At 64.5% G+C, this 57,335-nt stretch carries 53 protein-coding genes (2 of these 53 cut by a window edge); 18 read left to right on the top strand and 35 right to left on the bottom strand.

The genetic code is table 11. The features are described from left to right. Nucleotides 1-515, top strand: partial view of a LysR substrate-binding domain-containing protein gene (locus C8K18_RS04410; RefSeq protein ID WP_006051768.1) — the 3' portion only. The gene continues 418 nt to the left of window position 1, outside the view; only the last 515 of its 933 coding nucleotides appear in the window; its start codon lies beyond the left edge, outside the window; it ends in the stop codon at nt 513-515. Between the two features lie 79 nt (nt 516-594). Here C8K18_RS04410 and C8K18_RS04405 read toward each other — a convergent pair whose 3' ends face one another. Together C8K18_RS04405 and C8K18_RS04400 are read right to left on the bottom strand one after the other, a co-directional pair. Beyond that, nucleotides 595-2,001 carry an 8-oxoguanine deaminase gene (locus C8K18_RS04405; RefSeq protein ID WP_107706750.1) on the bottom strand — a complete coding sequence of 469 codons (1,407 nt, stop codon included), beginning with the start codon at nt 1,999-2,001 and terminating at the stop codon, nt 595-597. Nucleotides 2,002-2,173: 172 nt separating this feature from the next. Next, the gene (locus C8K18_RS04400; protein WP_161966571.1) at nt 2,174-2,431 is read right to left on the bottom strand and encodes a hypothetical protein; all 258 of its coding nucleotides are present in this window, start codon (nt 2,429-2,431) and stop codon (nt 2,174-2,176) included. Nucleotides 2,432-2,549: 118 nt separating this feature from the next. Here C8K18_RS04400 and uraH point away from each other — a divergent pair, with 118 nt between their 5' ends. Together uraH and C8K18_RS04390 are read left to right on the top strand one after the other, a co-directional pair. Then, the gene (gene uraH, locus C8K18_RS04395; RefSeq protein WP_006051770.1) at nt 2,550-2,903 is read left to right on the top strand and encodes a hydroxyisourate hydrolase; all 354 of its coding nucleotides are present in this window, start codon (nt 2,550-2,552) and stop codon (nt 2,901-2,903) included. Nucleotides 2,904-3,084: 181 nt separating this feature from the next. Further along, nucleotides 3,085-4,278 carry a urate hydroxylase PuuD gene (locus tag C8K18_RS04390; RefSeq protein ID WP_006051771.1) on the top strand — a complete coding sequence of 398 codons (1,194 nt, stop codon included), beginning with the start codon at nt 3,085-3,087 and terminating at the stop codon, nt 4,276-4,278. 377 nt (nt 4,279-4,655) lie between these two features. Here C8K18_RS04390 and C8K18_RS04385 read toward each other — a convergent pair whose 3' ends face one another. The 11 genes from C8K18_RS04385 to C8K18_RS04330 all read right to left on the bottom strand — a co-directional run bounded on the left by C8K18_RS04385 (nt 4,656) and on the right by C8K18_RS04330 (nt 15,226). After that, nucleotides 4,656-5,168 carry an ureidoglycolate lyase gene (locus C8K18_RS04385; protein ID WP_107706748.1) on the bottom strand — a complete coding sequence of 171 codons (513 nt, stop codon included), beginning with the start codon at nt 5,166-5,168 and terminating at the stop codon, nt 4,656-4,658. Further along, entirely contained in the window at nt 5,165-6,178 is a 1,014-nt protein-coding gene (alc, locus tag C8K18_RS04380) for an allantoicase (RefSeq protein WP_006051773.1), read from the bottom strand. Before alc ends, C8K18_RS04385 begins: the two co-directional genes overlap by 4 nt. 73 nt (nt 6,179-6,251) lie before the next feature. Continuing rightward, nucleotides 6,252-6,773: a 2-oxo-4-hydroxy-4-carboxy-5-ureidoimidazoline decarboxylase gene (gene uraD / locus C8K18_RS04375; RefSeq protein ID WP_107706747.1), complete on the bottom strand. Its 522-nt coding sequence runs from the start codon at nt 6,771-6,773 to the stop codon at nt 6,252-6,254. Beyond that, nucleotides 6,770-7,720: an allantoinase PuuE gene (puuE, locus tag C8K18_RS04370; RefSeq protein ID WP_107706746.1), complete on the bottom strand. Its 951-nt coding sequence runs from the start codon at nt 7,718-7,720 to the stop codon at nt 6,770-6,772. The genes uraD and puuE overlap by 4 nt, the downstream gene beginning before the upstream one ends. Nucleotides 7,721-7,960: 240 nt before the next feature. Then, nucleotides 7,961-8,788, bottom strand: coding sequence for an aspartate/glutamate racemase family protein (locus C8K18_RS04365; protein WP_107706745.1), 828 nt, complete (start codon nt 8,786-8,788; stop codon nt 7,961-7,963). Nucleotides 8,789-8,848: 60 nt separating this feature from the next. Then, nucleotides 8,849-10,330: an NCS1 family nucleobase:cation symporter-1 gene (locus tag C8K18_RS04360; RefSeq protein ID WP_006051777.1), complete on the bottom strand. Its 1,482-nt coding sequence runs from the start codon at nt 10,328-10,330 to the stop codon at nt 8,849-8,851. Between the two features lie 355 nt (nt 10,331-10,685). Further along, nucleotides 10,686-11,537 carry a GntR family transcriptional regulator gene (locus C8K18_RS04355; RefSeq protein ID WP_107706744.1) on the bottom strand — a complete coding sequence of 284 codons (852 nt, stop codon included), beginning with the start codon at nt 11,535-11,537 and terminating at the stop codon, nt 10,686-10,688. A gap of 311 nt (nt 11,538-11,848) precedes the next feature. Beyond that, nucleotides 11,849-12,775 carry a muramoyltetrapeptide carboxypeptidase gene (gene ldcA, locus C8K18_RS04350; RefSeq protein ID WP_053858191.1) on the bottom strand — a complete coding sequence of 309 codons (927 nt, stop codon included), beginning with the start codon at nt 12,773-12,775 and terminating at the stop codon, nt 11,849-11,851. A 154-nt stretch (nt 12,776-12,929) separates the two neighbouring features. Next, a complete protein-coding gene (gene tadA, locus C8K18_RS04345) occupies nt 12,930-13,466 on the bottom strand; it encodes a tRNA adenosine(34) deaminase TadA (RefSeq protein WP_244231002.1) in 537 nt (178 codons plus the stop codon). A 449-nt stretch (nt 13,467-13,915) separates the two neighbouring features. Next, a complete protein-coding gene (locus C8K18_RS04335; RefSeq protein ID WP_006051782.1) occupies nt 13,916-14,362 on the bottom strand; it encodes a DnaJ family domain-containing protein in 447 nt (148 codons plus the stop codon). A 258-nt stretch (nt 14,363-14,620) separates the two neighbouring features. Next, nucleotides 14,621-15,226: a 2'-5' RNA ligase family protein gene (locus tag C8K18_RS04330; RefSeq protein ID WP_053858194.1), complete on the bottom strand. Its 606-nt coding sequence runs from the start codon at nt 15,224-15,226 to the stop codon at nt 14,621-14,623. A 234-nt stretch (nt 15,227-15,460) separates the two neighbouring features. Here C8K18_RS04330 and chrA point away from each other — a divergent pair, with 234 nt between their 5' ends. Beyond that, on the top strand, nt 15,461-16,789 hold the full coding sequence (gene chrA / locus C8K18_RS04325; RefSeq protein ID WP_107706741.1) for a chromate efflux transporter: 1,329 nt from the start codon (nt 15,461-15,463) through the stop codon (nt 16,787-16,789). A gap of 224 nt (nt 16,790-17,013) precedes the next feature. Here the strand turns inward: chrA and C8K18_RS04320 are convergent, their stop codons facing one another. Further along, on the bottom strand, nt 17,014-17,874 hold the full coding sequence (locus C8K18_RS04320; protein WP_107706740.1) for a class I SAM-dependent methyltransferase: 861 nt from the start codon (nt 17,872-17,874) through the stop codon (nt 17,014-17,016). A gap of 291 nt (nt 17,875-18,165) precedes the next feature. On the opposite strand from C8K18_RS04320, the gene C8K18_RS04315 reads away from it, so the two are divergent. Next, complete coding sequence (locus C8K18_RS04315) at nt 18,166-18,678, top strand: low affinity iron permease family protein (RefSeq protein WP_107706739.1); 513 nt, start codon at nt 18,166-18,168, stop codon at nt 18,676-18,678. Nucleotides 18,679-19,101: 423 nt separating this feature from the next. Continuing rightward, entirely contained in the window at nt 19,102-19,944 is an 843-nt protein-coding gene (locus C8K18_RS04310) for a DMT family transporter (RefSeq protein WP_107706738.1), read from the top strand. Nucleotides 19,945-19,999: 55 nt separating this feature from the next. Here the strand turns inward: C8K18_RS04310 and C8K18_RS04305 are convergent, their stop codons facing one another. From C8K18_RS04305 to C8K18_RS04280, 6 genes are all read right to left on the bottom strand, one after another. Beyond that, the gene (locus tag C8K18_RS04305) at nt 20,000-20,617 is read right to left on the bottom strand and encodes a hypothetical protein (RefSeq protein ID WP_006051789.1); all 618 of its coding nucleotides are present in this window, start codon (nt 20,615-20,617) and stop codon (nt 20,000-20,002) included. A 114-nt stretch (nt 20,618-20,731) separates the two neighbouring features. Then, nucleotides 20,732-21,523 (bottom strand): molybdopterin-dependent oxidoreductase, encoded by a 792-nt coding sequence (locus C8K18_RS04300; protein ID WP_006051790.1) that lies wholly within the window; start codon nt 21,521-21,523, stop codon nt 20,732-20,734. 2 nt (nt 21,524-21,525) lie between these two features. Next, entirely contained in the window at nt 21,526-22,134 is a 609-nt protein-coding gene (locus C8K18_RS04295; protein ID WP_258196054.1) for a cytochrome b/b6 domain-containing protein, read from the bottom strand. Between the two features lie 107 nt (nt 22,135-22,241). Beyond that, on the bottom strand, nt 22,242-24,368 hold the full coding sequence (locus C8K18_RS04290; RefSeq protein WP_107706825.1) for a protein-L-isoaspartate(D-aspartate) O-methyltransferase: 2,127 nt from the start codon (nt 24,366-24,368) through the stop codon (nt 22,242-22,244). Nucleotides 24,369-24,384: 16 nt separating this feature from the next. Then, the gene (locus C8K18_RS33610) at nt 24,385-24,714 is read right to left on the bottom strand and encodes a four-helix bundle copper-binding protein (protein WP_082367054.1); all 330 of its coding nucleotides are present in this window, start codon (nt 24,712-24,714) and stop codon (nt 24,385-24,387) included. A 203-nt stretch (nt 24,715-24,917) separates the two neighbouring features. Further along, on the bottom strand, nt 24,918-25,712 hold the full coding sequence (locus tag C8K18_RS04280; RefSeq protein ID WP_107706737.1) for an OBAP family protein: 795 nt from the start codon (nt 25,710-25,712) through the stop codon (nt 24,918-24,920). A 412-nt stretch (nt 25,713-26,124) separates the two neighbouring features. Here C8K18_RS04280 and C8K18_RS04275 point away from each other — a divergent pair, with 412 nt between their 5' ends. Beyond that, nucleotides 26,125-27,339, top strand: a complete 1,215-nt coding sequence (locus C8K18_RS04275; protein ID WP_181324808.1) for a hypothetical protein — start codon at nt 26,125-26,127, stop codon at nt 27,337-27,339. 28 nt (nt 27,340-27,367) lie between these two features. Then, nucleotides 27,368-29,998, top strand: a complete 2,631-nt coding sequence (locus tag C8K18_RS04270) for a response regulator (RefSeq protein ID WP_107706736.1) — start codon at nt 27,368-27,370, stop codon at nt 29,996-29,998. A 33-nt stretch (nt 29,999-30,031) separates the two neighbouring features. Here C8K18_RS04270 and C8K18_RS04265 read toward each other — a convergent pair whose 3' ends face one another. Then, nucleotides 30,032-31,225: a hybrid sensor histidine kinase/response regulator gene (locus tag C8K18_RS04265; protein ID WP_044021885.1), complete on the bottom strand. Its 1,194-nt coding sequence runs from the start codon at nt 31,223-31,225 to the stop codon at nt 30,032-30,034. Between the two features lie 445 nt (nt 31,226-31,670). Between C8K18_RS04265 and C8K18_RS04260 the strand changes: the two genes are divergently transcribed. The 8 genes from C8K18_RS04260 (at nt 31,671) to C8K18_RS04225 (ending at nt 43,757) form a co-directional block, all read left to right on the top strand. Beyond that, nucleotides 31,671-32,918, top strand: a complete 1,248-nt coding sequence (locus tag C8K18_RS04260; protein WP_053858205.1) for an MFS transporter — start codon at nt 31,671-31,673, stop codon at nt 32,916-32,918. 389 nt (nt 32,919-33,307) lie between these two features. Beyond that, a complete protein-coding gene (locus C8K18_RS04255) occupies nt 33,308-34,294 on the top strand; it encodes a TetR/AcrR family transcriptional regulator (RefSeq protein WP_107706735.1) in 987 nt (328 codons plus the stop codon). Nucleotides 34,295-34,424: 130 nt separating this feature from the next. Then, nucleotides 34,425-36,923 carry an acyl-CoA dehydrogenase gene (locus C8K18_RS04250; protein WP_107706734.1) on the top strand — a complete coding sequence of 833 codons (2,499 nt, stop codon included), beginning with the start codon at nt 34,425-34,427 and terminating at the stop codon, nt 36,921-36,923. A gap of 116 nt (nt 36,924-37,039) precedes the next feature. After that, the gene (locus tag C8K18_RS04245) at nt 37,040-38,482 is read left to right on the top strand and encodes a 3-oxoacyl-ACP reductase (protein WP_107706733.1); all 1,443 of its coding nucleotides are present in this window, start codon (nt 37,040-37,042) and stop codon (nt 38,480-38,482) included. A gap of 2 nt (nt 38,483-38,484) precedes the next feature. Continuing rightward, nucleotides 38,485-39,420 (top strand): MaoC/PaaZ C-terminal domain-containing protein, encoded by a 936-nt coding sequence (locus tag C8K18_RS04240; protein WP_053858209.1) that lies wholly within the window; start codon nt 38,485-38,487, stop codon nt 39,418-39,420. A 103-nt stretch (nt 39,421-39,523) separates the two neighbouring features. Then, entirely contained in the window at nt 39,524-40,825 is a 1,302-nt protein-coding gene (locus C8K18_RS04235; protein WP_107706732.1) for an acetyl-CoA C-acetyltransferase, read from the top strand. Nucleotides 40,826-40,905: 80 nt separating this feature from the next. After that, entirely contained in the window at nt 40,906-42,684 is a 1,779-nt protein-coding gene (locus C8K18_RS04230; protein WP_107706731.1) for an AMP-binding protein, read from the top strand. Nucleotides 42,685-42,776: 92 nt separating this feature from the next. Then, a complete protein-coding gene (locus tag C8K18_RS04225; RefSeq protein WP_374710142.1) occupies nt 42,777-43,757 on the top strand; it encodes a DUF1571 domain-containing protein in 981 nt (326 codons plus the stop codon). A gap of 18 nt (nt 43,758-43,775) precedes the next feature. On the opposite strand, the gene C8K18_RS04220 is transcribed toward C8K18_RS04225, so the two are convergent. From C8K18_RS04220 to C8K18_RS33210, 5 genes are all read right to left on the bottom strand, one after another. Then, on the bottom strand, nt 43,776-44,192 hold the full coding sequence (locus tag C8K18_RS04220; protein ID WP_107706729.1) for a hypothetical protein: 417 nt from the start codon (nt 44,190-44,192) through the stop codon (nt 43,776-43,778). A 114-nt stretch (nt 44,193-44,306) separates the two neighbouring features. Beyond that, nucleotides 44,307-45,884: an FAD-binding oxidoreductase gene (locus tag C8K18_RS04215; RefSeq protein WP_107706728.1), complete on the bottom strand. Its 1,578-nt coding sequence runs from the start codon at nt 45,882-45,884 to the stop codon at nt 44,307-44,309. 28 nt (nt 45,885-45,912) lie between these two features. Continuing rightward, on the bottom strand, nt 45,913-46,788 hold the full coding sequence (locus tag C8K18_RS04210; protein WP_107706727.1) for an anti-sigma factor: 876 nt from the start codon (nt 46,786-46,788) through the stop codon (nt 45,913-45,915). Next, nucleotides 46,785-47,315, bottom strand: a complete 531-nt coding sequence (locus tag C8K18_RS04205) for a sigma-70 family RNA polymerase sigma factor (protein WP_053858215.1) — start codon at nt 47,313-47,315, stop codon at nt 46,785-46,787. Before C8K18_RS04205 ends, C8K18_RS04210 begins: the two co-directional genes overlap by 4 nt. Nucleotides 47,316-47,329: 14 nt before the next feature. Beyond that, on the bottom strand, nt 47,330-47,473 hold the full coding sequence (locus tag C8K18_RS33210; protein ID WP_165919791.1) for a hypothetical protein: 144 nt from the start codon (nt 47,471-47,473) through the stop codon (nt 47,330-47,332). A gap of 357 nt (nt 47,474-47,830) precedes the next feature. Here C8K18_RS33210 and hfq point away from each other — a divergent pair, with 357 nt between their 5' ends. After that, entirely contained in the window at nt 47,831-48,325 is a 495-nt protein-coding gene (gene hfq / locus C8K18_RS04200; protein WP_053858216.1) for an RNA chaperone Hfq, read from the top strand. Nucleotides 48,326-48,349: 24 nt separating this feature from the next. Here the strand turns inward: hfq and C8K18_RS04195 are convergent, their stop codons facing one another. Continuing rightward, nucleotides 48,350-48,574, bottom strand: coding sequence for a hypothetical protein (locus C8K18_RS04195; protein ID WP_053858217.1), 225 nt, complete (start codon nt 48,572-48,574; stop codon nt 48,350-48,352). 299 nt (nt 48,575-48,873) lie between these two features. Between C8K18_RS04195 and C8K18_RS04190 the strand changes: the two genes are divergently transcribed. After that, nucleotides 48,874-49,092, top strand: coding sequence for a hypothetical protein (locus tag C8K18_RS04190; protein ID WP_053858218.1), 219 nt, complete (start codon nt 48,874-48,876; stop codon nt 49,090-49,092). Nucleotides 49,093-49,335: 243 nt separating this feature from the next. Here the strand turns inward: C8K18_RS04190 and C8K18_RS04185 are convergent, their stop codons facing one another. The 8 genes in view from C8K18_RS04185 to C8K18_RS04150 are tightly spaced (at most 49 nt apart) and all read right to left on the bottom strand, a layout consistent with a single transcriptional unit that may run on beyond the window. Then, complete coding sequence (locus tag C8K18_RS04185; RefSeq protein ID WP_053858219.1) at nt 49,336-50,079, bottom strand: DUF2968 domain-containing protein; 744 nt, start codon at nt 50,077-50,079, stop codon at nt 49,336-49,338. Between the two features lie 49 nt (nt 50,080-50,128). Then, the gene (locus C8K18_RS04180; RefSeq protein WP_107706726.1) at nt 50,129-51,520 is read right to left on the bottom strand and encodes a sigma 54-interacting transcriptional regulator; all 1,392 of its coding nucleotides are present in this window, start codon (nt 51,518-51,520) and stop codon (nt 50,129-50,131) included. 10 nt (nt 51,521-51,530) lie between these two features. Beyond that, on the bottom strand, nt 51,531-53,336 hold the full coding sequence (locus C8K18_RS04175) for a TadG family pilus assembly protein (RefSeq protein ID WP_107706725.1): 1,806 nt from the start codon (nt 53,334-53,336) through the stop codon (nt 51,531-51,533). Nucleotide 53,337: 1 nt separating this feature from the next. After that, nucleotides 53,338-53,700, bottom strand: coding sequence for a DUF3613 domain-containing protein (locus C8K18_RS04170; RefSeq protein ID WP_107706724.1), 363 nt, complete (start codon nt 53,698-53,700; stop codon nt 53,338-53,340). Between the two features lie 26 nt (nt 53,701-53,726). Further along, the gene (locus tag C8K18_RS04165; protein ID WP_244231003.1) at nt 53,727-54,554 is read right to left on the bottom strand and encodes a tetratricopeptide repeat protein; all 828 of its coding nucleotides are present in this window, start codon (nt 54,552-54,554) and stop codon (nt 53,727-53,729) included. Between the two features lie 49 nt (nt 54,555-54,603). Next, nucleotides 54,604-55,713, bottom strand: a complete 1,110-nt coding sequence (locus C8K18_RS04160) for a type II secretion system F family protein (protein WP_107706722.1) — start codon at nt 55,711-55,713, stop codon at nt 54,604-54,606. A 2-nt stretch (nt 55,714-55,715) separates the two neighbouring features. Continuing rightward, nucleotides 55,716-56,834: a type II secretion system F family protein gene (locus tag C8K18_RS04155; RefSeq protein WP_107706824.1), complete on the bottom strand. Its 1,119-nt coding sequence runs from the start codon at nt 56,832-56,834 to the stop codon at nt 55,716-55,718. After that, nucleotides 56,827-57,335, bottom strand: partial view of a CpaF family protein gene (locus C8K18_RS04150; RefSeq protein WP_107706721.1) — the final stretch only. Its footprint extends 856 nt past the window's final position; only the last 509 of its 1,365 coding nucleotides appear in the window; the start codon falls outside the window, past its right edge; its stop codon occupies nt 56,827-56,829. The genes C8K18_RS04155 and C8K18_RS04150 overlap by 8 nt, the downstream gene beginning before the upstream one ends.

Raw genomic sequence — 57,335 nt, 5'->3', positions numbered from 1 at the left:
ACTACGAACTCGCGCTCGAAGACGGCAAGCTCGACATCGTCGTCGGCAACTGGCCGGAGCCGCCCGAGCAGCTGCATCTGTCGAACCTGTTCGTCGACCAGATCGTCTGCCTGATGAGCAACACGCATCCGTTCGCGAAGCGCGGCGGGCTCACGCTCGATCAGTATCTGAACGCGCCGCATCTCGCGCCAACGCCGTATTCGGTCGGCCAGCGCGGCGCCATCGACGTGCATCTCGCGCGCGAGCGTTTGAAGCGCCATGTGGTCGTCACGCTGCCGTACTTCAATCTCGCGCCGTACGTGCTGATCAAATCGGATCTGATCTTCACGACGACGCGTCTCTTCGCCGATTACTACGCCAAGTTTTTGCCGCTGACCGTGGTGCCCGCACCGCTCGATTTTCCGCCGATGCAGTACTACCAGCTCTGGCATGAGCGCGTTCACTACTCCGACGAAGTGCGCTGGCTGCGCAGCCTCGTCGCGGAAGCGACCAGGACGTTGATCGACAAGCCTTGAAGCTTTTGTGGCCGCGCGAGCGGTCGACGGCGATTTCGTGCATCTGCATCCCCGCACGCGGCCGCCTTTTGCCTTCGCCTCACACCGCGGCTTCGTAAAGCGCCTTCGCCAACCGGTTGTGCCGCTCGATGACCGGTCCGAGTTCCAGCGTCGTCAACTGTCCGTCCTTCACCACGACCTTGCCGCCGATCACGCTATGGCTCACCTGCGGCGGCGCGCAGAACACCAGCGCCGCCACCGGATCGTGCAACGCGCCGGCGAAGAGCGGTTGACGCAAATCGAACGCGACAAAGTCGGCCGCCATGCCCGGCGCGAGCGCGCCGATGTCGTCGCGATTCAGAACCTTCGCGCCGCCGAGCGTGGCGATCTCCAATGCTTCGCGCGCGGTCATCGCATCCGGCCCAAAGCCGACGCGCTGCAACAGCAGCGCCTGGCGCACTTCGGCGACCATCTGCGCGCCGTCGTTCGACGCCGAGCCATCCACGCCGAGACCCACCGGCACACCCGCGAGCCGCATCCGCTTGATCGGCGCGATGCCGGACGCGAGCCGCATGTTCGAGCACGGACAATGCGCGACGCCCGTGCCGGTTCGCGCGAACAGTTCGATGCCGGCGTCGTCGAGTTGCACGCAGTGCGCGTGCCATACGTCGCGCCCGACCCAGCCCAGGTCTTCCGCATATTGCGCGGGCGTCATGCCGAATTTCTCGTGGCTATAGGCAACGTCGTTCGTGTTCTCGGCGAGGTGCGTGTGCAGCGATACGCCGTAGTGCCGCGCCATCACCGCCGATTCGCGCATCAGATCGCGGCTCACCGAAAACGGCGAGCATGGTGCAACGACGACGCGCAGCATCGCGTAACGCTCCTCGTCGTGGTAACTCTCGATGAGCCGCTGCGTGTCCTTCAGAATGTCCGCCTCGCGCTCCACGACCGAATCCGGCGGCAGGCCGCCGTCCTTGCGCCCCACGCTCATGCTGCCGCGCGCCGCATGAAAACGCATGCCGATGCGGCGCGCCGCGACGATGCTGTCGTCGAGCCGGCTGCCGTTCGGATAGATATACAAGTGATCGCTCGACGTCGTGCATCCCGAGAGCAACAGCTCGGCCATTGCGGTCAACGTCGAAATTTCGATCATCTCCGGCGTGAGGTTCGCCCACACCTTGTAGAGGCTCGTGAGCCAGCCGAACAGCTCGGCGTTCTGCGCGGCGGGCAGCGCGCGCGTGAGGCTCTGGTACATGTGATGATGCGTGTTCACGAGGCCGGGAATCACCAGATGTCCGCGCATGTCGAGCACTTCGTCGGCGGTGGGCGGCAGTTCCGCCGTCGGCCCGACCGCGACGATGCGGTTGTCCTCGATATACAAGCCGCCGTCGCGCAGTTCGCGCCGTGCGCCGTCCATCGTGACGAGCACGTCGGCGTGCTTGACCAGCATCGTTCTGTTCGGTTTGTTCGTATTGTTGGTTTCTTGTGCTGCCTGTTCCATCGTCATCCGCTTTCTCCGCCTGATTGCTTCCGTGCAAAGTCGTTCGAACGCGATGTGACCGCGCGTGAGCCGTGTCGCCGCGCCGCCGCGTCCCGTCGAACGCCGTTGGCCCGGTTACCCGGCGTGCTCCGCCGTCTTCGGGACGTGTGCCGCGCATAAGCCTTGAGTTGCTCGGGCCTTATTGCTGCGGCGCACAGACGTAACCTTCGACGGCCAAAATAACGCTGGCAACTCGCGCCGTTGCGATAACCATCCTCAGGCCGGCGATATAGTCGGTCATTTTTGACGACGGTACGATCCAACGGGGATCGTCTACACGGCAAGGCCGCGCGAACGCATCCGCCGAGGATTTCAGCAGACTGTCGTTCATGCGCCAGCTATTATCTTTCTTATCGCGCGCGCGCTCGACAGAACAAGTTTTTACAATGGCTGCCACGGCGCTCGCTTCAATTCGCCGACGGGTATGTAGCCACTGACGTGGAGCCTCGATCCGCCGCAACGTATCTGGATCGGGCTGCCGCCGAAACCTCGCAAACACACAAGGAAAACTGCGAATGGGAAAGCTCACTACCCATGTGCTCGACACCGCGAACGGCCGTCCCGGCGCGGGCATCAAGGTCGAACTCTTCGCGCTTTCGGGCGACACGCGCCGCGCGCTGAAAACCACTCTCACCAATGACGACGGCCGCTGCGACGAACCGCTGCTGCAAGGCGACGCGCTGGTTCCGGGCGAGTACGAACTCGTGTTCGCCGCGGGCGATTACTTCGCGTCGATCGGCACCAAGGTGCCCGAGCCGCGTTTTGTGGATCGCGTCGTGTTGCGCTTCGGTATCGCCGATGCCAACGCGCACTATCACGTGCCGCTGCTCGTATCGCCGTGGTCGTACAGCACTTATCGCGGCAGCTGATCGATCGGGAACCGCAAAAGCGTGCGGTCGATTGCAGAAGCGCAATAACAAACCTTAGAGACGAGTGAACGACGACGCCGTGCGAACTGAGCGCACCGCGTCTTTCACCCCGCAGTCCGCGGGGCGGCGTGACGCACACCACGCCGCCGCGCGAGCAACGAATCAGAAGTGGAGGAGTTTCATGGAAGGCTTTATCACCGACTGGTTGAATCTCGCGATTCGCTGGTTTCACGTCGTCGCCGCAATCGCATGGATCGGCGAGTCGTTCTATTTCGTCGCCCTCGACAACAGCCTGAAACCGCCGCAGGACCCGAACCAGCGCAAGCGCGGCGTGTTCGGCGAACTGTGGCATGTGCACGGCGGCGGCTTCTACAACATGCAGAAGTACACTGTCGCGCCGCCGGAAATGCCGGACGACCTGCACTGGTCGAAGTGGCCGTCGTACACGACGTGGCTGTCGGGCTTCGGGCTTTTCACGGTGCTGTATCTGTTCTCGCCGTCCACGTATCTGATCGACAAAAACGTGCTCGACATGGGCCCCGTGGTCGCGGTCGCGTCGGCGCTCGGTTTTCTCGCCGCCGGCTGGATCGTCTACGACTCGCTGTGCCGCCTTCTCGGCAACAAGGACAAGGTGCTCGGCATCTGCGTCGGCGTGTATGTGCTGATCGCGGCGTGGCTCGCGTGCCATATCTTCGCGGGTCGCGCGGCGTATCTGATCATGGGCGCGATGCTCGCGACCATCATGTCGGCCAACGTGTTCTTCGTGATCATTCCGGGCCAGCGCAAGATGGTCGACGCGATGCTCAAGGGCGACACGCCGAACCCGATCTACGGCAAGCGCGGCAAGCAGCGCTCGGTGCACAACACGTATTTCACGTTGCCCGTCGTCTTCGCGATGCTGTCGAATCACTACGCGATGACGTACACGCATCCGCACAGCTGGGCGGTGCTCGTCGTCATCATGCTGGCCGGCGCACTGATCCGTCAGTTCTTCGTGATGCGTCATCGTGGCCAGGTGCTGTGGTATTTGCCGCTCGCCGGCATCGCGCTGATGTTCGGCGCCCTCTTCTGGACGATGCCCAAGCCGATGGTCCCGCAGGCGCAAGCGGCGAATGCGCCGACGGTGAAAGTGGCCGACATCGCGCCGGTGTTGCAGCAGCGTTGCGTGGCATGCCACTCCGCGCATCCGACGATGATGGGCAGCGCGCCTGCTGGGGTGTTGCTCGATACGCCGGACGAGATCTCGCAGAACGCGCAGCGGATTTATCAGCAAGCGGTGACGCTGAAGGCGATGCCGCTTGGCAATGTCACGCATATGACGGACGACGAACGGATGAAGATCGCTGCGTGGTTCGAGGGGGGTGCGGCGAAGTGATGGCGGGACTGGGCCTTTGCCGGATGTGAGGTCGTTGGGGCCGAGGTCGCTCAGCATCATGGAGCGGGCTTTTCGCGGAAGCGGGAAGCCCGTTTTTTGTTTGCTGCGCGGTGATGGTTGAATTGCTTGCTGGACGCTTCCTCTGTCCCGCAGGCATTCTGTACGGCCTGCTGCCGGTCGACGTTGGTTTCACCAGTCATGGCCGCAGCCGAGGCGCCGGCTAACGCACGTTCTCAGTGATGCCGCCGCTGGCCAAGTCGAAGCCGACTCGCCGATGTTGAGGACCGTCAAAAACCAAAAGAGCCCACGGCATTTCTGCCATGAGCTCCTTACCATCATCCTGCTCGTCAATTGCCAATTACGCCGGAACAGGAACGCTAAACCGCCACCCCACTCAACGCATCCTCAGTCAACCACAGCGGCTCCACAAGATCCTGCTCGTTAAGATTAAGCCCCTCCCCGCCGCGATCGACGACGATAAAGTCGCTCACTTCGCCCAACGCGATCAGCGGATGGTGCCAAACCCCCTTCGCATAATTAACGCCCTGCCAACCGCTCGTCACGAATGCGCGAATCTTCGATTCGTCGAGATCACCCGCGGGCGCGACCACCACCAGATACGGCTTGTCGTTCAGCGGCACGAAAGCCTGACTGCCGAGCGGATGCCGTTCGAGCATCTTCACTTCGAACGGAAGCGTGCGCGGCTGTCCGCGAAACAGGTTGATCAGCGTGCGGCCGTTCTCGTCCGTCACGTCCACCTTTGCGAGGTCGTGATAGCGGATCGTCGTGCCGAGGTTGATCGGGATCTGCTTCGCGCCCTCGAGTTCGATCACGTCGCCGAACGCGGCGAACGCTTCCTTCGTCAATGGTTCGATAGCGAGCGTTTTCATGATGCCAGCGTGCCCCACAAACGCAGACGCGATACGCCGCCGTCCGGAATGATGTTAAAGCGCACGTGCGTCACCGGACCGAGCGCCGCGATCTCGCTTTCGAAGTAATGCTGCTTGTCCATTTGCAGCTTCTGCTCGCCGAGCAGCACGGGCCAGAACATCGCTTGCGTGATCAGCGAACTGTCCGTGCCGCCCGTCACATACGCGGCCTGAATCGAGCAGCGGTCCGGATAGTTGCCCTTGAAGTGCGCGGTGTCGACTTCGATCTTCGAGATCACGCCCGGCTGTGCCAGCGCGACGATCGCCCAGTCGTTGCCCGGTTCGCGACGGCGCCGCGTTTCCCAGCCGTCGCCCATGTTCACGCCGCGGCCCGGCATCAGAATCGTCGACGCCGCGCCGAAGTGCTGATTGTTCGCCGCGACCAGATACGCGCCGTTCTCCATCGCGGCGAGGTCGAATTGCTGCGTGCGGCTGGCGCCCGCCCAGTCGACTTGCGGCTGACCGTACACACGCAGCCGCGCAATGCCGCCATCCGGATAGATGTTCACGCGCAAGTGCGTGTACGCATTCGTGTCGCCGACTTCGAGATAGTGATGGCTGTTGCCTTGCAACGTGATCGACGGCACGATTTCGGTCCATTGCGTCGACTGATTCGGCACGCCGTCCACCACGCGCGCGGCTTCGACGGAAGCGGCCGGCGGAAAGTTACCGGTGAAGTGGCTCGTGTCGAGATCGAGTCCCTTGATCACGCCCGGACGCGCGAGCTTGACGACGCACCAGTCGTAGCCGGTCACGCGCTTGCGGCGCGTTTCCCAGCCGTCCATCCACTTGCCGTGCTCGTCGTACTTGCCTGGAATGAAGACGGCCGGCTCCGGGTTCAGCATGCGGTCCTTCGGCGCGAAGAATTCGTCGCTGGCCTCGAGCGCCTGCGCGCCCAGGCGCGGGTCCGCCAGATTCACGTAACGCCGCGTGAATTCGGGTGCGTTGGGGTCGAGAGTCGGGAGTGCCATCTTTGTCTTCCTTGATGTGTTTGTTAGTGCGAGAAAACGTTCCGTGAAGCCGCGCGTTGATTCAAACGTCCATTCACGCGCTAATCAGGTCTTCGAGCCGGAAACGTGCGATACGGTAGATCTGATCGAGGCTCGCGCGCAGTTCGTCGGCGCGGCTGTTGTTCACGCGCGCCTCGAAGTTCGCGATGATGCCGTGACGGTCATAACCGCGCACCGCGAGAATGAACGGAAAGCCGAACTTCTCGCGATACGCCGCGTTCAGCGCAAGCAGCCTGTCGAACTCTGCCTGCGTGCATTGCGCAAGGCCCGCGCCGCTTTGCTCGCGCGTGGATTCCGCGGTGAGTTCGCCGCGCACCGCCGCCTTGCCCGCGAGCTCCGGGTGCGCATTGATCAACGCGAGCTGCTTGTCTTCGCCCGCCGTCTCGACAATCTTCGACATCTTGCGATGCAGCTCGTCGATGCTCGCAAATGGCCGCTCATTTGCGGCGATTTCCGCGACCCACGGCGAGTGCTCGAAGATGCCCGAGAGCGCCGCGACGAATGCGTCGGTGGAAACGGTGTTGAGTTGGTCCAGTGTGTATTGCATCGCCTTCATGCCGCCGCCTCGCGGTTGTTTTGCTGATACGGATGATGTTCGCGCCAGTGCCGCGCGATGTCGACGCGCCGTGTCACCCAGACGCGATCGTGCTGTTCGATATGGTCGAGAAAACGCTGCAGTCCGCGGAAACGCCCAGGGCGTCCGAGCAGCCGGCAGTGCATGCCGATCGACAGCATCTTCGGCGCTTCGTCGCCTTCTTCGTAGAGCACGTCGAACGCATCGCGCAGGTACGTGAAGAAGTGGTCCGCGGTGTTGAAGCCCTGCGGGCTCGCGAAGCGCATGTCGTTGGTGTCGAGCGTGTACGGCACGATCAGTTGCGGCACGGTCGAGCCGCCTGTGACCTCGACGTCCATCCAGAACGGCAGGTCGTCGCCGTAGTAATCGGAGTCGTATAGAAAGCCGCCGTATTCGGCGACGAGCCGATGCGTGTTCGGACTGTCGCGGCCGGTGTACCAGCCAAGCGGCCGCTCGCCGGTGACGCGCTCGATCGCCTGCATGCCGAGCCGCATATGCTCGGCTTCTTTTTCCGGCGATACGTCCTGATAGTGAATCCAGCGATAGCCATGACACGCGATCTCATGGCCGAGTTCGACGAATGCACGCGCCACTTCGGGATGCCGTTCGATCGCCATGCCCACGCCGAACACGGTGAGCGGCAAGCCGCGCTTTTCGAATTCGCTCAGAATGCGCCACACGCCCGCGCGCGAGCCGTATTCGTAGATCGACTCCATGCTCATGTGACGCGCCGGATACGCAGCCGCGCCGACGATCTCCGACAAGAACTGCTCGGAGCCGGGGTCGCCGTGCAGCACGCAATTTTCACCGCCCTCCTCGTAGTTGAGGACGAATTGCACGGCGACGCGCGCTCGCCCTGGCCAGTTGGCCTGCACGGGGTGGCGGCCGTAGCCGATCAGATCGCGTGGATAGTTGGGGTCGAGTGGCATGGTTTGACGAATGCGTAGTGACGATACGTGTGGGCTCGCGAAGCGCGCTGCAGGATCTGTTGAAGCCTTGTGCGGCGCCGCCGCGATAACCGTCGCGACGGCCACCGAGATGGCCACCGAGATGGCCACCACAACGGCCACCACAAGGCAGCGCACAGCACGTCGGACGGCCCGCGGCGAGTTGGACCAGTGTAGCGAAAACGCGTTGGTGCGCCCATACACCGGCGCAGATAGTGCGTGTCAGACTGAATGTATGTGCGGCTCTGCTTCGCTGGTGTTTACCCGCAGCGAATCGGCATGGCTCACGCGCGGCGGCGCGGGATTCGGGTCCGCTGCCGACGGACTGAACGATTCCAGCGCGCCGTCATAGCGCTTGGGCAATGGCCGCGCATAGTCGCCGCGCTTGGCGGTCGACAGCCGCAGTGCGACGAGCGCTTCCGTCCACTTGACGGCGGCCGTCACGCCTTCGATCACCGGCGCGCCGAGCGCGTCCTCGATCTCCGCGCACAACTCGGCCATGCCCGCGCAGCCGAGCACGATTGCATCGGAACCGTCTTCGGCCAGCGCCCGCCGGCATTCGTCGAGGATGATGCGGCGCGCCGCCGAGCCAGGCTTGTCGAGGTCGAGCACGGCGACGTCGGTCGCGCGCACGTTGCGGCAAAAACGCCGCATGCCGTAACGCTCGGCGAGATGCCACGCCATGCCGCAAGTGCGCGCAAGCGTCGTGACCACCGAAAAGCCCGGCGCGAGCACGCTCGCCGCGTGCATGGCCGCCTCCGCGATGCCGATCACCGGGCCACGCGCGAGCTCGCGCGCCGCGTAGAGACCAGGGTCGCCGAAACACGCGATCACGTAGCCGTCGCAGCCCTCGCGCTCGCCCGCCATCACTTCGGCGAGCAGGCCCGGCGTCGCGAGCGCTTCGTCGTAATAGCCTTCAATGGACGGCGGCCCCATCGTCGGACTGACCGCGATCACCTCGGTGCCCGGCGCGGCGACTTCGCGCGCGCAGCGGCCCATTGCATCGGTCATGCGTTGGGTCGTGTTCGGGTTGATCAGTTTGATACGCATCTCGTCTCCTCTTTCGACTGCATGGGCAATGCACCGGCACTGCCCTTCACCTACCGAAGCTCAGCGTGCCAGCAGGCGATAGAACAACGCCCCAAGACCCGCGCCGATGAACCACGAGAAGTTCGCCATGCCGTCGAGCGACGGCACCATCACGCACAACACGGCGATCAGCGCGGCCGGCAACAACGCGGCAACGGCCCGATAGTTGACGCCGTTGCGATACCAGTACGAACCCGTCGGCGCGACCGTGTACAGATCGTCGAGCACGATCTTCTGGCGCTTCACGAGGTAGTAATCGACGATCAGGATTCCGTACAAAGGTCCGATGAAGCTGCCGAGCACATCCAGCGTGTAGTGAATCACGGCCGGGTTATTGAACAGATTCCACGGCGTGATGAAGATCGACGCAACCGCCGCGAGCATGCCGCCCGCGCGCCAGCTAATGAGCCGCGGCGCGACGTTCGAGAAGTCGAAGGCCGGCGAAACGAAGTTCGCGACGATGTTGATGCCGATGGTCGCAATCGTGAAAGTCAGCGCGCCGAGAATCACGGCGGTCGGATAGTCGATGCGGCCGACCGTTTCCACCGGGTCCGTAATCAGTTGACCGAACACCGGCAGCGTGGCCGCCGTCGTAATCACCGTGACGAGCGAGAACGCGAGAAAGTTGACCGGCAGTCCCCAGAAGTTGCCGCGCTGCACGCTGCGAAAGCTCTTGCCGTAGCGCGAAAAGTCGCCGAAATTCAGCATCGGCCCGGAGAAGTAGGACACCACCAGCGAGGTCGCCGTGATCATCACCGGCAGCACTTCCATGCCGTGATATTTGACGCCGCCCAGATTGATGCCGATGTTGCGCCAGCCCGCGCGATACACCATGTAACCGGCGAGGATGAACATCACGACATAAACGGCCGGACCCGCGAAGTCGATAAACTTCTTGATCGTCTCCATGCCGTGCCAGAACACCAGCGCCTGTAACACCCAGAGCAGCATGAAGCCGGACCAGCCGAGCGTCGAGAGGCCCATAAAGCCATGACGATGCACGTCCGCGTACGGCAGCAGTTGCGGCACGAACTTCAACACGACGATCACCAGCGCACTCGACGCGAGATACGTCTGGATGCCGTACCACGCGACCGCGATCAGCCCGCGAATCACGGCGGGAACATTGGCCCCGAGCACGCCGAAAGTCGCGCGACATGCGACCGGATACGGCACGCCGTTCGCCTGGCTCGGCTTCGCGATCATGTTGCACAACACGTTGACGATGCCGATGCCGACGAGCAGCGCAATCAGCACCTGCCAGCTCGTCAGACCGAGCGCGAAGAGACTGCCGGCGAACACATAACCGCCCACGCTGTGCACGTCCGACATCCAGAACGCGAAGATGTTGTAGGCGCCCCAGGTCTGGTGACGCAGCGGCGCGAGATCCTCGTTGTATAAGCGCTCGCTGTAGCCGGCCGGCATGGCGGGATTGCCGGATGCGTCGCCGTCTGCATAAGGGGGGATTGCGGAACTGCCGGGCGCTGCACTGAACTGAGCCATGATTCCTCCTTGTGATGGGACCGTCGATTGCGAATCGAAGGGCAATGCATTGGCCATGCCACTTGCGGCTTTGCTGCCGGTCCCGCGCCTGCTGTCGTTGCAAGCGCAACAGACTCGGGCCGCCGCGATGGCCACGCCGCGGATGTCTCCGTACTGAAGTACTTGTGGTTATCGCATTGCCGGCGTTCCGCGGACGTCCGGCAATGGGTCTGCTGCTACTTTCGTCCGGCGCGTTGGCGACGGACGCGCGTGCGCCGGCCGGCAGCGCCCGCGCCGGGCCGCCTTGCAACGCTCGCTCTATCGGTTCAGTTCAGTGCGGCGCGCACCAGCAACGGGCGCACGCCGGCCGCTTGCCTCAGCTTGGCGCGGACTTGCGTTTGGATAACGCTTTGGGTGATTCTTCACGCGATGTTTTCGCGGCGCCGCGTGGTGCGCCGCTCATTGCGCCGCTGCTTGCGCCGCTTATGCCGCTCATGCCGCTCATGCCGCTCATGCCGCCGCTCAGCGCGCCGAATACTTCATGCAGGTCGGCTGCGCCGCGTGCGGGCCGCTCCAGCATCTTCAACTCGACGCTTTGCAGATGGCGCGACATGAGTGCCGCCGCCTCTTTGGCATCGCCGGCGTCGAGCGCGGCGAGAATCGCTTCGTGGTCCTCGAACGAACACGGGCTTCGTCCAAGCGACTCGTACAACGCCGAGATCAGCGTGGAGCGCGCGACCAGTCCGTTCAGGCAATCGCACAGCACGGTGTTGCCGGTGAGTTGAGCCAGCTCCGTATGAAACTCGCCGGACAAACGAATCCACGACGAAAAGTCGCGCGTCTCGAACGCCTTGCGTTCGCGGCCGATCATGCCGCCGATGCTCTTTAACCGCCGCATGCCGTGTCCGTTGCAAATCTTTTCGACGACGGCCAGTTCGATGATGCGGCGCATCTCGAACACCTCATGCACTTCCTGAAGCGACGGACTCGCGACGAACGCGCCGCGGTTCGGCTCAAGATCCACGAGACGATCCGTCGCGAGTTGCGCCAACGCTTGCCGGATCGGACCACGCTTCACCGCGAATACTTCGCACAACTGTGCTTCGGTCAACTTCGCTCCGGGCGCCAACCGATGCTCGAGAATCGCGGCACGAATGCGCTCGGCAATTGCTTCGGGCTTCGAACTATTTACGCTGACGGATTCGGTGTCGGTGTCGGTGTCGGACATGATGTGTGTCTCGGTATGTTGGTCATATTAGGATGGACATAAAGATTGTCAACAATTTTTGCGGCGATCATCGACAATTTTTCGTGGTGCGGTGCGGCGTGAATTGGCCTGGGTGATTTGGCGGCTTTGTCAGCAAGGACGCGCCGCTCGGCCGGCGAGCACAGTCGCTGTCTTTGAGCGGCTATTTTGTCGACAAAATCGTTACTTCACCGCTGCCTTCGTTGCCCGAACGGGCGTTCGGATGAGGCCGTTAGTTGCGTTGACGCGCCATGAAAAACGGGCCGCAGCCCGCTTCTTAGGTGCCCGGGCATTCAACCCAGGAATGGATAGTTGGATAACGTCAGCCTGAAGCCGCGGGCGTCGGCGATGAGGTGCGCGTCGGCGCCCACAGGCAGCGTCACCATGTCCGGCACATGGCCGAACTGCAGGCCAGTGACGATCGGAATGCCGATCACCGATCTCATGTGCTCGATCATGGCTTGCAGGTCGTAGCCGTTGTCATAGTCATACAACTTGCCGCCCGAAAAATCGCCGAGCACGAGTGCCTGCTGCTGACCCAGGATGCCCGACAGATGCAATTGATAAAGCATCCGCTCGATACGAAACGGTTGCTCGTTGACGTCTTCGACAAACAGCACGCCGCCTTGCACTGGTGGCATGTACGGCGTGCCGATGAGCGACGTCAGCACCGCCAGATTGCCGCCCCACAAGGTGCCGGAGACGTCGACCGCGTGCGCTTGCGGGACGTTTCGCGCGATCGTCACGCTGGGCTTTGTCAGCGCGGACCAGAAGTGCTGCATCGTGAATTCGCTGACGTGTTCCGCGCCGAAGTCGCTCATCAGCATCGGCCCGCTGAACGTTTTCAGCCCGGCGCGCGCGAGGAGCGCCAACTGAATCGCCGTGAAGTCGCTATGGCCGACGAGCGCGACCGGTTGATCGGTCAGCCGGCGTTGCAGCCCGTCGTAATCGAGGCCGTGCAGGAGACGCATCGCGCCGTATCCGCCGCGCACGGCCAGCACAATATCGGGCAACGCGCGCGATGCATCCGCGAGCCGGTTCAGGTCCGCAGCGCGCTCGCCGTCCGTACCGCCGAAGCGCTGATAGCGACGCCGCGTCGCGTCGACGCCCTCCACCCGATGCCCTTGCCCGCGCAGGCGCTGCAACGCCCGATTCAGCACCTCGGAGTCAGGCGGGTAGCCGGACGGTGCGATCAGATCGAAGGTACGGTGGACAGTCATCGGCGGGACCTTGTTATGGTGTTGGCTGCGGTTGTTGGTTGCGGTTGTCGGCTGCGGTTGTTGGCTGCGGTTGTTGGCTGCGGTTGTTGGTTGCGGTTGTTGGTTGCGGTTGCTGATCGAGGTTGCTGGTTGGAGTTGTGCGCGCGGTTGCTGTTCAGAGCGGCTCGCCTGGCTTGCTTTGCGCACCGACGCCGGCGCGCGCCGCCGCCCGCGCTTCGCGGCTTGCGCGCCGCCGTTCCGCGAAGAACGACTTCAGTGCGGCGCCGCATTCGCTTTCGAGCACGCCGCCCGTTACCTCGGTGTGGTGATTCAACTGCGGGTTCGCGAACGCATCGACGACGCTCCCGCACGCGCCCGTTTTCGGATCGCGTGCGCCGAACACAACCCGGGCGATGCGCGCATGCATGATCGCGCCGGCGCACATCAAACACGGCTCGAGCGTCACATACAGTTCGCAGCCCGGCAAGCGATAGTTCTGCGCAACTTGCGCCGCGGCACGCAACGCGACCATCTCCGCATGCGCCGACGGATCGTGCGCGCCGATCGGATGGTTGAAGCCCGTCGCGATTACTTCGTCGCCGCGCACCAGCACTGCGCCGACGGGCACTTCGCCGGCCGCGCGCGCCTCTTCGGCGGCGGCCTGGGCGAGCGCCATGAAGCGGCGGTCGCGGTCGGAGATGGGGGTGGGGATGCCGGTGGGCGGTGCAGCCGGATCGCTTGCGGCGGTTGCGGCAGTTGCGGCAGTTGCGGCAGTTGCGGCAGTTGCGGCAGTTGCCGGAGTTGCCGGAGTTGTGGCAGAGGCAGCGGTTTCAGCAGAGGCAGCGGTTTCGGCAGGTGCAGCAGTTTCGGCAGTCGCAGCGGCTGCGGGGATCGCGGCAGTTGCAGCAGGAGCACCAGACCCAGCGGTTTCAGCAGAGGCCGTTGTAGTTGCGGGTGAAGGCTCAGCGACGGCCGACTGCGCGACCAGCGGCCGCCCTGGCGCGGACACGCCAGTGGCGTCGACGCGCGGCGTGCCCCCCGCGCAAGCACCGCTCGCCGTGTCAACGCCCTCGACAACAGCAGGCGATCCATCCGACGCCTTGCTGCCCTCGATCCGATCCGGCTCGGCATGCGCCGCGCCCCGATGGACGACGGGCTCGCTCACCGCGACCTCGCAGCGACGTTCTCCGCGCCGGACACAACCGACGCCGCGCTTTCCAATCGAGACGTTTCGTCATTGGAAGCACGCTCGGACAGCCGTTCGGCGATCCGACGGCAATATTCGCGCGGCAACGCCATAGCGCTCCCGCGCAGCGATTCCAGCGCCATATCGAGCGCCAGCATGCGCGCCTGGAGGCGACAGCGCGTAGCCTTGTCGCTCACGGCATTCAGCTCGGCCTGCAAGTCACGCAACGCGCGCAACTGCTCGACGGCAGGCGGCACGAAACCCGCATTTTTCAGAATCCGGTTCGCGACGCGCACCTCTTCCGGGACGAGTGCATCGTCGTCGAGGCAAAGCGGCGCGCCCGCGCCCGGCAAATCGTCGAACTCGCCGCGCGCCGCGGCGGCGGCAATACGCTGTTCGACTAACGCATCAAGCAATCTCATCTGCAATCCACTACGTTGCGGCCCAAGGCATTCTATCAGGGCGCGCGACGGTTGCCTCCGCCGGGGCGACCGGCGCCGCCGCCCCTTCGCATCTTGCGCGGACATTTCGTGGATGCTGTGTATGCGGCGTTTGTGGACGCAAGCCGGCCATGTGAGCGCGCCGAGCGTGCAATCAATTCGAGCCCAGTTCCGCGGTAGCGCCGGGCCCTCGTACGATCCACAGCAAGCCCGAGAGCCCACGATGCGGACTTCCCTCCCCTATGACTCGGCAGCTTCGAGCGGCCACCGCGCAAGCGCGATATGCCGGGTACGCCCCAACAAGCTATGTATCAACGCAAAACCGCGCACATTCCAGCAGACCGGCTCGACCGGGCGCGGCGCAGCCCACGGCAAACCGTAAGCCAACGTCACATGCGGCGTAAAAGCCACGGCCCCCGAGCCCCGATGACTGTCGAGGCCGCAGCTCTCCAACGCGCTGCGCAATGCATCATGAAGCGCATGCAGGCCGACGACGCCCTCAGTTCCCGTCAGCACCAATGGCCCCGGCCGTGGCTTCGAAGCGAAGCTCTCGACCGTATCGAATTCGACGGTAAACGGCGCCACGCGCACCGACGCGGCCGCCTGCATGGCCGCCGCCACCTGGGCCTGCGGCAGCCCGCCTGCAAAAGTGCCGAGGTGACGCAGCGTGACGTGCAACCGATTGGCGGCGAGCGGCTTGCCGCGGGCGCGCGCCTCCCCGCAAAGCTCCTGCGCGAGCTTTGAAATGCTGGCCGCCGTGCTAGTGTCCGGAAACACAGCGAAGAACAGACCGTCGGTCGGGGTTGGCGGCGCCTCGAGCCCGGGCAACCACAGTTGTTCAGGCATCTTGCTCCTGCGTGGTGAAAGCCGGCATCTACACGGATCCTCCTTCACATTAACTGGCCATTAACTGACTCGGGGGTGCTGCGAGCGCGAAAGCCGCACTGCCGCCCCCCCAAAAAAACGCTTGCCGTACCAAACCGTCTACGTAGAATACTGTACATTCATACAGTACGGGCGGCAACGTGAAATTGCAGAAAAACCAGAAGTTCTGGCAGAGAAAACAACAGGTCTACCTCAATGAAAGACGACGTCGCGCAGGTCCCTTTTTCCACGGCGTTCTGGTACTGGCTGCGGCTCGGCTTCATGAGCTTCGGCGGTCCGGCGGGCCAGATTGCGCTCATGCATGAGGAACTCGTCGAAAGAAAGCGCTGGATCTCGGAAAAGCGCTTCCTGCATGCGCTGAATTTCTGCATGGTGCTGCCGGGCCCGGAGGCGCAGCAACTGGCCACGTACATCGGCTGGCTCATGCATCGCACGTGGGGCGGCGTGATCGCGGGCGGACTGTTCGTGCTGCCGTCGCTCTTCATTCTGATGGGCCTTTCGTGGGTCTATCTCGTGTTCGGCAGCGTCCCGGCCGTGGCCGGCGTGCTTTATGGCATCAAGCCGGCCGTGACGGCGATTGTCGTGTTCGCCGCGTATCGCATCGGCTCGCGAGCGCTCAAGAACGCGTGGCTATGGACGATCGCCGCCGCCGCGTTTCTCGCGATTTTCGTCGGCAATGTGCCCTTCCCGCTGATTGTTCTCGTCGCCGGCATCATCGGGTACTTGGGTGGCAAATATGCGCCGGCCCGCTTCGCGATGGGCGGGAAACACGCCGCCGCCGCACAGCTTCATGGTCCGGTGCTGATCGACGACGACACGCCGACGCCTCGCCATGCGCTCTTCACGTGGAAGCGCTTTTCTATTGTGCTCGCGAGCTTCGTCGCCTTATGGCTCGCGGCGATCGGTACGCTGGCGGCGCTCTACGGATGGAGCGGCGCGCTCACGCAAATGGCCTGGTTTTTCACGAAGGCCGCGCTGCTTACGTTCGGCGGCGCCTACGCTGTTTTGCCGTACGTCTATCAGGGCGCGGTCGAGCATCAGCATTGGCTCACGGGACTTCAGATGATCGACGGCCTCGCACTCGGCGAGACGACGCCCGGCCCGCTGATCATGGTCGTCGCGTTCGTCGGCTTTGTCGGTGGATGGACGAAAGCGATATTCGGTCCGCACGCGCTGCTCTTGTCCGCGGTCGTCGCGTCGACGGTCGTGACGTTCTTCACCTTCCTGCCTTCGTTCATGTTCATTCTGCTTGGCGGCCCGTTTATCGAGACCACGCACGGCAACCTGAAATTCACCGCGCCGCTGACGGCGATCACCGCAGCCGTGGTCGGCGTCATCGTGAATCTCGCGGTCTTCTTTGCGTTGCACGTTTTGTGGCCGCACGGCCTGCATGGAAGTTTCGACTGGCCGTCGCTCGTCATCGGGTTCGCGGCGGCGCTTGCCCTGTTTCGGCTGAAGGCCGGCGTGATACCGGTGGTGCTGACGTGCGGCGCGGCAGGGCTCGCGTTCCGGCTGCTTGCATGAAGCGCGGAACGCTGCTGCGTCGCGGCGTCCGTCAAGAACGGTTCAGGTACTCGCGAGATGAAGCGCGGAAGGCGGGTGCATCGTGGCCTCCGTCGAGAGCGGGCCAAGTACTCTCAGCATGAAGCGCGAAACGCCGCTGCCTCGCGGGCGTCCGTCAAGAGCGGGCCAGGTACTCGCGACACTAAGCGCGGAAGGCCGCTCAGCGGCGTCCGCCAAAAACAGCCTTACATACTCGCGACCAATAGCTCTTCAGCATTGCTCGGCGGACGCAAACCGTCGGTCCTGTCCGCGAAGTAGCGCTGCGTGAGATCTGCCGCCGAAACGTGCCGGGCCTGCGTGAACCCGGCTTCGTACGCAAGAGCCAGCATATCCGCCGGCGTGAAGAAGCTGAGAAAAGGCGTGCCGCTTGCGAGCGCGCCCTTCTCCGCCATTTCCAGTCCGGGGCGTACCTCGGGGTCTGCCATCTGCAGCGGCAGCAGGAAAGTCATGGCGAGCGTCGATCCGCGCGCGAAGGCCGCGACTTCGCGCAGCGTGGCCGCGTTTGCATCGCGTGTCAGATACATGCTCACGCCCGTCGAGACCACGATTGCCGGCTTGCTGCTGTCGAAGCCCTCGGCCATCAGCCGCTCGCGCCACGCTTCGCCGGCCTCGAAATCGACCGGCACGAAACGCAGCCACTGTGGAATGCCGAAGCCGAGCTCAATCAGCCGCCGACGTTTCCACGCCTGCGGCACAGGCTGATCGATCTCGAACACGGTGAGGCGTGAAGCAAGCTCGGGCCTGCGCTGCGCAAAACTGTCGAGGCCCGCGCCAAGTATCACATACTGATCGATTCCGTGCGCGGCCTGCTCGGCCACGAGATCTTCGATGAAGCGAGCGCGAGCCACGATCGATGCGCGAAACGGACGCGTGAATTGCGGGTCCATGTCGCCGCGCTGACGCCAGTCGTCGCCAGGAGACAGCAGCTTCAGCCCAATGGAATCGTCGAAAACATGCGGCGCGGCGTCTGCCTCGGTATGCAACGCACGCCACAGGGCGACGCGGGCCGCGGTGCTGTCGGGTGCCAGCTCTCGCTCTTCGTTCATGATCGCCGATCCTCCTCATTTATGCGATGCGTGTGCTTCGCTTCATCGCCGGCTGGGGGAGCAGCAGCACAGAGCGCAGCACCGCAGTCTCAGTACGCGGCAACCCACGCACGGAAAGCTCCGCGCCATAACCTCTGCTCTGCGCGCCCAGCCCGCAGCAAACAAAAAGCATAGCATCGGCACACAACACCATACAGATCCCCACCGCGCCGAATCGCCACTCAACATCCGATCCCTTCGCATCTCTATGCGATCATCCTATGAACCAGACCAGACCTCAGGGAGATCGCCATGAGCAGCAGATGGTTTTCGAACTTCGCGAGCTATCTTTCGACGATGACCGGCCGGCCGGGCACCTTCGTCATCGCCGTCTCGCTCGTGATCGTGTGGGCCGTTACGGGGCCGTTCTTTCACTACAGCGACACGTGGCAGCTCGTGATCAACACATCCACGACGATCGTCACGTTCCTGATGGTCTTCCTGATCCAGAACACGCAGAACCGCGATACGGCCGCGATGCAGATCAAGCTCGACGAACTGATCCGCGCGATCGAAGGCGCGCATAACGCACTGCTCGATCTCGAAGAACTGGAGGAGAAAGACCTCACGCGCTTTCGCAAACAGTACGAAAATCTCGCGAAAGATGCGCGCGTCGCGCTGCGCAAAGGCGGCAGCGATACCGATTCGCCGTTCGTCGACAATCGCGACATGAGCGACGAAAAGCGGAGCGACGACGACCGCCATCGTGACGACGACAAGCAAGACAAGCGAGACACACCAAACCCACACGAGCGAAAAAACTAGCGCACGTTTCCTAACGCGACGCAACGCAACGCGGCCAGGCGAGGCGAACCACGCACCCATCGATAACAGCAAAGAAGGCCGCTTCGCCTCACCGCACCACCGCGTCTCCCTTCAAACGAAACACGGCCACCGCATCGTTCAACTCGCGGCTCTGCTCCTCAAGCGACACCGGCGAAACGTCGAGCGCTTGCCGCGCACCGACGCTCCTCCGCCGTGCAGGCCCTTGCGAGACGCGCGGGCAATCCCTGTGAATTCCGTTTAAGATCGAACGCTTCGCGCGGCCTCACGCGCGCTCGCGCGTCGGCACCTGATCCGCCTTACGCCAACCACGCTGCAACAGAAAAACCATGAACATCGCTCAAGCCGTTGTCCCCGCTTTCGCGCCTGCAAGTCCGCTTCCCGTACCCCTGGCCTGACCCGCGCATGCTCAGCTATACCGGCGGTCTCGTCCTCGTCGCGGCCCTGCTTCATGCAAGCTGGAACGCGTTGCTGCACGGCAACCGCGACCGTTTCCTGTCGATGACGTGGATGAGCATCGCCATCGCGGCGGTCAGCACGGTCATCGTTCTGTTCACGTCGCTGCCGGCCGCCGCGGCGTGGCCGTATGTGGTCGCATCGGGGCTCGTGCATATCGGCTACAACGCGAGCCTCGTGCACGCGTACCGACGCGGCGATCTGGCGCAGGCGTATCCGGTCGCGCGCGGCTCGTCGCCGCTTCTCGTCACGCTCGGCGCGGCGCTCTTCGCTCACGAGGCGATCGGCCCGCTGCACGCGCTCGGGATCGCGATGATCTCCGGCGGCATCATCGCCATTGCACTGCAAGCGGGGCGCGTGTCGCGCGCGGGCGTGCTGGCCGCCTTGACGACCGGCGCGACCATCGCGCTCTATACGGTGATCGACGGCATCGGCGTGCGGCTGTCCGGCGGCGAGGCGCTTGCCTACACCGCGTGGATGTTCCTGTTCTACTGGCTGATGCCGCTGCTGTTCATCGCGAGGCGCGGGCTGCCCGCGCTGTGGATGCCGATACGCTCGGCGCCGGCGGCGGTCGGCTCGTCGCTCGTGGGCGGGCTTGTGTCGGTGGCGGCGTACGGCATCGTGATCTGGGCGATGCAGTCGGGCGCGATGGGCACCGTCTCGGCGTTGCGCGAGACCAGCGTGGTGTTCGCCGTGCTGATCGGACGCGTGTTCCTCGGCGAAACGGTCAACGGCAAGCGCTGGCTTGCCTGCGTGGTGGTCGCGGCCGGCGCGGTTTGTCTCGGGCTCTGATGCTCAAGCCCTCGCCGCGCCGCCGCGCTTGCCGCACTTGCCGCACTAGCGCCCATTACATCGGCGGCGCGACGCCATCCTTTTCGACGACCACGCGCTGAGCGACATACGCGCCGCCCTGCGATGCGGCGGTTGCCACGACGAACACCTTCTTGCCCGGCGTCAGATCCGAACGGGCAGCCGGCGTGAAGGTCACGACAGGCACGTTCGGCGGCACCGTCACCTCGTTGCTGCCGCCCTTGTACGAGAGCTTCAGGTTGCGGCCGCTCGTGCCCTGGACCACCGTGTCGACGTTCGCATTCGTCATCGTGCTGTTGGGGCCGAGGTCCCAGCCATAGTGACCCTCGCCCGTGCCGCGCGCGGCTTCGGGGAAGACGACGACTTCGGTTGCCGTGAGCTTGCCGTCAGTGCCGGTCGTCGCGGCCGTGCCGACGAACGAGCCCGGCTTGATGTCGGAAAGCTGCATCGACTTGACCGCCGACACGGCGACAGCCGGCTTCAGTTCAATCGATACCGTGTCGCCGCTGCGGCGATGCACCTTCAGCACGTCGCCGTCGAGCGAAACGATATCGCCGCGAATGCGCGACGGTTTGGCGGCGGGCGTCTGTGCGAGCGCGGCGCCGGCAAAGGCGAGCGTCGCGAGCGTGATGCCGATTTTCAGGCGAATAGACATGAATGAATGCTCCGTGAGAAACGATCGAAAACGATCAAAAAAGAACTGCAAAGCGGGGACTGCAAAACGACAATGCAAACCGAAACTGCAACACCCTGAACGGCCCGCTGCAAATCACGAACCGCCGAACCAGTTATAGCCCTGGTTCTCCCAGTAGCCGCCGGGATAGTCGTTCGTCACGCTGATCGCGACGATATGCTTCGGATTCTTGTAGCCGAGCTTGGTCGGCATGCGCAGCTTCATCGGGAAACCATATTTCGGCGGCAGCGTCTCGCCGTCGTAACCGAGCGTGAGTTGCGTCTGCGGATGCAGCGCCGTCGGCATGTCGATGCTGGTCCAGTAGTTGTCCGCGCAATGAAACGACACATATTTCGCGGTCAGATCGGCGCCCGCTTGCTTGAGGAACGATGCAAAGCGCACGCCGTCCCAACGGCCAATCGCACTCCAGCCTTCAATGCAGATATGGCGCGTGATCTGGCTTTCCTGCGGCAACGCGCGCAGTTCGTCGAGTGTCCACACGCGCTTGCCGTTGGCAAGGCCGCTCACTTGCAGCCGATAGCTCGCGGCGTCGACCTCGGGTACGTCGTCGATATCGTAGAACGCGTTGAACGGAAACGGCCGCGTGATCATCGACTCCGGATAGGTCGGCGCGAGCGTAGTCGGACTGAAGAGCAGCGCCTGCACGTCGTCGTTGAAGGACGACATCTTGCGCAACATGCTGTTCACGGACTTGTCGTTCGACAGATCGCAGCCCGACAGCATCGCGATTCCGCCGAGCGTGAGAATGCGCTTGCCGAGCAGGCGGCGTGCGGGATTCTTGAGCTCGTTGCGCGCATCCTTGATGATGCTCTCGGCATGCGACGAAGCAAATTCGCTTAGCCTTCCTGACTTGTTTCGAAGCGTCATGATCAGCGCCCCCGAATCATTATGAGAAGCGAGCGCGGCACCAGCGCGACCATCGCCACATGCACGACGAAGAACGCCACCAGCACGCTCATCCCGACGAAATGCACGACCCGCGCGTTGTCGTATCCGCCCATCAGCGTGCGCAGCAGCGGGAACTGCACGGACTTCCAGATCGCGAGCCCCGACAGGATAACGAGCACAATATCGACGATCACCACGAGGTACGCGAACTTCTGCACCGCGTTGTAATGCGCGAGGTCGTCGTGCCCGAGCTTGCCGCGCAGCGCGGCGGCGAGATCGCTCATCAGCGAGCGCATGCTGAGCGGCAACAGCTTGCGCTGCAAACGGCCCGAAGCAACATTGAGCGCGACGTACACGGCGAAATTCGCGACCAGCATCCACATAATCGCGAAATGCCATTGCAGCGCGCCGCCGAGCCAGCCGCCCAGCGTGATGGCGGCAGGAAACCGCACACCCGCGAAGATCGGCGAAGCGTTATAGATCCGCCAACCGCTCATCACCATCAGCGTGACGGCGAGCGCGTTGACCCAGTGTGAGATCCGAACCCATGCGGGTTGAATCGTGGCATGACGAATTCTGGCGTAATTCAAGGCGGCCTCGTGGTGGATAGCTGCAAAAAATCGGCACTGTCATGGGCGTTAACAGCGCGTGTGGGCAGCTATTCCATCGCACGATAAATTTATTTCGGCTCCACCCTTCATACGCCAAACGGATACAGGTCCGGCGCGCGTTCGGTCGCGCGCGTGGCCAGCGGCTCGACGGCGCGCGTCGTGTCGAACCAGACATAGGCATCGAATTGCTCGGGCAACACGGCTTCCGCATAGTGGCTATGCAGTTCGGTCTCGGGCCGGTAAATCACGCCGATAAAGCGTTCGAGCCGCGCCTCGCTCAAGCGCGCGCGCAGCAGCGCGTCCGCGCCGTTCGACAGGTCCACGACGCAGCGCGGCTCGCCGGACGCATGAAACTGATACTCGTAACTGTCCTCGCGTGAAGGCCGCACCGCCTTGATTTCCATCGGTCCGTCCCAGTCGGACGCGGCGGCGACGTCGCCAGCATGCGTGCCGAATCCGATCAATGCCGCGGCGTCACCGAAACGTTCGCGGCATAGCTGCCCCACGTTCAGCTCGTTGCGCACGCGGCCCATTTCGGTCGCGGCCGCGTTGCCGATGTGCGAGTTATGCGCCCACACCACCGCGCGGCTGTCGGGGCCTTGCGAGTCGAGCAGGCTTTCGAGCGTCTCGAACATGTGCGTGTCGCGCAGGTTCCAGCTTGCGGCGGAGCTGCGGTACATGGTCCGGTAATAACGTTCCGCCGATGCCACGAGCCGCGCATTCTGCGTCGCATCGAACCAGTGCTCGCCGTCGACGTTGGCCTCGTCGAGCCGTTTGCGCAACAGGTCCTGCAACTGCTGGATCACCGCATTCTCGCAAGTCCTGAAGCCCGCCGAAAACGCCGCGCGTCCGTACACTTGCGGGTCCTTCTGCCACGGCGTGAGGCAGCCGTAGCGCTCGCGTGCGATCCTGGCTGCCTCGGGATCGGTGCGATCGAGATAATCGAGCACGGCGGCAATCGACGCCGACAGGCTATACATGTCGAGCCCATAAAAACCACAGCGCCGCCCGTCGCTCTGCTGTTCGTTATGCGCGCGCAACCAGCGGACGAACGCCGCGAACTCTTCGTTGCGCCACATCCATACCGGGAAGCGCTGGAACGGCGGCTCGCCGTTGCGCGGCTCGCGCGCGCGTGCGTAACTGTCGATGACCGCGGCATCGGGCCAGTCCGCTTCCACTGCGACGATCATGAAGCCATGCCGCTCGACGAGCCGCCGCGTAATCGCCGCACGCGCCCGGTAAAACTCCGACGTGCCGTGACTGCATTCGCCGAGCAGCACCACTCGCTTCGTGCGCAGATGATCGAACGCGTCGGCGAAGGTTTCGTCTTCGGGCTCAGGCAGCGGACGCGCGCTCGCTGCGATCAGGCCGGCGAGCGAATGGGGTTGGCGCTGGGTTCGCGCTTGCTTAGGCGTTGGTCTTTGCGTTGGTCTTTGCGTTCGCCCTCGGGTTGGCCCTCGTTCTTGCCCCTGCGGCTCATCCACCGAAACGCCACCACCCGCTTCACTCGACTGCTCAGCACCCGCCGCCGCAACGCCGTCTTCCTCCGGCCAGCCCTGCTCGCCGATCAGCGGCACGAAATGCACGCCGCAGATGTCCTCTTCGTCGAACTCCGTGTCGCTGCGGCGCGTGACCTTGATAAGCCGCTGCGTCTCCGTCGACGCCCCCACGGGCATCACGAGCCTGCCGCCGATCGCCAGTTGCTCGCGCCACGCCTGCGGCACATCGGGGCCGCCGGCAGCCGCGATGATCGCATCGAACGGCGCCGCGGCGGGCCAGCCGCGCGTGCCGTCCGCGTGATGCACGACGACATTGTCGAAAGCGTGCTCGTGCAGCGCTTGCCGCGCGCTGTCGGCGAGCGACGCATGCCGTTCGATGCTGTCCACGTGGGCCACGATCCGCGACGCGACGGCCGCCGCATACCCCGAACCGGTGCCGACATCGAGCACGCGATCGCCAGGCGACAACTGAGCCGCCTCCAGCATGCGCGCGACGATCACCGGCTGCGAGATGGTCTGGCCATCGTCCAGCGGCAACGGCGTGTCGCTGTAGGCAAACTCGGCAAGCTCCGGCGGCACGAACAGATGCCGCGGCACCTCGCGCATCGCGTCGAGCACGCGCGCATCGCGCACGCCGCGCGCGGCGATCTGGCTTTCGACCATCTGCTGCCGCGCTTCGTCGAACGCCTCTTCATTGACTGTCGATTCGTCCATCATGGGCCTTCACGCATCACGATGCCATTGCGCGGCACGCTTTCGCGCACGCGCGGCACGACGCAGCACAATCCTTGCAGTGCTGCGCTTCGTGCTTTTCGCATTCCGCTGCGCAGGCGTCGCAAATGTCGGCACACATGCGGCAGATCGTGGCTGCCTCGCTGCTGCCGCGCGCCATCGCAGCCGATGCGAAGTGGCAAGCCGCCGCGCAATCGATGTCGAGTTCGATGCATCGGGTCATGTCGGCCACGCCCTCTTCCGCGAGGCAAGAGCCGGCGCAGTGGCCGCAGGCGAGCGCGCACGCATCGCAGGCTGAAATACAGGACTGAAACTGTTCGTGCGTCATGGTGACCTCCATCTGACGAGTCGAATTTTCAATCGACGACGCAACGCGCTCTCGCGTCGCGCGTCCTGCATGATGAGCAGCAAAGCGCATTCCGGCTGCGGTTTTTCTGCTTGGGCAGCAGCGTCGCGCCGCAGTGTTTCGGTGCCAATGCGCTCGCGATTCGCAGGCGCGGGTATTAGGCAAACCTCGCGTGCCGATGCGTGTCAGCGCCGCAGATTTCTCACGTCAACTTCGGCCAACGTCAGTTGCACGGTCTTGCCGCTTTCCCACGCGTTCGCGCCCTTCACGACTTGCGGCTCGGCGATGTCGGCGCGCTTGCGTCTCTCTTCGACGGTCGACGTGCGAAACCGCGTGTCGCGCGCGTCGAGCATCGGCGGATTGATCTGCCCGTCGCGTGTGAAGCCCATCATCAGTTGCGGGATGCCGAGCGGCAGGCTCGCGTCGCGGTCGATCTGCCATGTGTGCCAGGTCTTGCCGTAGGTCGTCACGAGGTCCTGCATCAGCGCATGTTCGGCGAGTTCGGGAATGCGCGGCGCGACGAGTTCGCCCGACTTCACCTCGTAATGATGGCTGTGCCAGAGCTTCTTTTCGTCGTCGGGCAGCGATTTGAAAATGCGCTCGCTGACGATGTACTCGATGCCGATCAGCTTCGCGTTGCTCTCGTTGGAATCGAAGATCACGCACTGGTGAAAATCCTCGGTCACATGCGTGCAGAAGTGATGCGCCTCGACCTGGCGGCCCATGTCGTCCGCGTAAAAATGAAAGCCGTTCAGGTAGGCGCTCATCGCGTCGATCGGCTTGCGGTTCTGCAAGACGTCGGCGCCCGCGTCGAGCGCCTTGCTCTTTGCGCTCTTTTGCGACCCCGGCGGCGGCACGCCGAGATTGTGCTGCGCCCGCGCCTCGGGCACGAAGAGGCTCGCGAACGGCAGCAGCAGCACGCTTTTGAGTATCGACGACGTGAAAGCGCGGCGGCAGCCGCACGCGGCAGGTCGGTTCATACGGGTTTCCTCCACGGATGGGCGCGGCCGGCGCGTGGCAGTCCGGCTTCGCGCGGCGGTTCGGTTTCAAGGCGAGGCGGCGCTGACGCGTCCGCACGGCGGGTTGCCTGGCGGCGGCGCCGTCGAAGGCTCAGGCTCAGGCCCAGCCTGATCAAAGCCAGCATCGCCTATGCCCAGCCGCGCGCGATTCGCAGCAAGCCGGCCGTCAGCCGACCGCCCGCCCGAGCCGCAAATCCCGCCAAGCCGGCGCGGTCCAAGCCGCCCAATCCCCCCAACGGCGGGCGATGCGCACGAACACACGGACAAAAACTATTGGATTTCTCTAGAGTTGATGGATCGCCGGCCAATGGCGGCTGGCGAAGCCGCGCTAACACGCAGCGCGGGTCATCCAGAGGAAACCAGGGAAAAACAAATGGGAACGTCTCTTTACAAAGATCGATCGACCGGCCAACACGGGCACGGCACCTCGAGGCTGCATCTATCCGGTGCGCCGCTGACACTCAAGCACACGATCCACCCCGAGCAGATTCGCGACAATCTGCCGGCGGGCCAGGGCGGTGTCGGCTTTCTCTTTCACGCTACAGACTGGGATACGCTTGCTTTCTCCTTTCACAATGTCAAAACCCGAAGCGAGTCATTCGAAGAAGAGCTTTGGCGCACCAAGCCTTTTATCGCGTCGCCGATCTATTCGGGCTCGCAGATGATCGGCGCGAACATTGCCTGCCCGGTGCCGCTCGAGCTTTGGCTCGGCAGTCCACGCGGCATCAAGCGGTTTCGCGAAACGCAATTCTTCCCCGCGCTGGAACTGGCGAGGCAGGCCGGCTTGAACATGGTGGCAATGGGCGCCTCGACGCCTTATGCCTGCAACTATGGGGCGCTGCCGCGGCAGACGAAGCCGCCCCACATCACCACGGGCCATGCAGCGACTGCGGCCATGCTGAAGGACTGGGCGATTCACTGCTGCAACGAACTCGACCTCGAGTTCGGCAAGACCAAGCTCGCGCTCTTCGGCGCGGCCGGACGGCTCGGCACCACGGTGGCGAAATATCTGCTGTACAAGGAAACACCGACGGAACTGGTGCTGATCGACCTGCCCGACAAGGTCAATCTGCTGGCGGACCAGGCGCGCGAACTGATGGCGGCCGACCTGCTCGGGCGCACGAAGGTATCGGTCCACACCTTCAGCCCCGACACGCCGTTGCCGCAGTTCGACGGCGCGATCCTCGCGAGCAGCACCAGCGTGCCGTATCTCACCGCCGCCGATCTGAAGCGCGCGCGCTTCTGGATCGACGACTCGCATCCGCGCGCGGCAAGCGTGGAAGCGGAACTCGCGTCGCGCGGACATACGCTATATATTGAATGCTTCGCGCGCGGCCCCGCCGGTCTCGATTCGAGGTTCCCGTTCCGACTGCCCACCACGCGCGACTGCTATACCTGTTTCGCCGAGGGCTATGCCGCCTGGCAGGAAGGGATTGCTTCGGACTTCATCATCGGCAGTCCGCCTGTGTGGTCCGTCTCCTATACTCATGGCCTGCTGAAAAAGTACGGATTCTCGGTCGGACCTTTTCACGGCAAAGACGGCTCGGCGATCAACCTCGATCTGGGCGTGACTGCAAATATGACTTGACCGGGTCGTCAATGTCTCTGGAGGCCAGATGATCATACCGCGCGAAAGCATGCAGGACGTGCTTGAACGAAGCCGGTTTGCAATTCGATGGGGAGGCGTACTCGGCCTCGTGTGCCACCCCATCTATTACCTGGTCTGGACTTACATCCTGCCGCAGCCGTACGACAACCTGGCGCTGCGTCTGAGCGCCGCGTTGCTCTGCATTCCGTTGATCTTCCAGGCGCGCTGGCCGAAGCGCTTCAACCAGTACCTGCTGATCTACTGGCACATCTGCCTGATCTACGTGCTGCCGTTCGTTTGCACGTTCCTGGCTATCCGGAATTCGTTCTCCACCATGTGGATGATGACGGAGGTCATGATGATCTTCATCATGGCGCTGTGCATCGACAACCCTTTCCTGCTGATGGGCTGCATCGGCATCGGCATGCTGTCGGGCGCATGGGCCGCGGTGGCCAGTTCGCCCGCTCCTATCGTGCTCAGTACGGCGAATCAATCGGATCTCGCGGTGCTGCCGGTCGTCGTGCTGTGCAGCATGGCCTTCGCTCATGCGATCAGCAAGGGACGCATCTTTGTCGAGAAAAATCGCGCGCTGCAGGCGCTCGCCGGGTCGATCGCGCATGAAATGCGCAACCCGCTCAGCCAGTTGAAGCACGTTCTGGATCGCGTCGAAGAAACGCTGCCCGCGCTCACCGAAACCGGCCGCGGGCCCGCTCTGTCCGGTGCAGGCGCGGGCCTGCTGTACCGGCATATCGCGCATGGGCAGTTGTCGATCGAGCGCGGCCTGCGCGTGATTGCGATGACGCTCGACGAAGTCAGCGCGAAACAGATCCGCTCCGACTCGCTCACTTACCTGAGCGCGGCGGCCACCACGCGCAAGGCGCTCGACGAATACGGCTTCGCGGATAAAAAGGAGCGCGGCAAGGTTCGCCTCGTCGTGCTCGAGGATTTCATGTTCAAGGTCGACGAAACCGTCTACCTGTTCACGCTTTTCAATCTGATCAAGAACGCGCTGCATCACATTGCGCCGCTTGCTTCGGCCACGCTCACGCTGACGGTGGACCGGCATACGGTCACGGTGCACGACACCGGCAGCGGCGTCGCGCCGGAAATCCTGCCGCATCTGTTCGAGCCGTTTCGCACCGCCGGCAATTCGGCCGGCACTGGCCTCGGGCTCGCGTACTGCCAGCGCGCGATGCGTGCGTTCGGCGGCAGCATCGCGTGCAAGTCGGAGCCCGGCAAGTTCACGCAATTCACGCTGCAGTTCCCGCCCGTCACCGAAAGCGAGGTCGCCGCGCACGAGCGCGCTGTCGTTGCGCGCGCAACGACGGTGCTCGACGGCAAGCACGTTCTTCTCGTCGACGACGACGCCGCTCAGCGCATGCGCACGCGACGCACGTTATCGAAGGTCGGCATGCAGGTGAGCGAGGCCGACAACGGCCATACCGCGTTGACGATGCTGCGCGAAGCGACGGCTTACGACCTCGTGCTGATGGACGTCAACATGCCGGTGCTCGACGGCTACACCGCCACCGAACAGTTGCGCGCGGACCGCGATCATCCGAACTGGAACGTGCTGGTTGCCGCGTACACGTCGGAGCCGGGCAACATCGCGCGAGTGCTGGCGCGCCGTGCCGGCATGGACGACATGATCAGCAAGTCGTGCAGCGTGATGGAACTGTTCACGTCGCTGCAGGCGCTGTTCGAGAACGGCAACCGGCGCCATCTGAACCAGCGCTTCGACGACTTCTCCGGCAAGTCGATTCTCGTCGCCGACGACGACACCTACAGCCGGCTCGTCGCCAAGGCGTATCTGGAGCGCTTCGGCGCGAGCGTCGTCGAAGCGGAGCATGGACAGGCGGTGCTGGAACGGCTCGATGAGGAGCCCGTCATCGACGCGATCGTGGTGGACATGAACATGCCGGGCATGGGCGGGCTCGAGACGGCCGCGGCCATTCGCGCACGCACCGACGCGCACGCGAGCGTGCCGATCATCGCGCTCACGAGCCAGTCGGATATTGGCTCGGTGCAGGCGTGCATGAGCGTGGGGATGAACGAGGTCATGGTCAAGCCGGTGCAAGGCGGGTCGTTGTACGCGTGTCTGACGAGGCAGTTTGCGCAACAGCGTGGTGGTGGCGGTGGTGGCGGCAAGAGTGGCAAAAGTGGCAACGGTGCCGGCGCTGCGGTCGAGCTGCGGCGCTTGCCGACGCTGCTCGACTCCGGCAACACGCAAAACGCAATCCTCGAGAACGATCTCCTCGACACGAACCATCTGCGCGAGCTGGCCGCGCTCGGCCTCATCGACGAGACGTTTTCAAGCGGTATCGAGCAGATTCGCACGCTGATTTCGCAGCTTCGTGCGCACGCCGCGGACCGCGACCTGGACGCCACGCATGGCGCGCTGCATCTGCTGCTCGGCGCGAGCGGCAACATCGGCGCGAAGGCGTTGCAGCAGTACACGCGGCAAATTTATCCACGCACGCTCGAAGGCGCATGGCCCGCGGAACCCGACTGGCTGGAACGGATCGGCGAACTCGGCGAGCGCTCGACCGAGGCGCTGCGTCGGTATCTCGAGTCGGTGACAGTAAGGCCTGGCCCGCCCGAATCGTCAGGCGATCCCGCGTCGGCAAGCGCGAACGGCATCGCGATGCGCGAGCATTAACTAAGACTAAGGCGTCCGCGTCAAACTATCGAGTCAGATCGCGCCGCTGTCGCGCGCTTCGCCGACGCCACTCTGCACCCGGCCTCTGATGCCCGGAAAGCGCATCGTCACGGTCGTGCCCTCGCCGACCGCCGATTCGATCCGCAGCCCGCCGCCGAACGATTGCATGATGCGGTTGCAAAAGATCATGCCCATGCCGTGACCGCCGCGGCCGGCGTGCGTCGTCACCGGATCGAGCAGCAAGCGCGCCTTGACCTCCGGTTCGATGCCCGGACCATTGTCGTGCAGACGAATTTCCGGCTCCGGTTCGCTTACCACTTCGACACGCAACGAAGGCGCGGGGCAACCGTCGAGCGCGCGCAACGCATTCGAGATCAGCGACGAGAGAACCAGCGCGACGCAATTGGGCATCGCGTGAATGACAAAATCGCCGCGCGCGTCGACGGCGACCCATTCGCGCTGTGCGCCCGCAAACGGATACGAGTCGAGCAAGGTGGCGATGAGGCGCGTCGCCTTCACCTCGCGCGCCGCGCTGCCCGACGCCGGCTGCGGGCCGCCGCTCTTGTGCACCGTCGCCCAGAACGACGAGATCAGCGTCAGGCAATACTGCGCGTTGTTGAGCATGGACGTGGCCGCGAGACCGATCTCGCGCTGACGCTCGGGATCGTAGTCCTGCGCGACGTCGTTCTCCACCGAGCGCGCAAAGAGCGAGATCGCGGCGAGCGGCGTGTTCAGTTCGTGAGCGAGGAACGCAAGCGTCTCGTCCATCGCGAGCAGCCGCTGCTGACGCGTTTCGCGCTCGGCGTACCGCGTCACCGCCTGCCGCAGCACCTCGCGCACGGACTCCACGCGAAGCGGCTTTTCGAGGATGCGGAACAGGTCGCCGGTATTGAAGGTTTGCAGCAGCATGTCCTTGTCGGCATACGCGGTCACGAGGATGCGCACGATCTGCGGATACGTTTCTCCGACTTCGCGCAGCAGATGGCCGCCGTCGCGGCCCGGCATGCGAAAGTCGGTGACGAGCACGGCAATCTCGGGACCCAGATCGTGCAGCAGCGCCATCGCTTCGTCGGCGTCGCGCGCGAGATGCACGCGGTAATCGTCGCGGACGGCGCGGGCGAAGTGGTTGCGCGACATCTCATCGTCGTCGACGAACAGGACGGAGAACGGTGTTTGGAGCGGCGCGGGCGTTGCCGTCTGATTTGTCGTTTGTGTTGAATCGCTCATTGCGTTTTCGGGCACATCCATTCGTGGATGCCGACAGTCGGCGGTCGATTGCATTCTACCGTTGCGGCGCGGGCGCATCGGAAAAGCTTGCGGGGCTACGCAAAACGGCGAAGTCATTGCGACCGGATGAGGCCGCGTTTGCAATTGATCGGGCAATTGATCGGCAATCCATTCCGCAATTCATTCCGCGATTCATTCCATTACATATCGCATGCACTTTCGCAAACAAGCCCGATACAATAATTACATTAAACCGACACTCGGCTTCAATTGCGCATTCAGCACGATAATTGCTCCAGGATTAACACCGATAACGCTGCGCGGATTCCTGCAGACGCTTAAAGGTCGGCGTACACTCGCGCTCGAAGACCATGCCACGGGCGTGTCGGTCATCGGCATCGCGCGCGGCTTACCGAAAACGGAATGGAGACCAGGAGAACAATCCATGAGCTGGACACGCGAGCAGAGAAACGTCACGATCGCCGCCTATCTCGGCTGGACACTCGACGCATTCGATTTCTTTCTGATGGTTTTCGTATTGAAAGATATTGCAGCGGAATTCAATACGAAAATCCCCGATGTCGCGTTCGGCATTATGCTGACGCTGATGATGCGGCCGGTCGGCGCGCTCATTTTCGGCTGGCTCGCCGACCGCTACGGCCGCCGGCCCACGCTGATGGTCAACATCGCGTGCTTCTCGCTGCTCGAATTGCTATCCGGTTTCTCCCCTAACCTCGCCACGCTGCTGGTGCTGCGCGCGCTGTTCGGTATTGCGATGGGCGGCGAATGGGGCGTGGGCGGCGCCTTGACGATGGAGACCGTGCCCCCGAAGTCGCGCGGCATCGTCTCCGGTTTGCTGCAAGCGGGCTATCCGAGCGGCTACCTGCTCGCGTCGGTGGTGTTCGGCCTCTTCTTTCCGTATATCGGCTGGCGCGGCATGTTCTTCGTCGGCGTGTTGCCCGCGCTGCTGGTGCTGTACATTCGCGCGCACGTGCCGGAATCGCCCGCGTTCAAGACACTCGAAAAGCAGGCACGGCCCGGCCTCGTCGCCACGTTGAAAAAGAACGTGAAGCTGTCGCTGTACGCGATCGTGCTGATGACCGCGTTCAACTTCTTCTCTCACGGATCGCAGGACCTGTACCCCACTTTCTTGCGCGTGCAGCATCAGTTCGACGCGCACACGGTGTCGCTCATCACGATCACGCTGAACATCGGCGCGATTTGCGGCGGGCTCTTTTTCGGCATGTTGTCGGAGAAGATCGGACGCAAGCGCGCAATCTTTATCGCCGCGCTGATCGCTCTGCCGGTGCTGCCGCTGTGGGCTTTTTCGAGCACGCCGGTGCTGCTCGCGGTGGGCGCGTTCCTGATGCAGATCTCCGTGCAAGGCGCATGGGGCGTGATACCGGTTCATCTGAACGAGATCTCGCCCGATGAAATCCGCGCGACCTTCCCTGGTCTCGTGTATCAGCTCGGCAATCTGATTGCGTCCGTGAACGGACCGCTGCAGGCGAGCGCCGCCGAAGCCCACGGCAACAACTATGCACTCGTGATGGCCGTCGTGATCGGCGTCGTCGCGCTCGTGATCTGCGCGCTGATTCCGTTTAGCCGCGAGCGCCGCGGCATCGACATGACGCAGTCGGCCGCGCATGTCGGCGAACACGTGCAAGGCCGCCCCGTTGGAGGACAGCTTTAAGCGTTCGAACCAAACAACTGTTTCGCCGCGCGGTTATCGGGCACAATAGACGACAAGGCGGCTCGAACCGCCACGGCACGCAGCCTGTATGCACAGAGCACCACGGCATACATAGCGCGCGTGCCGCTTGAACTAGCGCATAAGCGCAGGCCAAACAGAGTACCGATCAGCACCGATTCATACGAGGCCGTTCCGATTCGTCGGAACGGCCTTTTTATTTTTCGCGCGCGAAGCGTTGCGCCCAACCTTGAGTCTTCTAGAGGAGTTAATCGACACGCAACCCTTGCTCAGCTTCACCATCCTTCATATCCTGAAAAAAACGGCTGTTTCAAATTGACATTTGAATCGCCTGTTTGCGGGCCGGGCGCCCGGCAACTGGGAGACGCAACATGGCAGGTCGCACAACAAGCCGGCACGCCGGCGATACGAAGTCACGCATTCTCGACGCCGCTGAGACGCTCTTCATCGATTGCGGATACGAGGCCATGTCGCTGCGGCAGATCACTTCGCGCGCCGAAGCGAATCTCGCGGCGGTCAACTATCACTTCGGCAGCAAGGAATCGCTGATTCACTCGATGCTGTCGCGCCGGCTCGACCGCCTCAACGAAGAGCGCGTCAAGCTGCTCGATCGCTTCGATCAGATGCTCGGCGAACGGCTCACCTGCGAGCATGTGCTCGGCGCGATGTTCATTCCGGCGCTGCGGCTGTCGCGCGATCCGCGCGTCGGCGGCAAGGCATTTTTGCGCTTGCTCGGCCGCGCTTACACGGACCCGTCCGCCTTCATTCGCGACTTTCTGAATGCGCACTATGCGTCGGTGGCCGTGCGTTTTTTCGACGCGTTCCAGCGCGCGCTGCCGCATCTGCCGCGCGAGGAACTCGGCTGGCGTCTGCACTTTGCGATCGGCGCGTTGTCGGGCGTGCTGGCAGGCGCCGACACCGAGAGCCTGATCGCGGAGTTCTCGCAGGGCAAGTCGATGAACGACCTGCAACTGATCGCCCGTCTTGCATCGCTGATGGTCGCCGCACTGAAGGCGCCGCTGCCCGACGCGTCGCAACTGGCGATGTTCGCGGCGGTGCTCGGCGACGCGACGGATACGGATGCCGAAGCGGATGCGGACAGCGACGCGAGCACCGCCACGGCCGCGCAGAACAGCCAACACGCTACGAACGATGCCGCGAACGAAGCACATCGCGACGCTGACGACTCAGCGAGGTCATCTGCTTCGCGAGGCAACCCAGGCATGTCGGCTGCATCAGCACATGTACATGCACATACACATGCACATACACCGGCACATGCGAGCCTCGACGGCGAGTCTCGCGGCAGTGCGATAGAAGCCTGTCCGTTGCAGCAGGTGTGGCACGGCGCGACATAAAAACGCCGTTCGACAAAAAGCAGGCCAAGCGCCAATCGACGCCAAGCCTGCTCGCACAACATCAAAAAAGCGAACCGTCCACGCGCCGTGGATGCGTTCGCGCGCATCATCGAAACAGGGAGGAAACGTCATGTCGTGGTTCGTTCTACTGCTGGTCGTCGGCGCGCTTGCGCTCGTGTACGTTCAGGCGCGCGCGCTCTGGTGGCTGGTCTTCATGGTCGCGTGGGTCGCCGCCGTGCGCGTGAGCGGAGCGGCGGGCGTGGCCGCGACCACGCTGTTCGCGATCGTGCTGGTCCTGCCCGCCCTCGTGCTCGCCGTGAAGCCGCTGCGCCGCGCGTGGCTCGCGAAGCCGGTGCTCGACACGTTCCGCAAGATCTTGCCGGACATGTCGCCGACCGAGCGTGACGCGATCGAAGCCGGCACCGTCTGGTGGGACGCCGAACTCTTCTCCGGCCGTCCGCATTGGGACACGCTGCTAGGCTACGGCCCAGCAACATTGACGGCCGAAGAGCAGTCCTTTCTCGACAACGAATGCGAACAGCTATGCGACCTCGCGAACGACTGGGAAACCACGATGGTGTGGCAGGACCTGTCGCCGCAAGCGTGGCAGTTCATCAAGGAGCGTGGCTTTCTCGGCATGATCATTCCGAAGCAGTATGGCGGCAAGCAGTTCTCCGCGTACGCGCATTCGCAGGTCATCATGAAGCTCGCCACGCGCTGCTCGGCCGCGGCCGTTTCGGTGATGGTGCCCAATTCGCTCGGCCCCGCCGAACTGCTGATGCACTACGGCACCGACGAGCAGAAGAACCACTATTTGCCGCGTCTCGCGCGCGGCGATGAAATCCCCTGCTTCGCACTGACGAGTCCCTACGCCGGCTCGGACGCCGCCGCGATTCCCGATGTCGGCATCGTGTGTAAAGGCATGCACGAAGGCCGCGAGACGCTCGGCTTTCGCGTCACCTGGGACAAGCGCTACATCACGCTCGGGCCGATTGCCACCGTGCTCGGCCTCGCGTTTCGCGCGCTCGATCCCGACCGTCTGCTCGGCTCGAACGACGAACCCGGCATCACGTGCGCACTGATTCCGACCGATCATCCGGGCGTGAACATCGGGCGCCGTCACTGGCCGCTCAACGCGGTGTTCCAGAATGGCCCGAACTCCGGCAAGGACGTCTTCATTCCGCTCGAGTGGGTGATCGGCGGACGCGCGCAAGTGGGCAACGGCTGGCGCATGCTGATGGAATGTCTCGCGGCGGGCCGGGCGATTTCGCTGCCGTCGTCGAATGTGGGAATGGCGAAGCTCGCCGTGCGCGGCACGGGCGCGTATGCCGCCGTGCGCCGCCAGTTCCGCACGGCCGTCGGCAAGTTCGAGGGCGTGCAGGAAGCGCTCGGCCGCATGGGCGGCAATCTGTACGTGATGGACGCCGCGCGCCGCCTGTCCGCGCATGCGGTAGATCTCGGCGAAAAGCCTTCGGTGATTTCGGCGATCGCGAAGTATCACATCACCGAGCGCGCGCGCATGGTCATCAACGACGCAATGGATGTCACCGCCGGCAAGGGCATTTGCATGGGGCCGTCGAATTTTCTCGCACGCGCCTATCAGCAGGTGCCGATTGCGATCACCGTCGAAGGCGCGAACATTCTCACGCGCTGCCTGATCATCTTCGGTCAGGGCGCGATTCGTTGCCATCCGTACGTGCTGAAGGAAATGAGCGCAACGCGCGAAGCCGACCGCGCCAAAGCGCTGCGCGATTTCGACGACGCCTTCTTCGGCCACGTCGGCTTCACGCTGTCGAACGTCGTGCGTAGTGTCGTGTACGGCATCACGGGCGGCGCCTTCATCGCCACGCCGCGCGCCGCGCATGCGCCGCTGCACGCGTACTATCGCGCGGCCACGCGCATCGCCACGGTTTTCGCGCTGCTCGCGGATGTCTCCATGTTCGTGCTCGGCGGCGATCTGAAACGCCGCGAACGCATTTCGGCGCGTCTTGGCGACGTGCTCTCGCAGCTCTATCTGATCTCCGCAACGCTGAAGCGTTTCGAGGACGAAGGCCGTCAGGAAGACGATCTGCCGCTCGTGCGCTGGGGCGTGGAGGACTCGCTGTATCGCGCGCAACAGGCGCTCGACGGCGTGCTCGCCAATTATCCGAATCGCCTTGCCGCCGGCCTCGTGCGTGTGCTCGCCTTCCCGTTCGGCCTGCCGCATCGCGAGCCGTCCGACCGCCTCGGCAGCGCGATCGCGGAACTGATGCAGACGCCGGGCGCGGCGCGCAACCGGCTGGTGTCCGACTCGTACGTGCCGCATCCCGACGTCGATGCGCTGGGCTACGGCGAACTCGTGTTCGAGCTGAACCCGCGCTTCACGCAGATCGAGCAGAAGCTTCGCGAAGCGGTGAAAGCGCGCCGCCTCGAGCCGATGCCGCAGAGCGTCGTGCAACTGGGCGCATGGGCCGACGCCGCGCTGCAGCAAGGCCTGATCGACGCCGACGAGCGCCGCGTGCTCGACGAGTACGCGCGCTACGCGGCACACGTCGTGAAGGTCGACGACTTCCCCGCCGACTTCGACCTGCTCGCCAGTCTGCAACGACGCAAGGACGCACTCGAAACGGCGCTCGAAGTCGCGCTGTGACGCGCAGCAGGGCTCGGGCCTCGCCATGAAAAAACCTCGCTGCGAAACACGCCGATGCGCGAAACTCAGTGCACACTGACGGACGTGCGGACGTGTCCAGCGGAGCAACCAACAACATGAACGACTCTTACCTGAACTTCGTCAATTCGCCGTTCGGCGCGCGTCTTGCGCGTTCGCTGGGTCTGCCGAAGCCCGAGGTGCTGCGCCGCTATCGCGCGGATCGCCCCGAGTTCGACGGCCTGATTGCGATCGGCGCGGGACGCGGGCCGCATCTGCTGGATGCGCTCGCGAATCTCGTCGCAAGCATCGGCGTGACGAGCGTCGCGCATGAAAGCGCCGGCTTGTGGATGCCGCTCGCGCATCGTCACGGTCTGATGACGGGGCGTTTTCAGGCGGCGGAGGCAGGCTCGGCCACGCGTCTTGCCGCGTTGATCTTCGATGCGAGCGGTATCGAGGACAGCAGCCAGATGGAGCCGCTGCATGCGTTCTTCCACGACACGCTGCGCTCGCTCGGCAAGTGCGGGCGCATCATTGTGCTCGGGCGGCCGCCGCAAGACTGCGCGAATCCGCGGCAATGGACCGCGCAGCGCGCGCTCGAAGGCCTCACGCGATCGCTCGGCAAGGAAGCGCGGCGCGGCATCACCGCGAACCTGGTCTATGTCGGCGAAGGCGCTGAAGCGCGGATCGAGGCCACGCTGCGCTTTTTTCTGTCGCCGCGCTCGGCGTACGTGTCGGGTCAGGTCGTGCACATTACCGCCGACGGCCCCGACTCGAGCGCCACGCGTTCGCTTACGAAAGACGGCAAAGCCGCGGCCTTCGATTGGCAAGCGCCGCTCGCGAACAAGCGCGCGGTGGTGACGGGCGCGGCGCGCGGCATCGGCGCGGCCATTGCAAGCGTGCTCGCGGCGCAAGGCGCGCATGTGATCGGCATCGACATTCCGTCGGCACGCGACGCGCTCGACGCGACCATGCGCCAGTTGAACGGCACCGCGCTCGCCTTCGACATCGCCGCGCCCGAAGCGCCCGCGCAGATCGCCGCCGCGCTCGACGATCAGGGCATCGACATCATCGTGCACAACGCCGGCATCACGAAGGACAAAACCATCGCGAAGATGACCGCCGCTATGTGGCAGAGCGTGATCGACATCAACCTGTGCGCGCAGGAGCGCATCGACGACGCGTTGCTCGCGGCCGGCATTCTGCGCGACGGCGGCCGCATCGTCGCCGTGTCGTCGATCAGCGGCATTGCGGGCAATCTCGGGCAGACCAACTACGCGACGTCGAAAGCGGGTGTGATCGGCCGCGTGCAAAGCATGGCGCCGCTGTTGCGCGCGCGCGGCATCACGATCAACGCGGTCGCGCCGGGCTTCATCGAAACGCAGATGACCGCGAAGATGCCGTTCACGCTTCGCGAGGCCGGCCGCCGCATGAATTCGCTCGCCCAGGGCGGCCAGCCGGTCGACGTCGCGCAGACCATCGCGTGGCTCGCGCATCCGGGCTCGGGCGGCATCAGCGGCCAGGTGGTGCGCGTGTGCGGACAAAGCCTGATCGGAGCGTGACCATGCAAGAACCCGGTGATCCGTTCGGCGGCCAGCACGCGTCGACTCTCGCGCAACGCGATGCGGTCCGGCCGAAGACCGTCGTTATCGATACCTTGCCCACGCCGGCGCGTCTTTATGCGCGCGCGTTGTCGGGCGTCGTCAAGCGCGGACGTCCAGCGCAGTTGCCGGCGTTGCGTCTGGTGCGCCCCGCCGTCGCGCTCGATGCCGGGCCGGCCTGGCGTTACGCGCGCGTGTGCGGATTCATTCCCGAACACGGCGTGCCGCTCACGTATCCGCATCTGCTCGCGTTTCCGCTGCATCTGCTGATGCTCACCGATCCGGCGTTCCCGTGGCCCGCGGTCGGGCTGCTGCATCTCGCCAATCATGTGCGTCTGCGCCGGCCGCTCGCGTACAAGGACGTTTTGCGTATCGAGGTGGAGTTCGGCGCGCTGCTGCGTCACGACAAGGGCCAGGCGTTCCTGCTGCATACGCGCATTTACCGGCGCGGCGAAGCGGTGTGGGACGGCGACAGCGTTTATCTGAAGCGCGGCGTGGCGGCGAGCGGCGCGCCGCTCGATCCGCTCGTGGTGGATGCCGCCGCGTTGCAGCGCATCGCTCGCTGGCAGCTCGCGCCGCAACTCGGCCGCGATTATGCGAGCGTGTCCGGCGACTACAACCCGATCCATATGAGCGCGCTTTCCGCGAAGGCGTTCGGTTTTCCGCGTGCGATCGCGCATGGCATGTGGACGCTTGCGCGCGCCGCATCGTCATTGCAGCCGCCGAAGCCGCTTGCCGAAGCCACGCTCAGCGCCGAATTCAAGTTGCCGATGCTGCTGCCCGGCGAAGCGACGCTATGGAGCGCGTCGTCCTCGCTGATCGAACGCGATATCGAGGTGCGCGACATCGCTGGAGAAAAGCCGCATTTGCGCGGGCGCATGCAATGGAGACTGCAATGAACGCATGTCCTGCAATCAGACCCGCGCCGGAACAACGATAGCGGCGCTTGCCGCTGTCTACGCGAGCCACATCAATCCAACACGCCACAAGAAGGAGCCGAGCATGCCTCACCCGCTGCCACCCGTGCGCCGCGTCGCGATTATCGGCGGCAACCGGATTCCGTTTGCCCGCTCGAATACGGCCTACGCGACCGCGTCGAATCAGGACATGCTGACCTTCACGCTGCAAGGACTGATCGACCGCTACAACCTGCATGGCGAACGTCTCGGCGAAGTCGCGGCGGGCGCCGTCATCAAGCATTCGCGCGACTTCAATCTCACGCGCGAATCCGTGCTGTCCACCACACTCGCGAAGGAAACACCCGCGTACGATGTGCAACAGGCATGCGGCACGGGGCTCGAAACCGCGATCCTCGTGGCCAATAAAATTGCGTTGGGGCAGATCGACGTGGGCATCGCAGGCGGCGTGGATACGACTTCGGATGCGCCGATCGGCGTGAACGAGAACCTGCGCAAGATTCTGCTCGAGGCGAACCGCGGCCGCAGCCCAGGTCAGCGCGTCGGCGCGCTGGCGAAGCTGCGGCCCGGCATGTTTTTCAAGCCGCTGTTGCCGCGCAACGGCGAGCCGCGCACGGGTCTTTCGATGGGCGAGCATTGCGAACTGATGGCGAAGCGCTGGAACATCTCGCGCGAGGCGCAGGACGTGCTCGCCTACGACAGTCACCGCAAGCTCGCCGAAGCGTACGCGCGCGGCTTCGTCAACGATCTGATGACGCCGTACCGCGGCCTTGCGCGTGACAACAATCTGCGCTCCGACCTCACGCTCGAAAGGCTCGCTTCGCTCAAGCCCGCGTTCGATCGCGACGCCGGTACGCTGACCGCCGGCAATTCGACGCCGCTCACCGACGGCGCATCGGCGGTACTGCTCGCGAGCGAGGACTGGGCCGCGCGCCGCGGGCTGCCGGTGCTGGCGTATCTGAGCTGGTCGGAAGCGGCGGCCGTCGACTACTTCGACAAGAAAGAGGGCCTCTTGATGGCGCCTGCGTATGCGGTGCCGCGCATGCTCGCACGCGCGGGACTGACGTTGCAGGACTTCGATTTCTACGAGATCCACGAAGCGTTCGCGGCGCAAGTGTTGTGCACGCTCGCGGCATGGCAGGATGACGAATATTGCCGCACGCAGTTGGGCCTCGACGGCCCGCTCGGCGCGATCGATCGCGAGAAGCTCAACGTCAACGGCGGCTCGCTCGCGACGGGTCATCCGTTTGCGGCGACGGGCGGGCGCATCGTCGCGGGTCTTGCGAAGATGCTCGCGCAACTCGATAAGCCCGCGGGCACCGCGCGCGGATTGATCTCGATCTGCGCGGCGGGCGGCCAGGGCGTGGTGGCTATTCTGGAGCGCTGACCGGCGTCGCGCGAACCATAAGCAAAGCACTGCACAAACAGCACACAAACACATGAAGCCCCGGCTTCAGGAGACGACCGATGACCGAGCCCACTCAAGCCTCGCCCTCGCCCGCCGCTGCGAATCAGGCAAGCGGGCGTGCCGGGCGCGCGCCCAACACCGACGGTATCTGGTACGCGTCGTACCCGGCCGGCGTGCCGCATGAAATCGACGTCAACAAGTACGAGTCGCTCGTGCAATTCTTCGACGAATGCATCGCGCAGTTTCGCGAGCGCGTTGCGTACGTGAGCGTCGGCGCGAGCATGACGTATGGCGAACTGGGCCGCAAGGCGACGGCCTTCGCCGCGTATTTGCAGAGCATCGGCGTGAAGCCCGGCGAACGCGTCGCGATCATGCTGCCCAATACGTTCCAGTATCCGGTATCGCTGTTCGGCGTGCTCAAGGCGGGCGCCGTGGTGGTCAACGTGAACCCGCTCTACACAGTGCGCGAGCTTGCGCATCAGTTGAAGGACAGCGGCGCGCAAACCATCATCGTGTTCGAGAACTTTGCGAAGACGGTACAGGACGCGCTGCCGGGCACGAAGATACAGAACGTGATCGTGACTGGACTCGGCGACCTGCTCGCCGACGGCCTGAATATCAAGGGACGTCTGCTCAATTTCATGCTGCGTCATGTGAAGAAGATGGTGCCCGAGTATCAGTTGCCGCAAGCGGTGCCGCTTCTGAAGGCGCTCGCCGTCGGCTATGCGCGGCCGCTCACACCGGTTCGCCCGACGCATCACGACATCGCGTTTCTTCAGTACACCGGCGGAACCACGGGCGTCGCGAAGGGCGCGATGCTCACGCATCGCAACATCATCGCCAATCTGCTGCAGGCGAAGGCGTGGTCCGAAGGTCAATTGAGCGGCGAGATAGAAACGGTGCTCACGCCGCTGCCGCTTTATCACATCTATTCGCTGACGGTGAACGCGCTGATCTTCATGGGACTCGGCGGGCGCAACATCCTGATCGCGAATCCGCGCGACATGAAGCGCGTGATGATGATCATCCGTCATGAGAAGTTCACCGGCATGACCGCGGTCAATACGCTGTACAACGCGTTTCTCGAGAACGAGGAATTTCGCAAGCGCGATTTCTCCGACCTCAAGCTCGCGATGGCGGGCGGCATGGCGACGCAAAGGTCGGTGGCCGAGCGCTTCAAGGCGGTGACGGGCAAGCCGATTATCGAAGGCTACGGCTTGACCGAATGCTCGCCGATCGTGTCGATGAATCCCGTCGACGTGTCGAACCTGCGCGACTTCGAAGGCTCGATCGGCTTGCCCGCGCCGTCGACGCAAGTGCGCTTCAGAAAAGACGACGGCAGTTGGGCGGACATCGGCGAGGCAGGCGAATTGTGCGTGATGGGCCCGCAGGTCATGAAGGGCTACTGGAACCGGCCTGAGGAGACCGCCAAGGTGATCGACGACGAAGGCTGGCTCGCGACCGGCGACATCGGCGTGATGGATTCGCGCGGCTTCATTCGTCTCATCGACAGGAAGAAGGACATGATCCTCGTGTCGGGCTTTAACGTTTATCCGAACGAGATCGAGGACGTAATCGCGGCGCATCCCGACGTGCGCGAAGTGGCGGCAATCGGTGTGCCCGACGACGCCCAGGGCGAGCGCGTGAAAGTGTTCGTCGTGAAGCGCAATCCGTCGTTGACCGCCGAACAGGTGATCGCGCATTGCCGCAAGAATCTGACGGGCTACAAGGTGCCGAAGGTCGTGGAGTTCCGCGATGAGTTGCCGCAAACCAATGTCGGCAAGATTCTGCGCCGCGCGCTGCGGGACGAGGAACTCGCGAAGCAAAAGTCTGCCTGACTCCCAAGGCGCTCGCGTGAAGCGTTGCGCCACCTTTCGGGAGAGTTTTGATGACGCCTTGCCTGTTCGCACGCTTGCGGTTGTTTCGCGCGATGCGCTTGAACGCGACAGCCGCTGTTTGCGCGCCGCCGGCTCAGCGCGACAAGCTGCCGTTTCGCAAGCTGCGGTCCGGCGCGCTCGTCGCGTGCGCCGTAGCATGTGCAATCGTAAGCATCGGCGTCTCGCCCGCCTTCGCACAAAACGACGACAAGCCGCCGCCGCTCGAAACCGCAAGCGCGGTCAAGCCACCTTCGACGCCCGCTTCGCAAGTCGGCAAGTTGACGCTCGATCAGCAGGTCAAATGGCTGCGCGCCGCTCAGCAAAGCGGCACGCTCGAAGCACTCGACGACGCGCAACTGGTCGCGCTATTCAAGTCGCTCGATCCGCTCGCGCTGCCTCGCTATATCAAGGAAGGTCCGAACGGCTACGCGTCGTATGAGTTCACGATGTCGCGCTCCGAGCGCGTTCGCGGCCAGTGGCCCGACAAGCCCGATCACATGCTGGTGCGCGTCGCGCACGACCCGCTGCGCATCTACGCAAAGTGGCTGCCCGACGGCGGGCACGCGGGCCAGGAAATCATCTACGACGAATCGAAGCGCAGCGACGAAATGTATGGGCACCTCGGCGGCATCATGAACGTGATGCCGTTATGGACGTCGTTGAACGGCGCGCTCGCCCGCTCGCAATCGAATCACCAGGTGCGCGATCTCGGCACCGAATACATCGCGCAGCAGTACCTCGCCGAGGGCAAGAAATTTATCGAGGCCGGCTTGCCGCGCTCGATGCAGATCGACGTGCAGACCATCGACGGCGTGCGCGTGGTCGCGTTCACGTTCGAGACGCCGACCGGTCAGCCGCAGTTCTACGCGAAGAAGGAGACGCTCGGGCTCGATTTGCGGCATCCGTATTTCCGCACCGTCGAGTCTTATGACAACGACGGCCGCATCTTCGAGAAGATCGTGTTCGAAACCATCACGCCGAAAACTTTCGACGACTCGACTTTCGACCCGCAAAACAAGGCCTATAAATTCTAGTCCTAGCGTCGTCGCGGCTCAACGCGGCGCGAATACGAAGCTGACGTGAGCGGGCTTGGCATCGGCGGACTGCGCGGCCTGTTCGTGACTATGCTCGATGCGATGCGTCGCGCGAGTCGCGAGTTCTCTCAACACGAAGTAATCGGACGCGCGCGTCACGCCGATCAGCCAGCGCGCCGCGTTTGCATTGGCAGCCGATGCGTGCAGCAGCGGTGAAAGCGTGGTGTGCCATAGCAAGCCGATGTCGTCGCCGGTTTCGAAAGTGGGCAGGTTCATCGCGGCGGCGTAGCGGGCAAACGCGGCGCTAGCCGGCAGCGTCGAATCGGCGATCGCGAAGGTGTCGCCGCGTGCCGCCGCGTGGCCGAGCCAGGGCCACACGGAGCCCGCCGTGGTGGAAAGCCATGCGCTCGTCATCATGAAAGTGCGCCGGTCCATGCTCGTGCTCCGGTTGTTCGATGCGGCTCATTTCGCCGCTTGCGCTCACGTTGCGTTCACGTTGCGCTCCACTTTGCGCTCCACGTTGCGCTCCACTTTGCGCTCATGTTGCGCTTACGTATAGCCGCGCCGTCGGCGCCACGCCGCCGGCCAGATACCCTGCTTGCCCGGCGCAAGAATGCCGTTCGGGTCGAGCGCGTCCTTGATCGTTTCCGAGAGCCGCAGCAAGGCGCCTTCGTTGAAGCTGTACTGCGCGGCGGCGAAATCCATATACGCGAGATGCGCGCGGTATTGTCCGTAACCGGCCGCGCGCGCGTCGCTCATCAGCGAGCGCAATAGCGCGCCGGCCTGCTCGACCTGGTTCGCATCGTCGCGATCGAAAATCGCCGCGAAGATGTGATGCAGATGACGCACGCCCGCCGTGAATCCGCCGTAGTAATCGAAGCCGTATTCGGCCGCGCGCGCCTTCACCATGAAGTACTGGCGCAGCGCATCGCGCCCGGTCGCCGGGCACACCGGCGCGAAGTCCACATGCGCGCCCGCGCCGCCGCGCCAGTCGAGCATGCGAAACGCGCTCATCGCCGGGATGCCGGCCAGATTGCGATCGCCGCCCGCGGTGGGCTCGGCGTCGCCCGCATAACGCTTCGCGAAGATTCGCGCCTGCGGCACACGCGCGAACGCGCGCTCGACGATCGCGTAGCGTGCGTCGACCAGCTCGGGCGTGCCGTACAGCGCGAAATGCAGATTCCAGCGGCCGACGTTCAGCTTGTCGAGCATCGCGGTGATGGCGCTTTCCGGCATCGCGCCCGCACCGTCGTACCACTGCGCGCGAGCCGACAGTCCGGCAGCGCGCCGCAAACCGCCTCCGATCACCGCATGATTGCGGATCGTCTCGTCGAGCCGCAACGGCCGCAATATTTCGACGATGGCTTCGAGATCCGTTTCATGGCGAAACTGAATTTCTCCGAGCAGATACGCGGGCGGTGCGGGCATCAGCCACACGCCGATCTTGGTGACGATGCCGTAGTTCGACTGCATGAACATCGCGTCGAACGACGGCCCGTAACCCGGCTGATAAAGCTGCCATGCGGTGCTCGTGTCGATGCCGCCCATGCCGGTGCGCAGCACGTCGCCGTTGGCGAGTATCACTTCCATGCCGCACTGCGTGGCCGCATGGTCGCCATACGACGTGTAGCCGAAGCCGCGCTCCAGCGTATTGCCGACCACACTGCCCCAACCCGCCGCCGGTGGATCGACCCACAGCCGATAGCCTTTCTCGCGCAAGTGCGCGTGCAGATCGAAGTAGCTGACGCCCGGTTCGACGAGCGCATACGCGAGCGATTCGTTGACCTCGACGATGCGCTTCATCCGTTGCAGATCGAGCACGACCGAGCCGGTCAGACGCGGCGCGGCGCCGCCGTACGCGAAGTTGCGTCCGGTGGAAACGGTCCACAACGGAATGCGATATTGATTGGCAATGCGCAGCACCGCACGGATTTCATCGACGGATGCGGGCAGCAGCGCGGCGCTCGCCGCGAACGCCTCGCGCTCGCCGGGCGCGAACGGGTCGAGATAGGTCGACAGCGCGGTCGCCGAATTCACCACATGCTGGTCGCCGACGATCGCGCGCCAGGCAGCCAGCGCAGCGTCGAACTGCGCGGCGGAAACGTTCGGCGGCAGGGTGCGGTTCAAGGGGTCTCCGTTTGTGGCGCGCGCGTCGCTACTGCCACGCTTCCGGCTTGCCGCCGAGCGCGCTGCAGACGTCGACGGCAATTGAGCGCAGCTTGCCCTCCGCGATCGGTCCGGACAACGCGTAGCCCATGCCGTCGCTGATCCAGTAGAAGGTGCGCCGGTTGCCGTCGCGCAGCAGACGGAACGCGTTCTCGTCGCGCGCGGTGCCGGTCACGTACAGCGTGAGGCGCGCGCCGCCGCGGTTCTCGTACATGAACTGCGCGGCCGGTCCCGCCTCGCCGGGCAACAGGCGGCCGCCCACGAGCGAGTAGCCGTATTCCTGCAACGACGGCACCGAAAGCGGCCGGTTCAGACGCTTGGAGAGCCAGGCGATCAGATGCTCTTCCTCGCTCGCCGCCACTTCCACCGGATGTCGCCGCTCGGGCGTATAGACCGCATACGCGATGTCGGCGCGTTCGGCGAAACTGGGCGCGCTTGCACCGAGACCGTTCCACGCGCCGCCCGTCAAACGCGGCGCGAGCGGGCCGAGCGCGAGCGCGAGGCCGGCGCCCGCCGCGAGCCAGCACGCGGCCACGCCGACGCGCCGCCACCACGGCGTGCGCGGACGCAGCACGATGACGGCGGGGTCGTCGGCGGCATGAGGTTCATCGGGGCCGCCAGGCTCGGCATAATCCGCCGATACGCGCTCCGCTTCGCCAGGCGACACGCCGCACAACACGCGCAGCGCGGCCTTTTGCGCGCGCCACGCGGCCACCCGCGCGGCCGCTTGCGGATTTCCGGCGACGAGCGCCGCGATGCGCTCGCGCTCGTGATCCGGCATTTCGCCGTCGACGAACGCCGACAGCGCTCGCAGGTCCACCCCGTCGGGCAAGCTGGAATCGTGGTCGTCGTGGTCGTTATTCATCGCGGATTTCTCACTACTTTCAACGGCGGCGGCTTGCGCGCCGGCCCTTGCGCGGGCCCCTCCAGCAACGCGCGCAGATGCTCGCGCCCGCGCGACAGCCGCGACATCACCGTGCCGACGGGCACACCGAGCGCCTTCGACGTCTCCTGATACGTCAGTTCCTCGACGCACACGAGCAGCAGCACCTCGCGCTGTTCGAGCGGCAGGCGATACAGTGCGCGCTGCAGATCGCGCAGCACGAGACCGTCGACCTCGCGTTGCGGCGCCTCGAGATTGCGCCACGGGGCGCTTTCTTCATCGACGGCGATTTCGCGGCGCCCGCGCAGCTGATCGATATAAAGATGCCGCAGGATGGTCAGGAGCCACGCGCGCAGATTGCTGTTCGGCCGGAACGCCGCCCAGCGCGCGAGCGCGCGCTCGGCCGTGTCCTGCACAAGGTCATCGGCCCACGCGCGGTCCCCCGTCAGCGCGCGCGCATAGCGGCGCAACTGCGGGAGCCACGAAATCACTTCCGCTTCGAAGCTCACCCCGAGCGCAGCGCTCAGTAGCCGCCGCTGCTGCTGCCGCCGCTCGTGCCGCTGCTGGACGCGCCGCTGTCCGTCGACGAGCACGCCGTGGTGGCGAGCGAACCCAATGCGAGTGTGAAAAGCATGACGATCATGCCGAGGATGCGAGTGCGTTTCATGTGAGTCTCCGTTGTCATGCAGGGCGCTTACTTCCGTCCCATGCGAGGCTGTCGATCAAACTCGGTGCTCATCTTTCCTGCACCGTCCCTCTCTTAACGCTGCAGCCAGGCGATTTATTCCGACGATGCATCCCGCGGGGCCAGCTTTTTCCGCCATCGGCATCGGGAAGCGCCCGCTCTGGCCGAAGAAGCCGGTCAATCATCGGCTGATTTGGTAACTCAACGTTACAGCCCATAGTTACCAGGTGCTTATGTGGGCGCAAGCCGTTATAGTGGACGCAGTTCGCCCGCCGACGCGTTCCGCCCCGCACAGGGTAGAATCGCGGCGAACAACCGTCTTTCTAACCTGAATTGTCCATGGCTTCCGCAGAATCGCATCCGCAAAACGACTTCATGAACGCCGCGCGCAAAGAACGAAAGCGCGTTGAGATTTACCTTGTCAACGGCATCCGCCTGACAGGGTGCATCGAGTCGTTCGACCAATATCTGGTGATGCTGCGCACGCCCGTCGGCCTGCAGGGCATCTACAAGCGCGCCATCTCGACGATCCAGCTCGATACCGGAACCCGTCCGGCTCCGCGCGCGGGCCGCCCGTCGCATGGCGAGCACACCACCCGCGGGCCGCACGGCTCGCGTGAGCCGCGCGAGCATCGGGAACCGCGTGAACCGCGCGAATCGTACGGCGCACCGTCTGACCGGCCCGCATCGGAGCGCGGCAGTTCGTCCGATACGCCGGTGGTCGTCACGCGCCGGCGCCGTCTGTTCGGCACGGGCGGCGACGGCGGCAACCACGGCAATCACGGCAGTGGCGGCAGCAACGGTAATGGCAACGGCAACGGCGGCCACGAGTAAGCAATAAGCGGCGCGCAGCGCCGCTTACTTCTGCAGAGGGCCGAGCCGCTGCAGAATTTTCTCCACCCTCGCCACCTGTTGTTCTGACAGCTCGAACCTGCATTTGACCGCCAACAGACGACGCCGCCAGTAGCCGGCGTCCAGCATCCGTTGCGTCGGCTGTTTCGTTGCCCAATCCAGATGATCCAGTTCTGCTTCCACCACGTGTGAAGCGTTGAAACGCCTTGTGCGCACGTGTTTCGTGTTCATGGTGTTCGCTGCCTTGTTGTTGGTCGTTTGAGTTTGCGCCCCTCCCGAAGCTGGACAGTGTCGTTGCGCCGCATGCGGTGCGATGGGCCGGTCCACGCGACCGTCCGATGATGGTTGTTTTCCGCACTGCATTCCTGCGACACACGGAAAACGAGCCGGCGAACCTACGTTTGAAGTTTTTCTTTACTAGATGGCGCGGTGTTGGCGTTGCGCGTCGCGGTCCTATGCCATCCGGCTAATGTCGCCGGCGCAGTGTTTGCGCTATGCTGGATCGTCGATTACGTCTAAGGGAGCCCGTCATGACGAGCAAGAAGCACACTGCGCCGCCGTCCACCGGAAACCAGCCGGAGCGGGTGCTCGACTCTACGGAAAGCCGCCTCGACGAGGCGCTGGAAGAAAGCTTCCCCGCGAGCGATCCGATTGCCGTCCACGAGAATCACGCGCCTCGTGCGTCGGAGGCGCAACCGCATTCGCCGGGGCAAGCGCAGAAGCCAGGGGAAGAGAAGAAGCGGCGCTAGCGCGCAACGGCAACGCAGTCGCGCGCCACGAACGCATGGCGCGCGCAGGCACAGTGCGCAATTCGCAAGCGCCTTCGGCACGCGCGCCGTGATGACGCCGGCCGACAGATACGCTGATTTATGCCAAGGACAAAGCCGGTCGAGTAACGCCTCGTATGAAAGCAAGCCGAGCGAGCGTATTGAGCATCGCCCACCCGGCTTATCTGGTGCGAGCAGACCGTCAGACGGTCAGCCGCTTCCGCCTCAATGCACCGGCAAGCCGCTTTCAAGCTGCCGCTGCAGTTCGCGCACCTGACGCTGCGCCGCACGCAGTTGCTCCTGCGCGGCAGCCTTTTGCTGCGCGAGCGCCACGGCTTCGGCGCGGGTCTGTTGCTGCTGGTTGGCCACGATCGTCTGCTGCTGGCGCGCAACATCGAGGTCGGCCTGCAGGCGATTCGCACGGTTCTGCGACAGCGCGATCATGCGTTCGGTGAACGCCTTTTGCGCCTCGAGTTGCGTGCGGCGAATTTCCACGTCCGACAGTTGCAGCGTCTGGCGCGCGAAATCGCGGTAGATCATTTCGGCGCGCGCCGCGTCCTGCGTCTTGATGACACGCCAGAAGTTCTTTTGCTGGAAGAGCGCGACGTAGTACGTCATCTCCTTGCCGTGGAACAGCAAGCTCGCGCCGTAGCTGCCGTTGTACGTGGTGCGCAGTTCGCTGAGGTCCGAGCCCTTGATCATCTGCTGCAATTCGGCGACGTTGCCCGCGGCGGATTGCTTCGCTTCGTCCGGCGTGAGCGCGGAAGTCTGAACCTGAGGCTGCGCAGGCTGCGTCGACGGCAGCGCGACTGTCGCACCCGGTTGGGAAACGACGCCGGATGCGCCATTGTTGTCAGACTGAGACTGAGACTGAGGCAAAGACTGAGCCTGTGCGCATGCGCCGTGTGCTACCCCCAACGCCATGATCGCGGCAACGGCGATCTGTCGTAGTTTCGACTTTTGGTCCATGTAATTCCTGCTTCGACAGTTTTTGTTTTAGTTCCCAATCGTCTCATTATTACTCACTTTCGCGGGTTTCGGGCTCTTCGTCGAAAATTTGGTACTTGCGCATTTTCTCCCACAGCACCTTGCGGCTGATGCCCAGATAGAGCGCCGTGTCCTGACGCCGCCAACTGTTGGCGTCGAGTGCGGCGATCACACGGTTGCGCTCCGCCATGTCCCATTTGCTGCGGTCCACCAGCACTTCGGCCGCGCTCTCGGCCGGCACCGGCTGACTGCTGCGGGCAAGCGCGAGCAGACGCTGCAGACGCGCGGCGTCCCATGCGCCGATCTGCCGCACCGTCACACCGATCCGTTCGGCGAGATTGCGCAGTTCGCGCACGTTGCCCGGAAAATACGTATCGGCGACGGCGTCCGCGAGCCAGTACGGCAAATCCGGCAAGCCGGCGAGGCGCTCGGCGCCCACCACATGCGCGATAAACGCCTTGAAGATCGCGATCTTGTCGACGGCGCCCCGCTCTTCCAGCGACGGGATTTTTAGCTCGATCACCGCCAGCCGATAATAGAGGTCCGCGCGAAAAGTGCCGTCCTTCACGAGCTGCGGCAGATGCTTGTTGGTCGCCGCGACGAGCCTGAAGTCGAGCTTGACGGGCGTCGCGGACCCAATGCGCGTGACGGCGCTGTCTTCGAGCACCCGCAACAGCTTGACCTGCTGATAAAGCGGCAAATCGCCGATCTCGTCGAGAAACAGCGTGCCGCCGTCGGCCTGCTCGAAGTAGCCTTTGTGCGCGACCACGGCGCCCGTGAACGAGCCCTTCGAGTGCCCGAAAAACAGCGACTCGAACAGGCCATCCGGAATCGCGCCGCAATTCACCGCGACGAACGGGCCCTTGCCGTAGCGGCTATGTTTTTCGTGCAGCAGTTGCGCGATGCGCTCCTTGCCGACGCCGGTCTCGCCGTGCACCAGCACGCTCGTGTCGCAGTCGGCGAAGGTATCGACTTCGTGCAGCAGCGCCTGCATGCATTCGGAGTTGGCGATGATCGCGTCCGACTCGTGCGTCTTCGCGCTGTGTGCGCGCATTTGCAGCACGAGCTTCGTCACCATGCCGCGCAACTCGGCGCACGTAAAGTCGAGCGGCAGAATGTGCGAATACTCGGCGGGATACATCGACGGATCGTGGTCGCGCGGCGCCGCGCCGACCCACACGACCGGAATGCCGTGAGCGGCCTGCCAGTCGCGCACGATCAGCGCGCCGCTGTCGATCACCGAGACGCTGATGATCGCGAGCGACGGCCGCTGCGCGGTCCGCTCGGGCGAGATCGCGATGTCATCCGCACGGATCACTTCGACGTCGAAGCTCGCCATGCAGCGCGCGACCCGGTCGACGATGTCGGCCTTGCCCTCCCAGACGTAAATATCGAGTTCCTCGATTTTGGTGGTGGTTCTCATGGTCGCCGAATCAATAAACCAGTTGTGCCTGACCGCAGGCAAGTCCGAGGCTGTGAACCGTGCTGACGCCGACCTGCACGCCGAGGAGTTGCAGAAGCGGAACGAGCAGCAGGTCGAGCGAATTCAGTACGGGCGTGAGCGTCCCGGCGAGCGCGCCAACGAGCGGCGCGGCAAGAACGGTGATGTCGAGGCCGAGCGCGCTCGCATGCATCGAGCCCGCGAGCCCGGCCGCGAGCTGGCCCACAAGACCGCTCGTCGCCGAACCGAGCGCGTTGGTGTTGGTGCTCTGAAAGTCGTCGGCATCGCCGGCCACGTTGTTAAAGCGCAGCACGCTCGACTGCGGCTGTATATGAAGGTTGAAGCCGTTCGCCGGCGAACTGCTGCCGACCGTCACGTCGATTACGCCGAGACTCAGCAACGGCACGCTCACTGAAGTCAGCGACGCGGGCGTCGAGCAAGTGGTCGGCACGCTGCTATTGGTCAGGTTGCTGGACGCGTCGCCGCCCACGCACATCGACAGCACGCCTGGCCTGACGTCGATCCCGCTATAGCTCGTCGACTTCTGCGTCGAACACTGCGTGCTTTGCAAGCCGGCGGTGCCGGGCGCGACTTCGAGGTAAATCGGCAGATTGAGAAGGCTCACGTTGACAAGCGAAGGAAATCCCGCCCCGAGCCCGAGCTTGGCGTTGACCAGTTGCACGTTCAGATAAAGCTGCACCGACGCCGAATGCGCGCTCGTCCGATAGCGGCCGTCCGGATAGGTGCCGGCCTCGCCCACCGCGATCACGGGCGGCTTCAGAACCCGCGCTTGCGCCGTGACGTTCGCGACCGGGCTCAGATTGAGCGCGGTGCCCAGGTTCACCGCCGAGCTGCCGTGCGCGATCTCGGCGGCGATCATCAGCGCGTCGAGCGCGTTGATGGTGGCGGACGCGGCCGCCTCCGGGTTCGCCAGACCGATCGCGAGCAAGCCGTTTGCGCTCGTCGTGTCGCCGAGCCGGATCGCCGTCGATCCCGTCGATGCGCTCGCAATCGCGCCCAGCGCGCTGGTCGCGCTCGCGCTCGCCACCTTGCTCTGACCGAGCACGGTCGCCATCGCGGTGGCGAGCTGGCTCACCGTCACCTGCGTCTGCAGCAACTGCGACATCGACGCGACGCCCAATGCGGCCGCCAGATCCGCCAGCTTGACCTGCGCGGTGGCGAGCCCCTGATAAGAGCCGACGTCGAGATTCAGGCTGGTGCCGAGCAAGCCGTTCAGCAATCCGTTGAGCAGACCGCCGGAAAGGCTCGCCACCGACGTGCTCAGCGAGAACGAGCTGATGTTGGTCGCCTGCGCGACGGCGCTCGCGCTCAGGTCGCGCGCCTGGCCGATCAGAAACAGAAACGGCACGGGCCGGCTCGCCACCACTTGCACCGCATTGAGCGGCGTGCCCGACGCAACGAAATACGACTGGCCCGCATTGGCCGACGGGTCCCATCGTCCGCAAGTGACCTGGACGGTGCCGTCGGCCGGCAGACCGTTTGCGGTTGCGTTCAGCCGCGCCGTGTTGGCGGCCGCCGCGCAGCCGCCCGCGCTGCCGATCACCTGAGCGCCGGCCGCCGCGGCGAGATCGGCGGTTCGCTGCAAATCGCGGCGCGCGTAATAGAAGTGGCCGATGTCCACGGCGCCGAGCGCGATCACCGCGACGCTCACGAACACCGCCGCCAGCAGCGCGATCGCGCCGCGCTGCCGGCGCGGGGTGAGCGCAAGGGCAGCGCCTGCGCGACGATGCGTGCGCAGCGATCGCAAACGGCGGTGGACGGAATCGGCTGATCGCATATCAGTTCTGCGGCAACTGGCCCGTGAGCCCGCCGCCCTGCCCGCCGCCGCTGCCCTGGTTGAGCGCCGAACCGTACAGATCGGGAATGCGCGATTTGAACGACTGCATGTAGCGCCGATAGGCGAGCCCCGCCTCTTCGCCGAGCATCGGCTGAGGGGCTGCGGCTTGCGCGTTGCTGCGCTGAAGCTCGAGCCATGCTGAAGTCGAATGCCCGACTTCGCTGCTTACGACGGCGGGCTCACCCGCTGCCGCCGACTGAGCGCTCGCGTGCACGGCCGCACCCGCCGCCAGCACGAACACCGACGCGCGCACTGCAAAGCACCACCAGCGCCACCGCATCCCGATTCTTTCGTTATTTTTCACGCTACCCTCCGCGGCCGCGCCGCCTGTTATTGTGCGAACCGTTGCAAGAGACGCGGCGCCGGTTCCATCGTGTTCTGCATGCTCGCGACCGTGCCCGCCGGCGCGTTTCGCGCACTCGACGGAACCGTCATGCCGGTGACGGCAGCGCCCGCATGCGCACCGTCGCGGCTCGCGGCGGCGACTTTCGCCGCATCGCTGCGGATCGCCGCGCGCACGTCGAGCGCGAGCTTCTGCTGGTTCATCAGCGCCTGTGCAGCGGCCGCCTGCCCGTTCGCCAGCAGAAAAAGCGCGACATTGCTGACGACCTTCGGGTTCGTCGAATCGAGTTCCGCCGCCTTCATCAACGGCACGCGCGCGCCAGCGACGTCGCCCGCACGCAGGCGCGCGTAACCGAGGTCGGAGAGCACCGTCGCATCGGTCGGCGCGAGCTGCGCCGCCTGTTGCAACTCGCTCGCCGCGCGGCCGAAGTCGCCCTGTCCGCCCGCGATCAATCCGAGCCCGCGATGCCCGCGCGCCGCCAGCGGCGTCTGTAACAACTGCGCGTAAGCGGCCGCGCTCGCCTCCGGCTGATCGGTCATGCGCAATGCGTCCGCGCGCAACAGGATCGAATCCGGCGTGACGCCGTACTGCTTCTCGAACGCGTCGATATGCGCGAGCGACGCGAAGTAAAGCCCTTGCGACTGCATCCGGTCGATCAGACCCAGGTACATGCCCGGCGTGTCCGGCGCCGGATCGCGATTGGTCCGCTGCAGCATGGCCTGCCGCTCGGCCTGCGGACCGATGCCGTAGCCGGACTGCTGCGACGCGCACGCGCCGAGCAACGCGAGCGCCAACGCGCTGCAAGCGCAGCGCATCGCACGCGCGGAATAGTTCGGTATCTTGATCAATTGCATTGCTGTTTCCTTACCGATGCATCGACTTCAGCGAATGGGACACGGACATCACACCCGGCCCCGCGGTGACGATCATCAGCGCGGGAAGCAGTGTCAGGATCATCACGCCGGTCATCTTCACCGCCATTCGGCCGATCCGTTCGCGCAGCATCGCGCGGCGCGTTTCGCGCAGGCGGTCGCCGAACTGCTTGAGCGGTTCCTGCACTGCGCCGCCGTGGCGGTCCACCTGAATCAGCAGGCGCACCACGGCGCGCAGGTCTTCGTTGTCGAAGCTGGACGCAAGTCGCGACAGCGACTGCTCGCGCGTGCGGCCCGCGGCGAACTGACCTTGCGCGATTTCGAGTTCGCTCGCGAGCACGGGCAAGACGCCGCGAAAATCGTTGACCATCACCTGAAGGCTTTGATCGAGCGAGAGACCGACGCCCTGCAAGAGGCGCAAGAGATCGACGAGCATCGGCAATTCGTCGACGACCGCGCCGCGACGCGCCGCCGCGCGCCGGCGCAACACCAGCTTCGGCGCCATCACGCCGCACATGAACGCGACGATCACGACGAGCACATAACGCGGACCGTCGACATGCGCGTGCGCGATCGGGCCGGCGACGAGCGGCAGCACAATCGCGCCCGCGATCCGCGCCATCAGGAACAGTCCGCGCGCGCGGGCATCGACGAAACCGCACTGTTCGAGAAGCCGCCGGTCCTCCTGCGCGACGACCTGCCGGCCAATCGACGTGTCGAGCCAGCGCGTGCCGGCGTCGGCGCATCGTTCGAGCAGGCCTTTCATGCCGCGTGCGCGCTTGACGTTGGCCGAAGTGCCGCGCGAGGACGATGCGTTGGACGCGTGCGACCCGCTAGCCAGATTAGCCACGCTTGCCACGCTTGCCGCGCTCGATGCGTTCGCAGCACCGCCGCCCTGCGCGGCATTCGCCGCATTGCCCGCCTGCGCCCCACGAGCGCCCGCTGCCGCCGCGCTTTGCAGCGCGCGTCCGTCGAGTGCGTGCGCGAGCGTGCGAGCGCTGCGGCGTGCCGCGGCAAGACGCGCGACCAGCAAGCCGGCAAGCAGCAGCAAGCCCGCGGCGGCGAACGCAAGCGCAAGAGCGAAGAGTTCGTTCGGGCGCATCGTCATGCCTTCAACCGGGCGAGCCGGTAGAGCAGATACGCGCCCGTCAATTGCAGCGCGAACGCGAGATAGAGAATCTGGCGGCCGCCCGGATCGAACCACATGGAGCCGAAATAGCGCGGGTTCGTCAGAATCAGAAAGCCGCCTATGCCGACGGGCAACATGCCAAGCACCCACGACGACAGCCGCGTTTCCGACGACATCGCGACGAGTTCGCGTTCGGCCTGCTCGAGATCGCGCATGAACGACGACATGCGGTCGAGCATGACGTCCGCGCGGCCGCCGTATTTAACGGAGAGCCGCAGCACCGCGCCCACCAGTTCGAGTTCGCGCGCGCCGTACAGCACCGCGACGTGAGACAGCGCGCGGTCGATCTCGACGCCCGATCTGAGCATCCGCGAAACGTGGTCCAGGCATTCGCGCAGCGGCGCCTCGGTGGTTTGCAGCGAGGCCTGGAACGCGGCGGGCACGCTGTTGCCGAGCGTGATCAGACGCACGATGCCGTCGAGAAACGACGGCAGTTGCCGCACGATCGCCTGACGGCGCCGGCTTGCGCGCATCGACGTCACGAAGTAGAGGAACACCGCGCAGCCCAGCAGCGTGATGCCGGCGGCGAGCGGGCCGCCCTGGCTGCCGGCCACGAGACACAAGGTCGCGACGATGGCCGCAACCGCGGCGAGCGACGCGCGCGCGTTGCGCAGTCCGGCGCGGTTGAGCCTCGCGCCGATTGCATAGCGCACGCGTGCGCCCAGATAACGCAGATGCGCGTCCCAGCCCGCGTCGGCGGCCGGCGCTCGCGGCGCGAACGCGACGCCGGGCGCGGCGCGGCGTGCGGAAGCGGACGCAGATCCCGTGGCCGCGCCCGAAGACGAAGACGAAGACGAAGCGCCGCCCGAAGACGATGCGCCACGCGGCGCGCTTGCAGCACCGCTTGCACCCGCTGCGCCCGATGCCATCGCCGCGCCGCTCATCGCGGCAGTCGACGCGACGCTCATCCGGCTGTCGATAAAGCGCTCCGCGCTCGCCTGCTCCTTGCGTTGCGCGCCGCGCTGCAGGACGAGCAGCGCAAGCGCCGCGCACAGCAGCGCGAGCGCGGCAAAGATCAATGCGGCGCTAGACATTGAAGCCGCCGAAACCGCCACCACCGCCGCCATTAAAACCGCCACCGCCGCTACCGCCGAAGCCCACACCCCCGAGCGGCTGACGGAAGCGCGCGAGCTTCGGCGAATGCGGATGAATGCCGAGCGACACCCATTGATCGAGCTCTTCGCCGTCCGCGGACAGCACCGGCTCGTAGCGGTACAACTCCTGCGTCGCGATGATGTTGTCCGACGGGCCCGTCACTTCGGTGATCGACAGAATGCGGCGGCGGCCGTTCGAAAGCCGCCCGATCTGCACGATGAAGTCAATCGCGTTGGCGATCTGACGGCGCAGGCTCGACTCGGTGCCCTGGAAGCCCGCGAAGCCCGCCAGCATTTCGAGCCGGTACAGACACTCGCGCGGCGAGCTTGCGTGAACGGTGCCCATCGAGCCGTCGTGGCCCGTGTTCATCGCCTGGAGCATTTCGAGCACTTCGCCGCCCCGCACTTCGCCGACGATGATGCGGTCCGGGCGCATGCGCA

The sequence above is a fragment of the Paraburkholderia sp. GV068 genome (assembly GCF_003058125.1).
GTDB classification, from domain to species: Bacteria; Pseudomonadota; Gammaproteobacteria; order Burkholderiales; family Burkholderiaceae; genus Paraburkholderia; species Paraburkholderia graminis.
The sequence above is the reverse complement of the archived record's forward strand: the minus strand, read 5'-3'. Positions and strand labels throughout refer to the sequence as shown.

Coding starts and splice junctions, on each gene's coding strand:
- C8K18_RS04165 (WP_244231003.1), bottom strand. CDS start 54,554: ATGCGCTGCGCTTGCAGCGCGTTGGCGCTCGCGTTGCTCGGCGCGTGC.
- ldcA (WP_053858191.1), bottom strand. CDS start 12,775: ATGACTGTCCACCGTACCTTCGATCTGATCGCACCGTCCGGCTACCCG.
- C8K18_RS04220 (WP_107706729.1), bottom strand. CDS start 44,192: ATGGACCGGCGCACTTTCATGATGACGAGCGCATGGCTTTCCACCACG.
- puuE (WP_107706746.1), bottom strand. CDS start 7,720: ATGCCACTCGACCCCAACTATCCACGCGATCTGATCGGCTACGGCCGC.
- C8K18_RS04280 (WP_107706737.1), bottom strand. CDS start 25,712: ATGAACCGACCTGCCGCGTGCGGCTGCCGCCGCGCTTTCACGTCGTCG.
- C8K18_RS04230 (WP_107706731.1), top strand. CDS start 40,906: ATGACCGAGCCCACTCAAGCCTCGCCCTCGCCCGCCGCTGCGAATCAG.
- C8K18_RS04290 (WP_107706825.1), bottom strand. CDS start 24,368: ATGGACGAATCGACAGTCAATGAAGAGGCGTTCGACGAAGCGCGGCAG.
- C8K18_RS04270 (WP_107706736.1), top strand. CDS start 27,368: ATGATCATACCGCGCGAAAGCATGCAGGACGTGCTTGAACGAAGCCGG.
- alc (WP_006051773.1), bottom strand. CDS start 6,178: ATGGCACTCCCGACTCTCGACCCCAACGCACCCGAATTCACGCGGCGT.
- C8K18_RS04245 (WP_107706733.1), top strand. CDS start 37,040: ATGAACGACTCTTACCTGAACTTCGTCAATTCGCCGTTCGGCGCGCGT.
- C8K18_RS04385 (WP_107706748.1), bottom strand. CDS start 5,168: ATGAAAACGCTCGCTATCGAACCATTGACGAAGGAAGCGTTCGCCGCG.
- C8K18_RS04405 (WP_107706750.1), bottom strand. CDS start 2,001: ATGACGATGGAACAGGCAGCACAAGAAACCAACAATACGAACAAACCG.
- C8K18_RS04250 (WP_107706734.1), top strand. CDS start 34,425: ATGTCGTGGTTCGTTCTACTGCTGGTCGTCGGCGCGCTTGCGCTCGTG.
- C8K18_RS04360 (WP_006051777.1), bottom strand. CDS start 10,330: ATGGCTCAGTTCAGTGCAGCGCCCGGCAGTTCCGCAATCCCCCCTTAT.
- C8K18_RS04335 (WP_006051782.1), bottom strand. CDS start 14,362: ATGAGATTGCTTGATGCGTTAGTCGAACAGCGTATTGCCGCCGCCGCG.
- C8K18_RS04300 (WP_006051790.1), bottom strand. CDS start 21,523: ATGACGCTTCGAAACAAGTCAGGAAGGCTAAGCGAATTTGCTTCGTCG.
- C8K18_RS04180 (WP_107706726.1), bottom strand. CDS start 51,520: ATGAGAACCACCACCAAAATCGAGGAACTCGATATTTACGTCTGGGAG.
- C8K18_RS04185 (WP_053858219.1), bottom strand. CDS start 50,079: ATGGACCAAAAGTCGAAACTACGACAGATCGCCGTTGCCGCGATCATG.
- C8K18_RS04155 (WP_107706824.1), bottom strand. CDS start 56,834: ATGTCTAGCGCCGCATTGATCTTTGCCGCGCTCGCGCTGCTGTGCGCG.
- C8K18_RS33610 (WP_082367054.1), bottom strand. CDS start 24,714: ATGACGCACGAACAGTTTCAGTCCTGTATTTCAGCCTGCGATGCGTGC.
- C8K18_RS04260 (WP_053858205.1), top strand. CDS start 31,671: ATGAGCTGGACACGCGAGCAGAGAAACGTCACGATCGCCGCCTATCTC.
- C8K18_RS04240 (WP_053858209.1), top strand. CDS start 38,485: ATGCAAGAACCCGGTGATCCGTTCGGCGGCCAGCACGCGTCGACTCTC.
- hfq (WP_053858216.1), top strand. CDS start 47,831: ATGGCTTCCGCAGAATCGCATCCGCAAAACGACTTCATGAACGCCGCG.
- uraD (WP_107706747.1), bottom strand. CDS start 6,773: ATGAAGGCGATGCAATACACACTGGACCAACTCAACACCGTTTCCACC.
- C8K18_RS04390 (WP_006051771.1), top strand. CDS start 3,085: ATGGAAGGCTTTATCACCGACTGGTTGAATCTCGCGATTCGCTGGTTT.
- uraH (WP_006051770.1), top strand. CDS start 2,550: ATGGGAAAGCTCACTACCCATGTGCTCGACACCGCGAACGGCCGTCCC.
- C8K18_RS04265 (WP_044021885.1), bottom strand. CDS start 31,225: ATGAGCGATTCAACACAAACGACAAATCAGACGGCAACGCCCGCGCCG.
- C8K18_RS04210 (WP_107706727.1), bottom strand. CDS start 46,788: ATGAATAACGACCACGACGACCACGATTCCAGCTTGCCCGACGGGGTG.
- C8K18_RS04160 (WP_107706722.1), bottom strand. CDS start 55,713: ATGCGCCCGAACGAACTCTTCGCTCTTGCGCTTGCGTTCGCCGCCGCG.
- C8K18_RS04330 (WP_053858194.1), bottom strand. CDS start 15,226: ATGCCTGAACAACTGTGGTTGCCCGGGCTCGAGGCGCCGCCAACCCCG.
- C8K18_RS04255 (WP_107706735.1), top strand. CDS start 33,308: ATGGCAGGTCGCACAACAAGCCGGCACGCCGGCGATACGAAGTCACGC.
- C8K18_RS04365 (WP_107706745.1), bottom strand. CDS start 8,788: ATGCGTATCAAACTGATCAACCCGAACACGACCCAACGCATGACCGAT.
- C8K18_RS04320 (WP_107706740.1), bottom strand. CDS start 17,874: ATGAACGAAGAGCGAGAGCTGGCACCCGACAGCACCGCGGCCCGCGTC.
- C8K18_RS04195 (WP_053858217.1), bottom strand. CDS start 48,574: ATGAACACGAAACACGTGCGCACAAGGCGTTTCAACGCTTCACACGTG.
- C8K18_RS04305 (WP_006051789.1), bottom strand. CDS start 20,617: ATGTCTATTCGCCTGAAAATCGGCATCACGCTCGCGACGCTCGCCTTT.
- C8K18_RS33210 (WP_165919791.1), bottom strand. CDS start 47,473: ATGAAACGCACTCGCATCCTCGGCATGATCGTCATGCTTTTCACACTC.
- C8K18_RS04175 (WP_107706725.1), bottom strand. CDS start 53,336: ATGCGATCAGCCGATTCCGTCCACCGCCGTTTGCGATCGCTGCGCACG.
- C8K18_RS04235 (WP_107706732.1), top strand. CDS start 39,524: ATGCCTCACCCGCTGCCACCCGTGCGCCGCGTCGCGATTATCGGCGGC.
- C8K18_RS04355 (WP_107706744.1), bottom strand. CDS start 11,537: ATGTCCGACACCGACACCGACACCGAATCCGTCAGCGTAAATAGTTCG.
- chrA (WP_107706741.1), top strand. CDS start 15,461: ATGAAAGACGACGTCGCGCAGGTCCCTTTTTCCACGGCGTTCTGGTAC.
- C8K18_RS04310 (WP_107706738.1), top strand. CDS start 19,102: ATGCTCAGCTATACCGGCGGTCTCGTCCTCGTCGCGGCCCTGCTTCAT.
- C8K18_RS04190 (WP_053858218.1), top strand. CDS start 48,874: ATGACGAGCAAGAAGCACACTGCGCCGCCGTCCACCGGAAACCAGCCG.
- C8K18_RS04275 (WP_181324808.1), top strand. CDS start 26,125: ATGGGAACGTCTCTTTACAAAGATCGATCGACCGGCCAACACGGGCAC.
- C8K18_RS04225 (WP_374710142.1), top strand. CDS start 42,777: ATGCGCTTGAACGCGACAGCCGCTGTTTGCGCGCCGCCGGCTCAGCGC.
- C8K18_RS04315 (WP_107706739.1), top strand. CDS start 18,166: ATGAGCAGCAGATGGTTTTCGAACTTCGCGAGCTATCTTTCGACGATG.